The 57671-nt window shown below is 35.4% G+C and carries 39 protein-coding genes (1 of these 39 running past the window's edge); 17 read left to right on the top strand and 22 right to left on the bottom strand.

Translation table 11 applies throughout. The annotated features are described in order from the left end of the window. Positions 1–642: 642 nt before the first annotated feature. From EHC72_RS16530 to EHC72_RS16580, 11 genes are all read right to left on the bottom strand, one after another. Positions 643–1413 (bottom strand): polysaccharide lyase family 7 protein, encoded by a 771-nt coding sequence (locus tag EHC72_RS16530; RefSeq protein WP_131538821.1) that lies wholly within the window; start codon positions 1411–1413, stop codon positions 643–645. 10 nt (positions 1414–1423) lie between these two features. After that, positions 1424–3748: a polysaccharide lyase 6 family protein gene (locus tag EHC72_RS16535; RefSeq protein ID WP_131538822.1), complete on the bottom strand. Its 2325-nt coding sequence runs from the start codon at positions 3746–3748 to the stop codon at positions 1424–1426. Between the two features lie 59 nt (positions 3749–3807). Further along, entirely contained in the window at positions 3808–5373 is a 1566-nt protein-coding gene (locus EHC72_RS16540) for a hypothetical protein (protein ID WP_131538823.1), read from the bottom strand. Between the two features lie 23 nt (positions 5374–5396). Beyond that, positions 5397–7052 (bottom strand): RagB/SusD family nutrient uptake outer membrane protein, encoded by a 1656-nt coding sequence (locus EHC72_RS16545; RefSeq protein ID WP_246029448.1) that lies wholly within the window; start codon positions 7050–7052, stop codon positions 5397–5399. 42 nt (positions 7053–7094) lie between these two features. Then, positions 7095–10298 carry a SusC/RagA family TonB-linked outer membrane protein gene (locus tag EHC72_RS16550; RefSeq protein ID WP_131538824.1) on the bottom strand — a complete coding sequence of 1068 codons (3204 nt, stop codon included), beginning with the start codon at positions 10296–10298 and terminating at the stop codon, positions 7095–7097. A gap of 270 nt (positions 10299–10568) precedes the next feature. Further along, positions 10569–11321 (bottom strand): SDR family NAD(P)-dependent oxidoreductase, encoded by a 753-nt coding sequence (locus tag EHC72_RS16555; RefSeq protein WP_131538825.1) that lies wholly within the window; start codon positions 11319–11321, stop codon positions 10569–10571. Between the two features lie 12 nt (positions 11322–11333). Beyond that, entirely contained in the window at positions 11334–12620 is a 1287-nt protein-coding gene (locus tag EHC72_RS16560; RefSeq protein ID WP_131538826.1) for an MFS transporter, read from the bottom strand. A 24-nt stretch (positions 12621–12644) separates the two neighbouring features. Further along, on the bottom strand, positions 12645–13523 hold the full coding sequence (locus EHC72_RS16565; RefSeq protein ID WP_131538827.1) for an alpha/beta hydrolase: 879 nt from the start codon (positions 13521–13523) through the stop codon (positions 12645–12647). 31 nt (positions 13524–13554) lie between these two features. Next, complete coding sequence (locus EHC72_RS16570) at positions 13555–13896, bottom strand: cupin domain-containing protein (RefSeq protein WP_131538828.1); 342 nt, start codon at positions 13894–13896, stop codon at positions 13555–13557. Positions 13897–13900: 4 nt separating this feature from the next. Next, positions 13901–16036 (bottom strand): heparinase II/III domain-containing protein, encoded by a 2136-nt coding sequence (locus tag EHC72_RS16575; protein ID WP_131538829.1) that lies wholly within the window; start codon positions 16034–16036, stop codon positions 13901–13903. A gap of 66 nt (positions 16037–16102) precedes the next feature. Further along, a complete protein-coding gene (locus tag EHC72_RS16580) occupies positions 16103–16840 on the bottom strand; it encodes a FadR/GntR family transcriptional regulator (RefSeq protein ID WP_131538830.1) in 738 nt (245 codons plus the stop codon). 245 nt (positions 16841–17085) lie between these two features. On the opposite strand from EHC72_RS16580, the gene EHC72_RS16585 reads away from it, so the two are divergent. Together EHC72_RS16585 and EHC72_RS16590 are read left to right on the top strand one after the other, a co-directional pair. Next, positions 17086–17667 (top strand): Crp/Fnr family transcriptional regulator, encoded by a 582-nt coding sequence (locus EHC72_RS16585; RefSeq protein ID WP_131538831.1) that lies wholly within the window; start codon positions 17086–17088, stop codon positions 17665–17667. A 71-nt stretch (positions 17668–17738) separates the two neighbouring features. Then, the gene (locus EHC72_RS16590; protein WP_131538832.1) at positions 17739–18710 is read left to right on the top strand and encodes a quinone oxidoreductase family protein; all 972 of its coding nucleotides are present in this window, start codon (positions 17739–17741) and stop codon (positions 18708–18710) included. Positions 18711–19372: 662 nt separating this feature from the next. Here the strand turns inward: EHC72_RS16590 and EHC72_RS16595 are convergent. Together EHC72_RS16595 and EHC72_RS16600 are read right to left on the bottom strand one after the other, a co-directional pair. After that, the gene (locus tag EHC72_RS16595) at positions 19373–19786 is read right to left on the bottom strand and encodes an endonuclease domain-containing protein (RefSeq protein ID WP_131538833.1); all 414 of its coding nucleotides are present in this window, start codon (positions 19784–19786) and stop codon (positions 19373–19375) included. Positions 19787–19862: 76 nt separating this feature from the next. Beyond that, positions 19863–20597 carry a hypothetical protein gene (locus EHC72_RS16600; RefSeq protein ID WP_131538834.1) on the bottom strand — a complete coding sequence of 245 codons (735 nt, stop codon included), beginning with the start codon at positions 20595–20597 and terminating at the stop codon, positions 19863–19865. Between the two features lie 141 nt (positions 20598–20738). Here EHC72_RS16600 and EHC72_RS16605 point away from each other — a divergent pair, with 141 nt between their 5' ends. From EHC72_RS16605 to EHC72_RS16655, 11 genes are all read left to right on the top strand, one after another. Then, positions 20739–21329, top strand: coding sequence for an HPP family protein (locus EHC72_RS16605; RefSeq protein ID WP_131538835.1), 591 nt, complete (start codon positions 20739–20741; stop codon positions 21327–21329). A gap of 116 nt (positions 21330–21445) precedes the next feature. Continuing rightward, the gene (locus EHC72_RS16610) at positions 21446–22093 is read left to right on the top strand and encodes a hypothetical protein (RefSeq protein ID WP_131538836.1); all 648 of its coding nucleotides are present in this window, start codon (positions 21446–21448) and stop codon (positions 22091–22093) included. Next, on the top strand, positions 22083–23315 hold the full coding sequence (locus EHC72_RS16615) for a DUF4374 domain-containing protein (protein WP_131538837.1): 1233 nt from the start codon (positions 22083–22085) through the stop codon (positions 23313–23315). Before EHC72_RS16610 ends, EHC72_RS16615 begins: the two co-directional genes overlap by 11 nt. A 263-nt stretch (positions 23316–23578) precedes the next feature. After that, positions 23579–25966, top strand: a complete 2388-nt coding sequence (locus EHC72_RS16620) for a TonB-dependent receptor (protein ID WP_131538838.1) — start codon at positions 23579–23581, stop codon at positions 25964–25966. Between the two features lie 22 nt (positions 25967–25988). Continuing rightward, positions 25989–27200: a DUF4374 domain-containing protein gene (locus tag EHC72_RS16625; RefSeq protein WP_131538839.1), complete on the top strand. Its 1212-nt coding sequence runs from the start codon at positions 25989–25991 to the stop codon at positions 27198–27200. A 172-nt stretch (positions 27201–27372) separates the two neighbouring features. Continuing rightward, on the top strand, positions 27373–29865 hold the full coding sequence (locus EHC72_RS16630; RefSeq protein ID WP_131538840.1) for an outer membrane beta-barrel family protein: 2493 nt from the start codon (positions 27373–27375) through the stop codon (positions 29863–29865). A gap of 129 nt (positions 29866–29994) precedes the next feature. After that, positions 29995–33456 carry a TraB/GumN family protein gene (locus EHC72_RS16635; RefSeq protein ID WP_131538841.1) on the top strand — a complete coding sequence of 1154 codons (3462 nt, stop codon included), beginning with the start codon at positions 29995–29997 and terminating at the stop codon, positions 33454–33456. A gap of 63 nt (positions 33457–33519) precedes the next feature. Then, a complete protein-coding gene (locus EHC72_RS16640; protein ID WP_131538842.1) occupies positions 33520–34128 on the top strand; it encodes a hypothetical protein in 609 nt (202 codons plus the stop codon). 91 nt (positions 34129–34219) lie between these two features. Beyond that, positions 34220–35560 carry a histidine-type phosphatase gene (locus tag EHC72_RS16645; protein WP_131538843.1) on the top strand — a complete coding sequence of 447 codons (1341 nt, stop codon included), beginning with the start codon at positions 34220–34222 and terminating at the stop codon, positions 35558–35560. Between the two features lie 109 nt (positions 35561–35669). Further along, a complete protein-coding gene (locus EHC72_RS16650) occupies positions 35670–38483 on the top strand; it encodes a TonB-dependent receptor (protein WP_131538844.1) in 2814 nt (937 codons plus the stop codon). Positions 38484–38509: 26 nt separating this feature from the next. Beyond that, positions 38510–39898: a hypothetical protein gene (locus EHC72_RS16655; RefSeq protein ID WP_131538845.1), complete on the top strand. Its 1389-nt coding sequence runs from the start codon at positions 38510–38512 to the stop codon at positions 39896–39898. 84 nt (positions 39899–39982) lie between these two features. On the opposite strand, the gene EHC72_RS16660 is transcribed toward EHC72_RS16655, so the two are convergent. The 3 genes from EHC72_RS16660 to EHC72_RS16670 form a co-directional block, all read right to left on the bottom strand. Then, positions 39983–41728 (bottom strand): ABC transporter ATP-binding protein, encoded by a 1746-nt coding sequence (locus tag EHC72_RS16660; RefSeq protein WP_131538846.1) that lies wholly within the window; start codon positions 41726–41728, stop codon positions 39983–39985. A 57-nt stretch (positions 41729–41785) separates the two neighbouring features. Further along, a complete protein-coding gene (locus EHC72_RS16665; RefSeq protein ID WP_131538847.1) occupies positions 41786–42541 on the bottom strand; it encodes a class I SAM-dependent methyltransferase in 756 nt (251 codons plus the stop codon). 117 nt (positions 42542–42658) lie between these two features. Then, entirely contained in the window at positions 42659–43324 is a 666-nt protein-coding gene (locus EHC72_RS16670) for a phosphatase PAP2 family protein (RefSeq protein WP_131538848.1), read from the bottom strand. Positions 43325–43506: 182 nt separating this feature from the next. Between EHC72_RS16670 and EHC72_RS16675 the strand changes: the two genes are divergently transcribed. Continuing rightward, on the top strand, positions 43507–43752 hold the full coding sequence (locus tag EHC72_RS16675) for a cold-shock protein (protein ID WP_131538849.1): 246 nt from the start codon (positions 43507–43509) through the stop codon (positions 43750–43752). 451 nt (positions 43753–44203) lie between these two features. On the opposite strand, the gene EHC72_RS16680 is transcribed toward EHC72_RS16675, so the two are convergent. Further along, positions 44204–44554, bottom strand: coding sequence for a hypothetical protein (locus tag EHC72_RS16680; RefSeq protein WP_131538850.1), 351 nt, complete (start codon positions 44552–44554; stop codon positions 44204–44206). Positions 44555–44806: 252 nt separating this feature from the next. Between EHC72_RS16680 and EHC72_RS16685 the strand changes: the two genes are divergently transcribed. Continuing rightward, positions 44807–46024, top strand: a complete 1218-nt coding sequence (locus EHC72_RS16685; protein ID WP_131538851.1) for a sterol desaturase family protein — start codon at positions 44807–44809, stop codon at positions 46022–46024. Continuing rightward, positions 46014–46706, top strand: a complete 693-nt coding sequence (locus EHC72_RS16690; protein ID WP_131538852.1) for a lysoplasmalogenase — start codon at positions 46014–46016, stop codon at positions 46704–46706. The genes EHC72_RS16685 and EHC72_RS16690 overlap by 11 nt, the downstream gene beginning before the upstream one ends. 406 nt (positions 46707–47112) lie before the next feature. On the opposite strand, the gene pbpC is transcribed toward EHC72_RS16690, so the two are convergent. Continuing rightward, on the bottom strand, positions 47113–49488 hold the full coding sequence (pbpC, locus tag EHC72_RS16695) for a penicillin-binding protein 1C (protein WP_131538853.1): 2376 nt from the start codon (positions 49486–49488) through the stop codon (positions 47113–47115). A gap of 175 nt (positions 49489–49663) precedes the next feature. After that, positions 49664–55264, bottom strand: coding sequence for an MG2 domain-containing protein (locus tag EHC72_RS16700; protein ID WP_131538854.1), 5601 nt, complete (start codon positions 55262–55264; stop codon positions 49664–49666). A gap of 131 nt (positions 55265–55395) precedes the next feature. On the opposite strand from EHC72_RS16700, the gene EHC72_RS16705 reads away from it, so the two are divergent. Continuing rightward, positions 55396–55818: a nuclear transport factor 2 family protein gene (locus EHC72_RS16705; RefSeq protein ID WP_165585855.1), complete on the top strand. Its 423-nt coding sequence runs from the start codon at positions 55396–55398 to the stop codon at positions 55816–55818. Positions 55819–55835: 17 nt separating this feature from the next. On the opposite strand, the gene EHC72_RS16710 is transcribed toward EHC72_RS16705, so the two are convergent. The 3 genes in view from EHC72_RS16710 to topA are tightly spaced (at most 50 nt apart) and all read right to left on the bottom strand, a layout consistent with a single transcriptional unit that may run on beyond the window. Next, a complete protein-coding gene (locus tag EHC72_RS16710) occupies positions 55836–56240 on the bottom strand; it encodes a hypothetical protein (protein ID WP_131538856.1) in 405 nt (134 codons plus the stop codon). Between the two features lie 5 nt (positions 56241–56245). Further along, positions 56246–56839, bottom strand: a complete 594-nt coding sequence (locus EHC72_RS16715; protein WP_131538857.1) for an RDD family protein — start codon at positions 56837–56839, stop codon at positions 56246–56248. Positions 56840–56889: 50 nt separating this feature from the next. Beyond that, a protein-coding gene (gene topA, locus EHC72_RS16720) for a type I DNA topoisomerase (RefSeq protein WP_131538858.1) crosses the window boundary here: on the bottom strand, positions 56890–57671 show its end. 1798 nt of this gene lie beyond the right edge of the window; 782 of the gene's 2580 nt are visible here — the last part of the coding sequence; its start codon lies beyond the right edge, outside the window; it ends in the stop codon at positions 56890–56892.

Here is a 57671-nt window from a genome sequence, read left to right on the forward strand (position 1 = left end):
GTACAAAATTACAATAACGGAGAGTTTGAGGTTGGGTTAAAATACAATTTCAGATAAGAGGATAAGTTTTTTTATTCAATAAAGGGCGCTTCGTATAAAATGGAGCGCCCTTTTTTTATGAATTAAGTTGAGGGAAAGCCGTCGGGAGCTTATCTGAGGCTCTGCTGAAGAGAATCCGGTTGTCGGGAGCTTATCTGAGGCTCTGCTGAAGAGAATCCGGTTGTCGGGAGCTTATCCGAGGCTCTGCTGAAGAGAATCCGGTTGTCGGGAGCTTATCCGAGGCTCTGCTGAAGAGAATCCGGTTGTCGGGAGCTTATCCGAGGCTCTGCTGAAGAGAATCCAGTCGTCGGGAGCTTATCTGAGGCTCTGCTGGAAAGAATCCAGTCGTTTTGAGCATATTGTAGGTGTACAATGGAGGAATCCGGTTGTCATTGCTGACCGTTCATTTCCAAATCACTTTCTTAAATCAGCAATTAAGATTAGGAAAGCAAGTACCGTACGTGTCGTACTATTGAGATAGAAAACATCGCGGATGCTACTAAATCTAGGTTTAGCGAAAAAAATCTGTGGTCAACGGTAATTCTCTGCAATAAAAATAGAGTAATATCAGACTAGGTACTGAAGACCGCAGACTAAAAAGAATTACTCTTCGTGTTTTACCCAAACATTATAAATTTCAACTTCTCCGTAAGCATCACAAGATTCACCTTCAGTTTTTTTCTTGCCTTTGCATGACGACTGAACATAGGCGCCGGCCTTAAAATAGGCATTGTTAAAGCTACCATCAAAAGTGTATTTCAGCTCATCGTTGTAATAACATTGCGTTTGATTATTAGAAACCACAAATTTTACGGTGAAACGGGTACCTAAAAGATAGTTAGGATCAAGCACTACACGATCGGCACCATTTGCTGATACCAAAAGTTTTTTATCTTCTAACCTAAAAAAGATCACATATTTATCGGCGTCATGAATTTGCCCAACTACAATGTGTTTTCTAACATCAGGAAGATGAACCACTCGCTGATCGATAAATAAAGTATGCTTACCTTGTGATGATGACCATGCTGCAGAGGTTTTTCCATCGTTAAGCATTTCTCGTAGTTCGGTACGCGGAAAATTAGAGCCACTTGTGGTTTCGCCCCCGGCATTTGCCTTAAAACTTACAGCATCTTTATTCTTGTTTAAAAAGAAAAAGTTGTCATCGGTATAGGTATTTAGTTCTGGCTGTTTAATTTCATCAGGATTTCCGTTGTGCTCCGTATTTACCGGAAGGGTAAGTTTCCAGTTTTGTAGGTTTAACACTTGACCTGGCACAGTTGGTTTTACATTTGATTTACTGACTTGGGCAAAAGCCATTTGACTGCAAAAAGATGTAATAAGGAAGAGAAAGGATGCTTTTTTAAAATTCATTTTTATAATGCTATTGGTTTAAACTTGCGCCTAACTTTCCTTTTTTTGAAGATACATTAAGCAGTGGAGCGCCTTTCTTTAGATTAAAATTTAAGGCTTCGGGTTTAATGAAGCTTGGAGAAATATGGTAAATAAATTTTCCGCTTATTTTACCATAAGTAGAAGTTATTTTTCCTGATTGATAGAAGTTGCAATAGTTTACCAATATTTCATCGGCAATGGTTTCTTCCAATCTGATACTACTTCCACCTTGTCCGGATTTATTAAATATGCTGTTCAAAATTTTTGCATGTTGCACACCAATTAAGCGTAGGGTAGCTCCTTTTTCGCGGTTATCAACTTCGTTAAATGTACATTGATTAACGTTTAAAAACGGGCCTAAAGTACTTTCATCATTACCACCACGATATAAATTTAAGGCACTTCCTAAGATGTTGGTAAACACACAGTTTTCTATTATGGTGTTTTCAGCATTGTAAATGCCCTTATCTTCTTTCTCTGCAGATAAATCAATCGCTGTTCCAGAAATATTATTGAAAAGAGAATTTTTAATAATCAGGCTATCGGCAAATGTACTTTTAGACGCTTTAATTGCGCTGAATGTGCTTTCGCTAAAATTGTAGAAATGGCAATCATCAACAAATAAATTATAGTGCATGTTCATTGGCAATGTAGTGCTTCTAATTCCGGCTTGCACATCGGCAAAACTTTCGAAAGTACCAGAAAATGCCAGACCTTTTACATTTAACGATCCTCCGTTTTCTATAGTGATAAATGCAGGAAGAGTTTGATCGGAAGCATTTACTAAAATCGGTTTAGTTTTTAAGCCTTTTGAAGCCATTAAAACGAGTTGTTTGTTAATTGTAATTTCCTTCAATAACTTATAGTTTCCACTTTCTGCAAACACTATTGTATCCATGTTATTTGCAGAAGATATAATTGTATTGATTTGATCGGCATCAACAAGTTTTAAAATGATTTTTTTACCGATTGCCTTTGCTGCATCCTTTTCTGCCTTATACCAGGTTGCGCCCGTAACCGAAGCTTTTAAGATATTAATTTTACTTAAATCGGCACCTGCCTGTGTGCTCTCGGGCAGAGCGATGCCATCAACTGTTTTGCTTTTAGTTTTAGTAAGTGCGAAGCCAAACGGAATTTTTAATTTAGAAGACCCACTTACTACATTGTTTTTGAAGGTTAAGCCCTTATCATGGTTAAAATCTGTATAAACCGAATCGCCATTGGTAATCACTAAATTATTTGTGAAGGAAACGTTTTCGGGTGCCAAAGTTCTTTCGGCGTCTTTTCCTGTTCCAAAATCAATATGATCGCAGTTGATAAAAGTATTGCGATAAATACTTGCATCTTTTACTTGATAATAACGATTAATAGCCGAGTTTGGAACTCCATTCATTACCGCCAATGCAGAACGAAAAGCATTGCCTTTAAGATCCTTAAACACATTATTAAACACTTTATGCCCAGGGTTAATTATTCTTACGCCACCAGTAAAAGGTTTGTTGTTACCCAAAAATATATTGTTTTCTACCACATTATTGCTGCCATGGCGGAGAACCAAACTGCCCTCGCACTCAAAAAAAGTATTATCGCTTACTTCATTCTGCCCAGATTTGATTGAAATAATTTCTACCTCACCATTGCAACGCTCAAAATAGTTGTTTTTAATTTGAGTTTTTGATGGTGTAAGCGAATAACGAGATACCCCAATGCGCATGGTTTCGCCACCGTTGGAACCAAGTCGTTGGCGGCCTTTAAAATAGTTATGGTCTATACTATGGTTATTTTGCTGACTTCTTTCATCATTAAGCTCAACAATTAAAGTTGGGCCGGCATTAATTTTATTAATAATTGTACAATGATCTACACGGTTATTTTTACCCCAAAGTACAATCCAATTATCGTTTTTAAAGCGATCTGCTTGCGAGAAGTTTTCGATCACAAAGCCACTGATTCTACAGTGATTTGCTAAATCATTTGATCCGGTTTTAAATACTATTAAATCTCCGGCAGGACTGTATCCATTATTAAAATGTAAATCGTAAAGCTCAAGATAGTTACCAGATAAGCGAAGGTTTGATGCGCCACTTATGGTTACGCCACCTGGTGTTTGTGGGCGAATCTTAATTGGATTTTCTGCGGTTCCATTTGCTTTTAATGTTAATGTAGCATCCTTCCAAACACCATCAGCCATTATAATTTCATCGCCTGGTTTTGCCTTAGTCAAAGCAGTTTGTAATTCTTTACCGTTATGCACCAGTTGGGCAAAGGTTTTAGAGAAAGAGAGCGAGAGGAATAATAATATGGCTAATCTCATGGGTTTTTATAGGCAAAAATCCCTGGAAACTATCTGAACAGTTTGCCAGGGATTAGGTTTTATTTTTGAATGTAAATATCGAATTTTATAGTTGATGTACCTGTTGTAGAAGTGGCTTCTTTAGCACGGAGAATAGCATTTTTATAACCAGATCCACTTATATCAGGAATCCTTACATAAATTAAATATGCACTGGTGGTATTAAAAATAGCCGTTGTTGCAGCCGCTGTAGCATCAAACCTTGATGAACTGCTACCAGGTGCTGCTATACCATTTGCGTTAAAGAAAGCATCATCAATCACATCAATATTATTAGCATTATACTGTGCATAAACATTATCAATACCTGATGTACCTGGTACAAGTACACGGAATCTGGTGGCTCTTAGTGCGCCTGTATTGGCAATAGACCATGATGTACCGTTGCATTTAAAATTACTTGCAACACTGGCTGTATTGGTTGGACTGTAAAATGCCGGACCAGTACTGGTACCATAAAACAAGAAGGCCATTGTTGCTTCACTTGCGTTTAAGCTACAGTTGCCGGCGGTAGTACCATCAGTAAAAAAGATGGTATTTGTGCCTGTGGTTTGCGCATTCATTACCACATCACGATATAAAACCGTTCCGTAATTAACATTTAAAGGTATAATAAGTTCAGATTGTACATCTTCCAAATCTACTGCTACAACTTTTAGGTTTGCGGCACGTTTGCGATAGGTATAACTATAATTAAAGCTGTAACTTAAGCTAGAGTTTAAATTGGTTAAGCTAGATACCAGCGAATATGCACCTTGATAATCATCATAAATATCGATACGTTTTAAGCCTGTTACCGAAGTAATATTTCCTGTTATGCCAGTTGGAGAGCTTAAATTTGGTGTTACCGATGCAGGGAAACTTACAAACTTGGGTTTAAATAAGGACACATCAACAGGCATGGCAATAATTAACTCACTGCTTTGACCATAAATATCTTTAGCCACCACCTTTATGTGTTGTGATGCCTTACGATATTTGTATGCGTAGTTTAGTGCATATTGTTTAGCACCCGATAAATTGGTAATGCTATTAGCCAAAACATAAGTGTTTTCGGTTTGATAATCATCATAAATATCAACTTGAGCCAAGCCATAATCTGATGTAATATTACCAATAATGGCTGTATTGCCACCGTTTAAATCGGCAGTAAGTTTTACTGGGAAATCTTTTAATTGTGGTAACGCCGGATCAAAATAAGTAATCTTAATAAAGCCCTCAACGGTGCTGTTATCGGCCTGTTTAGCCAAAACCTTTACACCTGTAGCCTTGCTCATGTTATTTAATGGAAAGGATGCTGTAGGGATAGTAAAAGCATAATCTGAAGCGTTATTTGGAGATGCCACTGCGATAAGTGAATCTGTTGCATTGCTTCTAATCAGGTAGGCATAAATATAGCGAATACCATCGCTTGAGGTAATTTGTGCAGTTACATTTTTATTATCACTAAATGATTTTGTTGCCCGGTTAAAGGTATATTCATCAGCGCTGAAACTCCCCATACCAGCGGTTTCAGTTTTTTTGCAGGAGGATAATACCATTATGCCTGCAAAAAGATAGAGTAACGATTTTAATAATGTTCTCATAATTTTAAGTTTAAACGGTTGCATTAATAACCTGGGTTTTGAGGAATAATGATCTCGTTATTTACATCTATTTCGCGTTGCGGAATTGGCAACAATGCTTTTTGATCTGTTACGTTTGCACCTAAAACATCTGCTGTACCGCGTTTATATTTGGTGTAGAACAAGGCATAATCCAAAACATAGTGGTTTTTTATGGTGGCAACTAAAACGCCGTTGCGAACCAGATCAAAGAAGCGTTGGTTTTCAAAAGCCAGCTCTAATCTTCTTTCATTTAACATTGCCGTTTGGAAACTTGCTGCATCTGTAATAGCACCTGTACCTGATGCCGGATATAAATAAAAGCCATTACTAAAAGTTCCAGTAGTGTAGGTGCCAGCACCTGCACGTTGGCGAATTTGGTTTATAATTGCCATTGAACTTCCGGTAGCTCCATCAAAACCTGTGGCTTCTGCCTTCATTAAAAGAATATCAGCATAACGCAATACAGGAAAATCATTTTCTGCATCGTTTTTATAAAGCTCAGCTGAAATAAATTTATTATTGTAAAAAGGAGTAGAGGTACTCCCATAGCTGGCAATATTTACCGCTTTTCGGCTATCAATCATAGTGCTTGCTGATGGAGTTTTGTAGGCACTAACCAAATCAGATTGCGAAGGGCAGTTATACCAGCTTCCATCGCCGGGTACTACTGCATCGCCGCTTCCACTTGGTGCAAAAGAGTTTGCCATTGGGTTACCTAACCCTACTAAGCCTGATTTATACCTAACGGCAAATAAAATCTCTTTATTCATCTCGTTATTAATGGAGAAAACACGGGCGTAGGTAGTTTCCAAGCCATAGCCGCTACTTGCAATAATATCATTCAGTATGGGTAATGCATCTGCTTTTCTACCTAAGGTTAAATAAACTTTAGCCAATAAACCTTCGGCAGCCCAAGCGGTAGCACGCCCTAAATCGCCTGCTGGAATACTTGCATAAGCGGTTCTGATAAGTTGACTTTTTGCACCCAATAAATCAGCTAAAACGAGTTGATAGGTATCAGCCTCAGATGAACGGTTGATTTGTTTTGCTTCTGATGGAATAACTGGTTCGGTTAATATAAACATACCACCAAATAATCTTACCAGATTGAAATAATGATAGGCTCTTAAAAATAACGCTTGTCCAATTAGCTGAGATTTTTGCGCTGCAGTAACTTTAGCTGTTCCTTCGCCATAAACCAATTGACCACCGCTATAGCTTACACCTAAACTTCTTAATACATAATTAATATTGCGGATGTTTTTGTAAACGCTTAGGTAGTAATTATAAATCTGAGGGTTTTGTGCACTCAAAGTGTACAAGTTAAGATCATTAAAATCATCATTAATGCTTGATGCACTTGTTGGTGCATGTTGCACTACATTATCGCTACGCAACTCTGTAACCATCCATTCGTAATTTAGCGGCTCTTGTAAACCATTGTAGCAGCCTGTTAATGCAGTATTTACCTCTGTAAAGTTGCGGTAATAATTACCAACTGTAACGTTGGAGGGTGGCTCTACATTAATTAATTTTTTACAAGAAGCTAATACAGTTAATATAGCCAGCGCTGTGATAAATGATAAGCGTTTTAAGGCTGAATAACTTACTGTGCGCTGCTTTGAAATATCTTTAATGGGCATGTTTAATGTTTTCATATCATTACATTTTCTTTTAAACTTTTGTAAATTTTTCATCGTTTAAAAAGTTAAGTCAATACCAAAAGTAAAGGTGCGATTAACCGGGAAACCACCACTTTGATACCCAGATACCAAAGGCGAAGCGTAATTTCCGCTGGTAATGCGGGCTTCGGGGTTAATGCCTTTATAAGATTTACCGGTAATAAAAAATACATTATCTGCTGATCCATATAACCTTAAATTATTAATATGGATTTTCTTTAAGAAAGGAGATTTAAAGGAATAACCTAAAATTATGTTTCTTAAATAAGCGTAAGATGCATCTTCAACCACATAATCTGTTAGCATTACATCTGCATAGGTGCCAATGCCGTAGTAAGGAGTTTTTCCATCACCAGGAAAAGCCTCACTTATCCAACGGTTATCTACAAAAGCCTTATCGTATTTACGGGTTTCGTTGTAATAAATATCGCCATTAATTAAATCGCCACCTTGCGAGCCTTGAAGTAAAATGCTTAAATCAAAGTTTTTATAACGGAAGGTATTGGTAATGCCCCAGGTAAAATCAGGAAAAGGATTTCCAATTGCAGTACGGTCTTTTTCATCAATAATATGATCGCCATTTTGATCTACAATTTTTAAGCTTCCTGGTGTAAAGTAGTTAGATAGGATGGAAGAGGTTTGCCCACTTGCCGCAATATCTGCCTGAGAGAGCCAAACGCCATCTGTTTTATATCCAAAAAACTGAACCGCCGGCGCACCAACTATTGATGCATAAATTTCATTTCGGTTTCCATAATTGTATTGGTAAGCCTCACCTCCAAGTTTAATTAACTTATTACGATTAGCAGAAATATTTAATGAAGTATTCCACTTAAAGCTTTTACTGTTGATGTTTGTGGAGCTTAACTCCAGTTCCAAGCCTTTGTTTCTAACGGTTCCGTTATTGTTCCAGTAAGAGTCAGACCCGGTAAAAGATTCTGTTCCTTGTTGTAGCAATAAATCTTTGGTGGTAGAGTAATAATAATCAATACCCAAAGTAATTCTGTTTTTTAATAAACCAATATCCAAACCAACATTTGCAGATCGGTTGGTTTCCCAGGTAATGTTACGGCCTGCAATTACAGCTCCGTTAGGTGCCTGCCCAGCGTTTACATTTCCAGTACCTTGTCCAAAAGAGTAGTTTGCTTTGTATAAAAGATCTTCGAAAGAGAAATCTGTAATTCGGTTATTTCCTGTTTCACCATAACTGGCTCTAACTTTTAAGCCACTTAACCAGTTTTGCGTTTTCTCCATAAATTTCTCGCTACTAATTACCCATCCGGCAGATACCGCAGGAAACCATCCGTATTTATTGCCTGAATAAAATTTCGAACTTCCATCGGTACGTAAACTAGCAGAAAACAGATATTTATTTTTGTAATCGTAGTTAATACGCCCTAAGTAAGAAATTAATCCAACGGGACCAACCTTAGCTGTATATGTTTGACCCTGATCTATTTGTGCTGCTTGTGCAAGCGTAGTAAAATCATCATTAGGTGAGTTTAAGCCAACCATATTGGAAATTTCCTGCGTAGTTCTTTGCATGGTATAACCCAATAAACCTGTAAAGTTGTGGTTTTTAATGCTCTTAGTATAGTTCAATGTGTTTTCCCATAAAACATCTACATTTTTTGAAGTATAAATAGTTCCTGAGTTTACATCGCCATCTTTACGAGCGTTGCTTTTGGTTAAAATATTGTTCTGCAACGAGCTGTAATAGCCACTTAATGATGACTTGAAAATTAAACCTTTAGAAATGGTATAAGAAAGATCTGTACCACCTTGCATGCGGAATACTTCAGCAAAACGAGTTTCTCTTGATGCTATAGAAACTGGCGTATTATTACTGGTAGAGAAAGGGTTTAATGCACCTGCACTAGTCCAATAAGAACCATCGGGCATAAAACCTGCATAATTTAAATTTGCAAAATGTCTTGCTTGCACATAATCTCCAGCTGCAATATTTGCCCATTGTGTATTTTGGTTAACAAAAGCAGATGTAAAAGTGCTATGATAAACTGGTAAAGAAGAATACCAGCGATAATAATCAATATAAGTGTTTGCGGGTTTTTGTGTTTTAGTGTAAGTAGGGTTCATATTAACACTCAGCGTTAATTTAGGCGATAAGTTGGCATCAATCTTAACCCTTAAATTGCCTTTATTATTTTCGCTGTATTTCATTACACCTTGATCTTGCTGCATATTGCCAGAAATATAATACCTCAGGTTTTTATTGCCGCCAGATACCCCCAGTTGAACGTTGTAAATACCAGCATCGCGTAAGCCTTCCTGCTGCCAGTTTGTAGGCTCGCCACTAATTTGGTTTTCAATAACATAGGCCGCTCTCTCTATGTCTGTAATTTTATTAAATCCAGTGGTTACACTTGGATCGGTCATACGCAAGGCTGCTTCATTAAAAAGCAAGCTTGTATACTCAGAGGTTGTCATTAAAGGATGCAACTTATAAGCCTCCTTAATGCCATAATAAGTTTTAAAAGTATATCGAGGTTTATCTGCAACACCCTTTTTGGTGGTAATTATAATTACGCCGTTGGCACCACGAGAACCATAAATAGCTGCCGAAGCTGCATCTTTTAGCACATCAATAGATTCAACATCATAAGAGTTAATAAAAGCCATTCCATCAGCAATTGGTTGCCCATCTACCACGACCAAAGGATCAGCGTTTGCACTTAAAGAAGTTGATCCTCGTACCCGAACGGTAGGATCAGAGCCTGCCTCGGAAGTTATATTCTGGATAGTTAAGCCAGCTAATTTTCCAATTAATGCATTGTCTAATCTGGAAGTAGGAATTTCATCCAGGTTATCATTTTTTAATTTACTCACTGCGCCCGTTACAGAAGATTTTTTAACCGTACCATAACCAATCACCACAACATCTTCCATGGTGGTTTTAAGCTCGGTTAGGGTGATGGTAATTTTTTCACTTTTAGTTACCGGATGACCGTGTGGCTGATACCCCAAATAGTTAAAAATTAGGGTTTTTCCAATTTCTACAGTGATGGAAAACTCCCCGTTAGAATTGGTCATGGTGCCCTGCGTTCCGTCCTTTATCTTTACAGAGGCGCCTGGCATTGTATGTCCTTCTGTGTTTTTAACCACACCCTGCACCTTTACTTTGGTTTGGGCAGCAGCCGGATTTAAAAACAGAAAACATGAAAATACTGCCAGCAGAATGCTTCGCAAATAAAATTGTTTCATATTGGTTATATTTTGGTTAGGTTATTCTTTGCAACGCTAAATACTTGATTTAGCCAGCTGGCTTTTTTAGGGCCGGGTACGCTTTGTGTTTTTAAGCCTGCCTTAATATTTTATTACCTCGGCAGGCTCGGTGAGACACGTTATTTTTATCTGATTAATTTTGTTGTTATTTTTCTTCGCCCATTATTACCTTGAGCCTTCAAATTACTTCGATTATTTACTTGTGCTTGCCGGAGCATTTGCCCCGGACAAACCCAATCAAACTATTTTTTATGAGAAATTTAATCCTCCGTTAATGTCAATATTCGTTCCTGTGATGTAGCTTGACTCATTAGAAGCCAGATAAACAATTAAATCTGCTACTTCTTTAGCTTCGCCTTCACGTTTAAGTAAAGTGGCGTTGGCTACATTTACCCTTACTTCTGGTTTGCTAAAAGTATCATGAAAAGTAGTGGCAATCATGCCAGGTAAAACTGCATTTACACGGATGTTTTTAGGACCAACTTCTTTTGCTAAGGCTCTTGTGTAAGTCATAATGCCACCTTTTGCAGTTGCATACGCACTAGCTCCGGGCCCACCACCATCTCTACCAGCAAGCGATGAAAGGTTTACAATAGAAGAGCCAGATGGCATATTTGGAATAGTTGCTTTTGATACTAGAAAAACACTTTTTAAGTTCAAATCCATTACTTGGTCCCAAAAATCTTCATCAAGCTCTGCCGTAGGTTTACGGGCAACCATACCACCCGCAACATTTACAAGAATATTAATGTCTTGGCCAAATGCAGCTTGTGTTTCTTTAACCAAATTGGCAACTTCTGCAGCTTTTGTAACATCAGATTTTACGATAATGGCCTCTCCGCCAGCATCCTGAATTAATTTAAGGGTCTCTTCGGCATTTTGCACATTGCCATGGTAATTTATAACCACTTTGGCACCCTGTGCGGCTAATTGGCAGGAAACTGCTCTACCAATGTCTCTTGAACCACCAGTTACAATGGCTACTTTGTTTTTTAAACGCATAGATATTTTTTATTATGATGTAATTATTTTTTTTGAGGTAATGTATTTAATGCATATCCATGTAATTGGAACCAGCACTGCGGCTAGTACAAAAAAGGATACGTAACTTGTTTTGGTAATAATTGGTACAGCCCAGGTGGTTAATAAAGTTCCGGCTACGGCAGCAGTACCACCCATACCGGCAACAGTACCAACGTTTTTGCCGTTAAAGTAATCACTTGGCAAGGTTTGGATATTTCCAATTAAAAATTGAAAACCGAAAAGGGTAGATCCAATAAGAGACATGGCTAGGGTTGGATTTTCTTTTAATGTACCAAGGAAATAAACAATGGCAATTAATGAAATCAGCATGATGGCGCAACCCACAGCAATAGCATTTTTGCGTGCCTTAACTGCCGATTTACCTTTTTTAATGCACCATGAAGAATAATAACCGCCTAATAATCCGCCAACGGCTGCAAATAAATAGGGCACCCATGTAAATGATCCAATTTGTTTAATATCAAACATAAACTGTTCCTTTAAAAAAGTTGGTAACCAGGTTACAAATAACCACCAAACGGGATCAATGAAAAAACGGCCCATAATAATGCCCCAGGTGTTTCTGAATTTTAAAAGCTCTTTCCAGGTTAAAACAGGAGCGGTATCGGCAACATTTTCTGTAGCAGGATTTTTATCTAAAATATAATCTCTTTCTTTTTCAGTGAGCCAGCTGTGTTTATCGGGAGTAGCTTTATTGATTACCCACCATGGAATTACCCATATTAAACCCAAAACAGCAATTAGAACGAAAGTCATTTTCCAGCCAAAGGCGATATAAAGTAGCGCAATAATAGGAGCAGAAATAACTGAGCCCATTGATGCACCTGCACCAAAAATACCCTGTGCAATAGCCCGTTCTTTTGCCGGAAACCATTCTGCATTACTTTTTGTTGCACCAGGCCAGTTTCCAGCTTCGCTAAACCCGAGCAGAAACCTAAAAATATTAAAGGAAGCTAATGATCTGGCGAACGAATGCAAGGCAATTGAAACACTCCAGCCAATAATTGAAATGGTCATTCCTAAACGTGTGCCCACAGCATCCATCAGCTTACCCGTAAAAGTTTGCCCTAATGCATAGGCAATCATAAAAAACGTTGTAATTAGTGCCAGGGCGCTTTTATTATCCGCATCAGCAATGCCAAAATCCTTATAAATGTATGGCCACATAATATTAATGGCACTTCTATCAATATAATTTATTACTGTTGCCAGTGCAATTAACCCGATAATGTACCACCTTAATCCTTTAATCTTCATCTCTCGTTTTTTATTCGGGTATGATTACAGTCCCAGACTCTTTAAAAAATCCATTATTTTTTCGTTCACCATCGTATTATCTTCTTTGGTGAATTTGCCATGCAAACCATCTTTAACCGTAATAAATTCGTTTTTTACGCCCAACTGATCCAGTTTTGCTTTTAGTGCTACAGATTGCTCATAAGGAACGGTAGGATCGGCATCACCGTGTACAATAAAAGTTGGGGGACTTGTTTTTTTAGCCTGATAAAGAGGAGAAACAGATTTAGCAAAGTTTTCATCTTTAGCTTTTGCACCTAACCAGCTAGTTGCAGATTTGCTAGTTTTGTTTGTGCCATAAGCCCAATCCCAAACATCTGTAATACCATATTTATCAATAACTGCGGCAACTTTAATGTTTTCTGTTCCTTTACAATTGGTATCAAAAAGGTGGTTATTTTCCATGTAGCCGCCCATTAAAGCTAAATGACCACCGGCAGAACCGCCCATAATTACGATTTTATTAACATCGATATTAAGTGCCTTGGCATTTTTTATAATGTAAATTAAAGCACAACGAGTATCCTCTACGGCAGCAGGAGCAGTGGCTGCACCTGTTAGGCGGTATTCTATATTGGCTACAGCATAACCACGTTTAAAGAAACCGCTAAATCCGCTTTGCGATTCTTTTGTTCCTTTGTTCCAACCGCCACCATGAATGCTGATTACAATTGGAGATACACCTTTGCTTGCTGGAGGTAAGTACAAATCCATTTTACCTTCCCAGCCATCTACTTTAGTGTAAACCACATCAATTTGTTCGGTAAAACCTGCTGGATACTGAACTTTTTTAACCTCAGTTTCCTGAGCATTGATTGCTGAGTTGAAGCATAGCAATCCAATTAACATGAATAAATATTTCATATTTTTCTAGTATTTAGTGAGTTATATTTTTTTAGCTTTTTAAGAAATCTTCACGATGAGGGGTAAAAACATCTATCAGAATACCTGGTTCTATACATACACATCCATGTATTTCGTGTGGCGGCACGTAAAAACCATCACCTTTTCTAAGTATTTTTTTTGTTTCGCCAATGCTCATTTCAAAAACACCGCTATCTACGTAGGTAACTTGTGTATGGTGGTGCTCGTGTAAAACACCTATTGCTTTAGCCTCAAATTTGGCTTTTACCAGCATAATTCGATCATCATAACCGTACACTTTTCTTTTTACTCCATTACCTAAATCTTCCCAGTCTGTTTCTGCTTCAATTTGAAATAAATCGCTCTGTATCATCTTGTTAATTGGTTTTTGTAAAGTTGTTTTTGTCTTGATAATTAATTTTATATTGATAAACCTGATCTTTTACTTTAAAAGAAATGTTTACCTCTTGTTCAGTTGCACTTATAATTTTTAATTCGGAAACCGAACTACTCGCACCCACAGCAGTTTCTCCAATAGGATTTACTTTTCCATGTGCCTCTGTTATGCTAAAGAAAACCTGATTTTTGGCCTGCTTTTGCGAAAGCATAAAAGCTTTGCTTTCTACCAAGCTCATATCAGGATCATTAGCACCTAATGAAAGCTGCTTAACCTGAATTTCAGAATCTGTGGTAAAGTGGGTGGTATAGAAGCGTTTATTGTTTAAAATACTAATGAAGCCACCTTTTGCATCAACAGTAGATTCGGCATTTAACCAAATGTGTTCATAGCCGTATTTGCTACCCAAAGCTTTAAGGTTATTTCTATTTGCGTTAATTTTGAAAGAAGAAGCAACCAATTGTCCTTTGTACCAAAAAGGCAAATCGTACTGATGTAGTTGATCAGATAGTGCTTGAAAAACATCAATTAACAAAGGTTTTGCTAACCCGGCTACCTTAAGCAAGGCGGCAGTTCTTTTCATTTTTACACCTGCATAAGCTTCATTTTCTGCTGCGCTTACTACTTTAACGTTATTGTCGTTTTTAAAGAAAAGCTTTTCGGGATGTGATCTCTGAGCCAAATCAGCATCTAACTTAAAATTAGAAGTTTCATCAACCACCAAAGTATTGTGTGCTACCGTTTGCTTGGCCCAGCTTTTATTTTCAGGGAGATAATCGCCACCTTTTTTTGTTTCAATATTTAGGAAGCGTGCAGCGCCATAATCAGGGAAAATTTCCACGCCGTGATCGTAATATAAAATATTTAATCTATCAAAATGACCATGACCCATGCCTTGCGATGCCGCTTTAAACAATACACATTGTTGATCTTCATTACTTCCTGATCTTAAAATACCCAAGCCACCATCATTTCCACTAAGCCCATCGCCAATCCATTGTGTATTATAAACAAAAGGCTTCAGTTTACCAGCCGCTAAATCTGCAGCTATCTTTAAACCCGCATCTGAAATAATAACTTCGTTTTGCCTTTTAGCAATATCCAGCAACTCTGGCTGTGCTTTAATATCAGAATAAGCAATATCTACACCATAAACCAGTTCGGCCGATTCATAAGTTTTATCTTTAATGGCATCGTTAATCGGGAAAAAAGTACCATCAGTATAAGTAAGTTGTAATGATGTGTTAATGGCTTTTGCCAATAGTTGATTGCGGTAATTAAATATTTGTCGTTTGGGTTCGTAATTATTTATTGCTTTGGCAAAAATTACAAATGGGAGCAAGGCATAACGCTGATAATAAGGGCCTTCTGTATAGTAGCCATCCGGCGAAAAAAGCTGATCAATTTGCGCCAGGTAACCTGTTTTACCATCTTTATTTGAACCTTTAATGGCTATTTCTACGTAATCAGGCTTATTTAAAACGTAGCCTGTCATTCCTACAGCCGCAATATCCCAAGTACCATGATTGTGTATTTTATCGAAGGTTTCTTTACAATCAACTGTAAAGAATTTTAGGATAGGCATAAATAAATGTGCTTCAATAGTTTTTCTATCTGCCGGGGCAATTGCATTGTAGGCTAAATCATAACCTTGAATGGTGTAAACTTGCCATACAAAATCGTTCAGGCTTTGCCAGAAAATTTTACCGCCTTGATGTCCTTCTTTACGTTTTGGGTGTAAAGGCCATTTCTCATAATCAGCAGCATATTTTAACAAGATATTTTTTACATAATCGGCATAGCGTTTATCGCCAGAAATTTGATAAGCAATGCCACAGTTTAAAATATTTGTATAGTTTTTTTTGTGTTGTTCGTGAGTAAAACCTCCGCCACCATCAGCAGGCAAAGGTACATTAATGGTTTCGGCGAGTGCTTGATCGGCAATAGCCTTAACAGATGCGTAAGACTTTTTTAGTAGTGGATAGGTTTGAATCCCTTTCCGTATTGCAGTTACATTTTTGCCCGTTATCATGATACTTGGATGCTCCTGAGCACCACAAAACCAAGATATTAAAAGGCAAAAGGAGAGCAATACTAACTTTTTTAAGTCGTTCATATTATTGGGATAAATAATTTAAGAGATTAGCTTTAAACGTTGCTGTTTAAGGGTTTATGTGATCTTTTATGCTTTCTGAATAATTTTTTGTGCTAAATATCCGGCCTTACTTATTTGATACATATCATCTAGATGCATGGCTATTGCGTTTTCTGCCGCATCTATATCTTGGTTTTCTATAGCTTTTAAAATTTCGCGATGTTCTCTTTTTGATTGCAGCCCTCGATTTTCTCCGCAAAGTTTATTCTCGCTAATATTTTTAATTAAATCAGGAATTAAGATTAAAATCATAGATTCTATTACGGAGTTTTTTGATGCCCTGGCAATTTTGATGTGAAAAATCATATCCTCTTCAACTGCATCCTGACCGCTATCTATCTTGTTTTCAAAATCCTCAATCGCTTCCCTCAAACTAATCAAATCTTCTTCCGTTCTTCTTTCAGCAGCAAGTTTTATAGCATCAAGTTCAAGGTAGTAGCGGGCTTCAAGCAAGGCATTGAAATCGTCTTTATTAAACTTTATAATATCAGTAATAAGGTTATCCATTACTTTAATCCCCATGCCGGCAACATAAGTTCCACTTTGCGGATTGGTTTTTAACAAACCGTAAAATTCTAGTTTTAAAATTGCTTCTCGAACGTAACTTCTGCCTACACCAAATTTCTCGGCAAGCATTCTTTCTGCAGGTAATCTATCTCCAGGTTGTAATTGTCCGGTAGAAATAAGTTGCTTAAGCTGATTGATGATTTTATCAACAGGCGATTCTACTTCAATGGACTTTATGGTCTCAATAAACGATTTCATAAAATTATATTTGGTCAACCAATAATTGGTAGACCAAATATATAAAAGACATTAACAAACCGCAAAATATTTGATAAAAATTTGATTGATGTATCTCATCCATAGCTTTATTGTGCTTTAAAAGCCATTTTAATCTTCATTATATTACAAATGATACATTGTAGAATGGTTTAGTAAAGCTATAACAGGAACGAATTATTTAATTATCTGTTAATTATTTGCACTTTAGATTTAAAAATTGACCTATGTTTTCTCCATTAACAGAACGTAATACTTATTTACAACCTTATTGGGAAAAGTTTATTGCGTTGCATAAAAGGGTAGAACTGCCTGCCAGAACCATCTTATTAAATGAAGGAGAAATTTCCAAACGTTCCTTTCTCATTGAAAAGGGATGCATAAGAGCGTGGTTTAATAATAATGGTAACGACAATACCTTTCAGTTTTTTTTCGAAAATGAAATTTTTTCATCCAGAGAAAGTTTTAAAAAGAACATCCCGAGTATGTGTACTTTCGAAACTATAGAGCCAAGTATTATCTATATTATTGAAAAAGTTGATTTTGAGAAAATAATGTCAGAACTAGGTCAGGACGCGGTATTTTTAAGAAAAATGATTGATATTTTATTTGAAAGGCAGTTTCATTATATGAAAGAGTTTTTATCGATGATTAGAGATGCTCCTGAACAACGTTATCTGAATTTATTAAAAGATGCTCCACACATAATTAAAAGAGTTCCGCAACATTATATTGCATCCTATTTGGGCGTGAGTTCCGTGCATTTAAGCCGAATTAAAAGTAAGCTTTTAAAAAATAACCGAATTTAAAGCATTTGATAACATATGTTATCGTTTGCCCGCTGTTTAATGCCTCATCTTTGTTTAAAATAATAAAGAAAATGAAAGCAGCAATTTTATATAAGAAAGGCGAAGCGCCAAAATATGGAGAAATAGAAGCACCCGTTACAAAAGGTGATAACGAAGTTTTAATAACAGTTAAGGCTGCTTCAATTAAAAATCTGGATAAATCACGAGCAAGTGGAGCACATTACAGCAGCGCTAATCCTTTACAAAAACCTGAAACCGTTGGTGTAGATGGGGTAGGCTATTTAGAGGATGGTACCCGGATTTATGCAGCTGGAATAAGCGGTATGATTGCCGAAAAAGCTGTTGTAAATGCTAAAAGTATAGTTAGACTCCCTGATAATTTAGATGATATAACTGCAGCAGCATTACCAAATGCAGTTTTAGGTGCTTGTGGAGCCATTCAATTTAAAGCAAATGTACAAAGTGGACAAACGGTTTTAATAAACGGCGCAACAGGAGTTACCGGCATGGTTGCTGTACAAATTGCCAAATTATATGGTGCAAAAAAGGTAATTGTAACAGGCAGAAATGCAGATACACTAACGAGTTTACTCCAATTAGGTGCAGATGAGGCCATCTCTCTAAAAGATGATGAAGAAATTATAATTGAAAATTTAAAACGCATACATAAACAAAATCCTATTGATGTGGTGGTCGATTACCTATGGGGAAAACCAGCTGAATTGATTTTGGCAGCTTTACTAGGAGATGGTGGTAATACACATGCAGTTAAATTTGTTACGGTAGGGAGTATGGCGGGCGATAAAATTGAATTATCATCTGCAGTTTTAAGAAGTTCGGATATTGAATTGTCAGGCTCAGGTTTTGGAAGCCTTTCTCCGCAAAATATTGCAATCTTATTTAAAGAGATTTTACCAAAAATGTTTCAGTATGCAGCCGAGGGAAAGCTTAAAATAGAAACCGTAACTGCCAAACTGGAAGATGTAGAAAGCGCTTGGACCGCTGAAATCCCGTCTGGAAAACGATTGGTTATTGCAATTTAACCTGTTAATTAATCATCCCCCAGCCCCCTTCAAAGGGGTACTTGTGACAGTGCGATTAGAAGAAATTGGTATACAATTTGAACTCTAGCTATGCATAGCAAACTTCTTTTTTTATGGATTAAAAATTAGCCCCCTTTTGAAGGGAAGACTTGTGACAGTTCGATTAGAAGAAATTTTGTATACGATTTGAACTCTAGCTATGCATAGCAAACTTTTTTTTTATGGATTAAAAATTAGCCCCCTTTTGAAGGGAAGACTTGTGACAGTGCGATTAGACGAAATTGGTATACGATTTGAACTTTAGCTATGCATAGCAAACTTCTTTTTTTATGGATTAAAAATTAGCCCCTTTTGAAGGGAAGACTTGTGACAGTGCGATTAGAAGAAATTTTGTATACGATTTGAACTTTAGCTATGCATAGCAAACTTCTTTTTTTATGGATTAAAAATTAGCCCCCCTTTTGAAGGAAAGACTTGTGGTAGTGCGATTAGAAGAAATTTTGTATACGATTTGGACTCTAGCTATGCATAGCAAACTTCTTTTTTTATGGATTAAAAATTAGCCCCCCTTTTGAATGGAAGACTTGTGACAGTGCGATTAGAAGAAATTGGTATACGATTTGAACTTTAGCTAGGCATAGCAATTTTCCTTTTCTCATAGATCAAATATCTCCCCCTTTTGAAGGGGGCGGGGGGATGACAGCACTTTCCCATTCCAAAATAAAATGCTCAATCGCCCTTTGAACATTTTCAATATCATCCATAATTTCACTATCATTAAAACGGATGATACTAAAACCCATTGCTATTAGATTTATTTCTCGCTTTTTATCTTTTATAATTTGCTCTTCCCAGTTATGCGATAAACCATCTGCTTCGATAATCAGCTTTAACTCTTTGCTGAAAAAGTCGGCAATATAATTTCCAATAGGTCTCTGCCGAAGAAAAGGGTAGCCCATCATTTGCTTATTCCTCAGCAATGCAGACCACAATTTAATCTCAGCTTTTGTGCTATTATTTCTATTAGAACGAGCAAATGCTTTTAGCTTTTTATTGTAATTATTGTTGTCGTTCATTAATAGTATAAAGGAAATAAGTCTGTCGAAATGCTTTTATCTAAATGCACTTCGACAGGTTCAAAATGATAAGCGACTACTTTTTGGTAGGATTTTTTTGATTATAATCATTAAAGGCAGCAACTAATGTTTCATATTGCATTGGCATTAGGGCTGCTTTTTTAGCCATACTAATCATTCTTGCAGCTAGCCCTTTCTTGGTGGAAACAGGTTCATTACCATATTCACCATTTTGAAATTTTTTCAAAACATCTGGTGTATCAGCAAAATATTTCTGTAAGTCGTAATCAAAAGCATTCTGCATTTTGTCGTTATCTTTCTGGCTAAGCATTTTCCAGCCGTTCATTAACTCTTTATGGTCTTTAGCCATTTTCTCCTTATAGTCACCATAATAAATGTCAAAATCTTTAGGATAGCTATAGTAGCGATAAACATCAATTCTACCACCCGAAAGCTTTTCCATCATATGATCGTTTGATCCAAGGCTTTTTAACTGTAGATTTTCAGTATCAACATAATGAACCTTTTCAAATTTTCGATCACCCGTTTGGTAAGATTTTAAGTCATCAACGCGGTATTTTTTAGGTTTAACATTATCACTCTTACTTTCGGCAAGGGATGCTGAATCTTTGAGTAAAATATAACGTTGGTTAGTCCACGGCGCATCCGCATAAAAGCTGATTTTGCCACTAATACGGCTTCCATCACTTAATATGGCATAGCCTTGAGAATAAGTTTCTTGCGCTTTTAAAGCGGTTAACGAACAAAAAAGGCCAATAGTAAGCCCTAGGGATGATAGAGTTTTTTTCATGATTAAGCGTTAAGATAATTTCATTCTAAAGTAAAGCTAATGTGCTTAATTTCAAACTAAAAGATCAGAATAATATCAATTTCTAAACATCATTAAATAGTCTAAAATTTAAGTCGTAATTATGCACCAAATTTATTTGCATTGAAAAAACACATCCGAAGGCATTATCGCAAGGCTAAATACATATTTTATAAGGAAACATTAATTGATTTCAGAGAGCATTTTTGGACTTTTTTAGGCTCGTTTTTAGGAATTGGAATTATTGGTTTTCTGAACAGTCAGTATTTTACCGCGTACGAAAATCTTTTCCTTATTGGTTCTTTTGGAGCATCATCAGTACTAATTTACGGATTAATAAATAGCCCGTTGGCGCAACCAAGAAATGTAATTGGTGGGCATGTTGTTTCGGCTTTGGTAGGTGTAACCATTTACAAACTAATTCCAGATCAACTTTGGCTAAGCTCGGCCTTATCGGTTTCATTATCCATCGTTTTTATGCAAATAACCAAAACACTTCATCCGCCAGGAGGTGCTACTGCATTAATTGCGAATTTAACATCGCCTAAAATTCAGGCTTTGGGTTATATGTATGTATTGAGTCCTGTTTTATCGGGTGTAATTATTTTAGTTTTAGTTGCCATAATTTGTAACAATGCAACTAAACATAGAAGTTATCCTAAAAATAAAGAATGGTTTAAAATCTGGAAACGCAGGTATAGAAGAAAAATTTAATTATTTTTTTTACACTTACGGAAAAAATTGCTTTGCGCTACTTATTAATTAAAGACAGATTTTTAATTAGATTTGCATTGCATCAAAAAATCGGGATCAGTCAACTACAAAACAGTATGAACATCAGCGAAGCGTTATTAGAGCGATATCATTTAAATACTTGCACGCCAGAGGAGCGCAAGCAGGTAGAAGAATGGCTTTTTAATACCGATACTGACGAATTTGTTGAGTTGCCGCAAACGGAAGATAAGCTTAAGCATAAGGCCGAAATGTGGGCAAATATTCAAACAATAATGCCTGAAGAAGAAAAAACGACAAAGTTAAGAAGTCCAGTTTTCTTTATGTGGAAAGGTGCAATTGCTGCTTCGATTGTATTTGCTGTGATGGCTTCATTAGGTTACTTTTTATTTTTAAAACCATCTCAAGCCGTAGAGTATGTTTCTATCAATAACAAATCTGCCTTGCATGTTAAAAATGTAAATTCAAGAGGGTATAATGTTTCTGTAGGACCAAATACCATTGCGAAAATTAATGATGAAGCTGGTTTAATTGATTTAAGTGGCAGCATTTTAATCTCGCCCAAAAAAGATATAGAATTACTTTTTGAAGGAACAAAGAAAAAGGTAACGCTTAAAAAAGGACAAACATATATCATATTAGATAATAAATCGGGCAACCAGGGCATTATTGTGGTGAGCGAAAAAAACCTGCTTGATTTACCTCCCGTAATTCAAAAACAAATTTCTACCCAATTTGATATTTAGAAAAAATACATTTTACGCTTTTAGGTTTACACTTTTTGTGCTGAGCTTTGCCACATTATTTGGTGCTTTGCAAAGTTGTAATTCCAACAAATCAAATGCAGAACCTGCAAAATATAGCTTTTACATTTTGGGTAAAGATGGCAAGGAATATATTGTTCAAACAAGTACTTTAACAGCTGGTGAAGTAAAACCTGAAGCTACTGGAGCAGAATTGGATGCCGATGATATGGATAGAGATGTTTTTGTTAAAAATGGTTTCTATTATCATTTAGATAGAAAAGCACCTTTGTTTTCAAAATTTAAAGTGGAAGATGGTAAATTTAAATTGGTTGCAGATTTAAAAATCGAAGATTTCTCTATAGAAAATTATACTTGGTTAAAGGGTGATACTCTTTTATTAACCGGCTTAAATGCGAAATTATATAACCAGCCAAAGTTTGTATTGATTAAAACTGGAGATATGAAAATAATTTCCAATGGATTGGTTGATATTCCTAAACCTAGTGGCAAATTTACTTCTATGTCTATTGGTTTTGTTGAAAAACGAAATGAAAAGATATTTATTGGTTACACCTATCACATGGCTAATGGAACATCTAATTATATAACTAGCGATACACTTTATGTTTCAACATTAAGTTACCCCGAAATGCGCTTACTAAAAACCGATAAGGATACAAGATCTACTTATCCAGGAGGTATTAATACGGTGCAATCTTATACCTTTAATGATATTAATGGAGATTATTATTTTATGTCGTGCCCAGGTATAGCACTAGGAAATAGAATTGAAATTCCGACAGGTGTATTTAGGATTAAAGCTGGTGCAGAGGTTATTGATGCAGATTATTTCTTTAATATTTCTGCTTCATCCATTAAAAATCATGCTTATGGTATTTGGTATTTAGGTGGTGATGAAGCTATTATTAGGTCGGAGCGTAAGGATTTGTTTAAAGGTTTAGGCGATCATTATAGTACGGCTCATTTTGAATTTCATGTAATTAACCTTAAAACTAAAGCCGTAAAAAAACTCAATTTACCGTTGGATAAAGGTACCAGAAGAGAATGCGTAATTGTAGAAAACGGCGTAGCAAATATTGCTGTTAACTCAACGAAGGAAGGTAATTTCATTTGGCAGTACAACATTAAAACAGGTGCTTTAACAAAAGGACTTCAATTTGGTGGTGATACCGATTTTATTCTTCGTATGGATAAACTTTAATTGTTGATTCTTGCAAATATTTTTTACTGCTTTTTAAAGGGTTTCATTTGATTTTCTAGCATTAACCTTCCCGCAATTCATCATTATATTTATTGCAATTTTAAAGAGTAACGTTCCTGATTTTAAAACTTTGCCATTTGATTAACTTCTTGGTAAAAGGAAAAAAATAATACCCTTCGAAAAAAAAAAACATTTTTTTTCATTTTCCACCTTCGGAAAAAGTAGAGTTGTGCTACTACCTTATAAATACACAACAATAAGTAATGTTTAGTTCTAAAATATTTTTATCTCTATTACTCTCAATTATAGTTTTTACAGCATCTGCACAGCAAATGGCTAAGGTTTCCGGAAAAATATCCGATAGCTCTGGCGTAATTATAGGTGCATCGGTAAGTTTGAAAAGTACTAAGATTGGAACAACAACCAACGATGATGGTTTCTTTCAATTAACCAATTTAAAGGCTGGAGAATATACTTTAGTTGTTTCTTACATCGGATTAACCACTAAAACGCAACAAATAAGTTTAAAAAATGGAGAACAGTTAACTGTTAATTTGTTGCTCAATAAAAATTTCAACGATTTAAATACCGTTGCCGTAAATGGAAAAACAAAAACAGCTGAACTTAAAGAATCTGGTTTTACAGTAACAGGAATTGAAACCAAGTTATATGTAAATATGACATCTGATTTAAACCAGGTATTAAACCGAAGTACTGGCGTAAAAATTAGAGAACAGGGTGGAATGGGTTCTGACTTTAAATTTTCATTAAACGGACTTTCAGGCAAACAGGTTAGGTTTTTTTTAGATGGTGTGCCCATGGAGGGGTTCGGCAGTGCAATGTCTTTAAACAATATTCCGGTAAACCTTGCTGAGCGTATCGAAGTATATAAAGGTGTGGTGCCTGTTGAGCTTGGCGCTGATGCATTGGGTGGTGCGGTAAATATTATTACCGATCAGCACACTAAGCAATATTTGGATGCAAGTTATAGCTACGGCTCTTTCAATACTAGTCGTGCAGCCTTATCAGGTCGTTATACCGATAAAAAAACAGGATTAACATTTGATTTAAATGCCTTTCATAACTATTCTGACAACAATTATTTAATGAGGAATAACCCTAAATATGATGCTGCGATAAAAGTTAACGAAGGCGATGAAACTATAGAAAAAGACGCCCGTCGCTTTCACGATGCCTACCGCTCTACAATGGGGCAGCTAAATATTGGCTTAACAGATAAATCATGGGCTGATAAAATCACGGTTGGCTTGGTTTATTCAAACTTATTTAAGGAAATACAAACGGGAGCAAATCAAAATATTGTATACGGCGGATTAAACAACAGGGAAAATTTTTTAATGCCATCTGTTACCTATAAAAAACGCGATTTTCTTGTAAAAGGTCTATCAACCAATATTATGGCATCATATTCTATTAACCGTTCTCTTGTTGCTGATACTTCTTCTTACCGTTATGGTTGGGGTGGTAAAGTAAGGTTTGAGCCAATATCTGGTGAGTTAAATAGCATAAAAACCATCTATCATTACAAAAATACAAATGCAATTGCCCGGGCAAACTTTGCTTATCAAATTAATGATAATAACAGTTTAAATTTAAATTATAGCTACACACATTTTGGTAGATCAGCTACAGAATCATTAGGTAAGGTTGAAAATAATACATTCGAAGTGCCCAATACTATTGATAAAAATATTGTGGGTTTGGCACTTCAAAATAACTTGTTTGATAAAAAATTAACCAGTTCAATATTTTCTAAATACTATAATTTTAATGCTTTTGTACGTAATGCAGTTTATTTCGGTCGTGATGAAGGTTGGTTAACATCCGATTCTAAAACCAATAAGGGTTATTTTGGGTATGGAATTGCTTCTCGCTATAAATTAACGGATGAATTAGGCTTAAAAGCTTCTTATGAGCATGCTTATCGTTTGCAGGAAGGCGAAGAGCTTTTTGGTAATGGAATTGATATATCATCTAATAACAAACTAAAACCTGAGCAAAGCGATAATGTAAACGTTGGTTTATACTATTCTTACAAGTTAAACCAGCATAAGTTTGCGATAGAAGGATCTTACTTTTTCAGAAACGCTAAAGATTTTATTTACTTCATTCCATCAGGAGGCTTTTTCTCTAATTACGATAATATTGGTGCTGCACAAATTAATGGTGCCGAAGCAGAAATTAGATATGGCTACAGTGATTTGCTAGAGTTTACCCTTAATGCAACCTATCAAAATGCCATTAACAAGCAAAAATACGATACCAGCAACACGCTGGATATTACCTATGGTGATAGAATACCCAACCAGCCTTGGTTTTATAGTAACGCCAATTTAAGTATTGGTAAAAATGATTTGATTGCGAAAGATTCTCGAATACAATTTAATTACTCGGCGCAGTTTGTAAACTGGTTTTATTTAAACTGGGAAAGTAGAGGAAGTATCGAATCAAAAAATAAAATACCTACACAACTGGTTCACAATGTGGCACTTTCTTATTCAATGTATAAAGGTAAATACAATATTTCGGTAGAATCTTTAAACGTAACCAATGAGCTTGCATATGATAATTTCAGGTTGCAAAAACCAGGACGTTCATTCTTTGTAAAGCTTAGATATTTCATAAAATAATAATCCTATATAAATTAAAATCATGTTAAAAACAAACTCAAAACGATTCGTTTTATCTGCTTTAGTAATGTTAGTTGCCGGGTTTTCTGCTTGTAAAAAAAGTAGTACCGATCCAGAAACAACGCCACCTGTTGGCTCTACAGATTATAGCCTTTTAGTAAGTGCAGGTTCGCCAGCAGGTACTTATATTTTGCATACAAGTTCATTAACAGAAGGTTCGGTAACTACAGCAGGTAATGGTGTGGAAACAACTGATTTAACTGTTATTACAACTAAAGGCGGTTATTACTACGCTACAAATGCAGCTGGTAACCTGGTTAAATTTTCTTCTGATAATAAAAAGAACACAATTGTTAAAGAAATCCCTTTCAATAAAATTACCTGGGCTTACTGGTCTAGCTTTTACCTTTGGAAAGATGATAATACACTAATTTTCTTTAGTGTAAACTCTGGCTTGCAGTATGAATACGCTACACTTAACGTATCAACCATGACTTTTACAGCGAGTGGCAATATCAACATTCCTGTGCCAAATGCTGGTTACTACTACTGGGGCAATAGTGCAACTTTTGTAGGAAATAAATTATACATCAGTTACACTAAAAATGCAAATGCTGATGATATTTCTGTAAACGAAAGTTATTTAGCTGCTATTGATTACCCTGCAATGAACAACATTACAGTATCAACCGATACCCGTTTTAACTATCCAAGTCATTACACTTTACACGCTCCAGGTGCTTTTACAGATAACTCAGTAGCTTATTTCTTAAACTCGCCAACCATTTGGGCTACAAAAATGACAAACAAACCATTTGGTATTTATAGAGTTAAAACTGGCGCAACGGCGGTTGATAACACTTATTTCTATGAATTAACAGATCGTACAAAAGAGGAAGCTTTAGGCCTTTATCATGTAGGAACTGGTAAAGCGATTGTTAAAATTTTAGATAAAACGCAAATTGACGGATCTTCTGCATACAGCACTAAATACATTACCGATTATTATGTTGTTGATGTAGTAAACCAAACCAAAACCAAATTGGATATTCCAAAAAGCATTAGCGGTGGTTATTCAGAAAACGTATTGGTTGATGGTGGCGTAGCTTACATTGCAGCTAAAACTAATGATGGTTTTTATATTTACCAGTATAATGTGGCTACAGGCACAGTAAAAAGAGGTTTAAAGTTAGAAGGTGTAACCGCATTAAGCCGTTTAGAAAAAATAAAATAGTTATCAATAACGCTCTCAAAATCTAAGCGCTCCAGGCTGTTTGCCGAAAGGCCAGCCGGAGTCGCTTTATCACCATCAATTTTTGTGAAGTGGTGAAATTCGTGAAAACGAGAAAAGAAATTCGCTCAGGTGAGAATAAATAAAGCCTGACCCCTTTAAAAGCTTAAACCTTATGAAAGATATAACATGCTCTACGGCAGTTCAAAAAACTGTTGCTAAAATCTTATTGCCCTGTTTTTTTATGTTAATGATGGCATTTGCTGCAATAAATTCTGCTTTTGCCCAAAGTAAAGGAACAGTTAAAGGAAAAGTAATTACCGCAGATGGACTGCCATTGCCGTATGCATCTGTGGCGCTACACCTGGAAGATGATAAACTATTTAAAGGCAGCATGAGCGATTCTGCAGGTGTGTTTGTTTTTTCGGCCTTGCCCCACGGCAATTATAAAATTAAGGTTAGTAGCATGGGGTTTACTACGCATCACGGCGCTTTATTAAACCTTTCTTCTTCGCAATCATCCATCAATTTGAATAAGATTATCTTAAAAGAAGATGCACAGGTTTTAGCTTCGGTACAGGTAACTGCACAGAAAAAACTTATAGAGCATGGTCTTGATCGTATGGTTTTAAATGTTGAAAATAGCATCTTATCTGAAGGTAACACCGCCCTTGAATTGTTGGAACGTGCACCCGGCGTTAAGGTTGATGATGAAGGAAAAATATCGCTCAAAGGGCGCCCAGGTGTATCCGTTATGATTAATGGAAAACTTACTTATTTAAGCCCGGCAGAATTAGCGATTCTATTAAAAGGAACAAATTCAGCCTCAATTTCCAAGATTGAAATTTTATCTAATCCATCAGCAAAATACGATGCTGCAGGTAACGCTGGAATGATTAACATTGTTTTCAAAAAAAATCAGTCAAGCGGTTTAAATGGTTCCGTTTCGGTTAATGGCGGCGCTGGGCGTAATGCACGATATGGCTCTGGCGTAAATTTAAATTATAGAAATAAAAACGTTAATGTTTTTGGAAGCTATAATTATGCATATCGTGGCGAAACGGAATATTTGGATTTTGAACGTCGTTTTTATAACGATGGACAAGCTATTGGTAAATATGATAGGATTTCTAATCAGCATACTAAAACCAACGAACCCTTAAATACACACAATTTCCGCTTCGGTATAGATTTTGACCTTGATACCGCCAATACGATTGGGTTTTTATTAAATGGAAATACAGGTAAATATCTGCACGACAGTCGCACCGGAAATATATTAAGAGATTATGCTGGCAACACGATAACGGATATGTCGACAACAAATTATGACAGACAAAATTGGCAAAATCTCACTTATAACTTAAACTATTTGCACAAATTTAAAAAAGCGGGACGTGAGTTTTCTGCCGATGCAGATTACGCAAGCAACAGCTTTACTTCTAACTTAAATTTAGATACATATACTTTGCTGTCAGCAATTAGCCCTAATGGAGAAAATAGCAGTAGAAAAGGTTTCGTGCCAGCTAAAACTAATGTTTACATTGCTAAAGTAGATTATAAAGATGTGTTTTATAAAACGTTTAATATAGAAACCGGACTAAAAAGCTCTATTATAAATTCAGACAACAATTTACAATATCAATCTTTAAATAATGGTAATTGGGAATTTGATGCTGCAAGTAGTAACTATTTTAAATATAAAGAGCAAATTCATGCAGGTTACCTTAACATAAATCAAACCTTTAAATATTTTAGTTTACAATTAGGTTTAAGGGCAGAATATACCCAAACTACAGGAAACCAGGTTACCACGGCAACTGTTTTTAATCGTGATTATTTCCAGCTTTTTCCAACGGTAACTTTTAATAAGCCATTGGGCGAAAATCATCAGTTGCAATTTGCTTATAACCGTAGAATTGAAAGACCAGATTATGGCGATTTAAATCCCTTTCGTGTATTTAGAGATCCGTTACTTTATTATGAAGGAAACCCATATTTGCGACCTGAGCTAACGCAAAGTTTTATGATTAACCATATTTTTAAGCAAAAGTATACGGCATCGATTAACTATAGCAGAACTAAAGATGTTATTACGTGGTTAACCGGGCAAAATGATGCTACGAATACAACCTTTGAAAGTCCACAAAATTTAAATAGCCTAACCAATTACGGTATCGCCTTTACTGGGCAAACCAATTACTTTAGCTGGTGGACGGCTAGCAACTTTGCCAATTTATTTATGAATGAATATAGCGGAGATCTTGGTCAGGGCACATTTACCAATCGTCAATTAAGTTTTAGCGCAAATACACAAAATTCTTTTAAAGCAGGCAAAGGATATAGCTTTGAGTTAAATGGTTTTTACAACTCTAAATCTGTTTATGGTACCGCAACCGAAAAAGCTTACTATGCCATTTCTGCTGCTATGCAAAAACAAGTATTGAATGATAAAGGAAGCATAAAACTTTTAGTAAATGATATTTTCCAAACCAATCAATACCGTCAAATAACGCGTTACCAAAATATAGATATGTATAGTCATATAATGGTTGATAGTAGAAGAGTAGTTTTATCTTTTTCATATCGTTTTGGGAAACAAATAGCGAGCAGAGAGCGTAAATCAGGCTCAGAAGATATACAGAACAGGGTAAAAGGCGGAGGGTAATCATTGCGCAAATGATTATCTAAACAATTATATACGGGGGTATAGTGGATTGTTGGATTAATAATTTGGTCGTTTTCATAATGATGAAAAATTATTATCTTGCCGTCCATTTTAACGCTTTATCCCCTCATGAAATCTCACTCTTTGTTCGGATTATTTCCGAAAGCATGCGTACTATTTCTAGTTGCGCTAACTTTTTCATTTAATAGTTTTTCTCAACAAAAGCCATCTAAGTACACTTTGTTGTGGCAAATAAGTGGTAAAGGATTAAAAAAGCCTTCGTTCTTATTTGGCTCTATGCATGTGAAAGATAACCGGGTATTTAACTTTAGTGATTCTGTAATGAAAGCCATTGAATCCTGCTCGGGCTTCGTTATGGAAATACATCCAGATTCTTTAATAAAATCTATTCTTACTCCTAATGTTAGTAATGGTATTGATGAAAAGGTTGAAAAAATGCTCTCTAAAGAGCAAAAAGCCGATTTAATGAGGAGGTTTGAAAAGAAAAATGGTTATACTCCCGATTCTTCTGTTTTAAGTAATCCCATACTTATTTCATCTTTAATGGATAAAGATCGATCCAGGCCTGATGATATGCAAACTTTTGTTGATGCCTATCTCTATGGTATAGCACGCACGATGAAGAAAAAGGTTTTTGGGCTTGAGGAACCTAAAGATCAACTAAATACTTTGTATGATAGTGAAGAGAAAATCTCAGCCATATTAGATCAGGACGAAGAAGCAGAGGATTCTGCTTTGGAAGAAATGATTGAACTTTATGCTAGCGGAAATCTGGATGAAGTAACCGATTTAATCAACGATGGTTATATGGACAAGATTGAGCTTACTGCCCGTAATAAAGTAATGATTAACGGCATTATAAAACTCCTTAAAACTGAAAACGTATTTATTACCGTTGGAGTGGCTCACCTGCCAAATAAAGATGGCCTAATTGCCCTATTAAAAGATGCAGGATATACCGTAAAGCCTGTGGAAGCTGCTTTTACCGGCGTTGCTAAAACTTATAAGATAGATCCTTTAAAAATGGATTGGTATAACTATGAGGATAAACAAAATGATTTTAAAGTTAGTTTTCCTACTGAACCTGTATTAACTAAAAAATTTGGAAATGTTAAAATTTTAATAAGCTCAGATTTATCCAACGGAACAATTTATACAACAAGTACCAATTATACTGGACCATTGGTGAAAATGACTGCTGAAGCCTATTTAGATACTGTATTAACCAATTTCGCATCTGATAAAAGCACTCAAATTATAAATAAAACAAAAGGTAATATGTATGGCGGCATTAGTCTTGAAGCAGAGCTTAAAAAATCTGATAAGTTTTTGAGGACCATATTATTATTCAAAAACAATACATTCTATAATTTAAGTATAGAAAGTGATAGGGATAATTTAAAAGAAGCCTTTAGCGAACGCTTTTTTAGATCATTAGAAATTAATGAACCTGCAGTGGTAAAAAGTCAGGAATGGGTAACTTTTAAAGATGATACTGCTGCCTTTAGTTTAAAAATGCCTACCAAGCCGGATGTAATGAGCAACGTGGTTGAGAATCCTGGCAACCCAGATTATCCTTATTTTATCACGTTATACATGGCTACTGATAAGGTAAACCTGTTAAACTATTTGATAAAATATAACGATTATCCTGAGGGAATGTATCTGGCTAATAAAAATGAAGCCTTTAATTCATTAACTAATGTGATGGGTAGTAAAGGTAAAATAATTGGCGAACCTAAAGTGATTTTTAAAGATGGCTATGAAGGGCGTGAAATAGATATGTTACTCCTAGGTTCTTATTGCGAAGTGCAGCTTTTTATTAGAGGAAACCGTACGTACATGCTAATGAGACAGAACATGGCAGGAGAAAAAAAGGCGCCGGCAAATGAATTTTTTAATTCTTTTAATTTTCTTAAATATGCCGAAACTACACCAATAACATTTGCCCTGGCTGATGTTAAAGTGAATTTACCTAAATCACCTAAACTGATCCCCGAAAACCCTAAAAAAGTAACTTCATACCTACATACTGATCAATCTTACTTCTCGCTTAATAAAAAAACGGGTGGTTTATATTATGCCGAAGCCTCTACAATTAGTAAGTATTACAGAATTAAAGATGCCGACTCTTTAATTATAAAGTTGGCAAATGTTCTCAAAGCAGAAGGAACTAGTTTCAGTAAAGTTGAAAAAATTTTAAATAAACCATTTAAAGGCAACATATATTCTTACACCGATAGTGCCATGGGCAACGATAGAAAAACTAAAATATGGATCGATGGAAATCGCATTTATTGCCAATATTTAGTTTCTACTAAAGAGGAAATGGAAAGTAATATAGCGGATAAGTTTTTTAATGAAACCATTTATCCGCCAGTTAAAGAGCAAATTTCTTTAGAAAAATCAAAGGCGAGTTTAATATTTAAAGATTTGGTAAGTACTGATACTACCATCCGTAAAGAAGCTTTTGGGGCACTACACTATTATAAATTTGATAAAGAAGAGTTGCCATTAATTCACGCCGCTTTAAAAGTAAAATATACCGATGATACGACAGCATTTGGAACCAGAAGCCAGTTAATTGGACAATTACACACTTTAAAAGACCCCAGCAATATCACACTTTTAAAAGAATTATTTAACGATACTAAAAATCCTGATGAATTGCGTGCAACGCTTTTATACAGCATTCCAAAAATCGATTCCTTGCAATTCGATTGGTATTTAAATAACTTGATTAAGACTCCTCAATTTAAAATAGATAACTATTGGGATTTATTTTCGCCTCTGACAGATTCATTATCTTACTCCGCTAAAAACATAGATAAACTGTTGCTGTTAAACGAATTTAAAGACTATAGACCGATTTTAATCAGCATTTTTCTTGGGTTGACAAATGATAAAACTGATAGTACTTATTTGACAGTTATTAAGAATGAAAAAGAAAAAATCACCAGTCATGCCATGGAGGATCTTAATGAATATTTAGCTGGCGAACGAAAATTATCATCTCCTGTTTATCAATACTTGTCTATTTTGCCTAAAATAGAGTTACCTAAGCTGACGGATGAATTTACTTCTAAAGTAATACTGTTAGATAGCTTGAATTATTTAATTACTGCAGCAGTGGTAGCAAGAATAGAATCAGGTCTGCCAATAGATCAAAAAATAATGCAAACTCAGTTGGATAGTTTATATAGTCGTTATGATATTTTATATGCTATGCACAAAGCAAATCAGCTTGATAAAATTCCGTTGAAGTATAAAAAACAAGATGAGTTTGCTAAACTACTTTTATACAATTATCTAGGGGATGAAGAAAATTATCCTGAAACAATTAACCTTTTGGGGAAAGTAAAGGAGGGTAATGAAACTTATTATGTTTTTGAATATGGATTTGTAAGCGGAGATGAAAAGACCTCTTTTATTGGATTAGTTGGACCATTTGATGAATTAAATGCAAAATTGGATTTTGATAAACCTCGTGCATTTAGCAATGGCGATATTAAAACCGATGACTGGCAAACTCAGGCAGAAGTGATGATTGCTGTTATGAAAAAAGAATAGCATACTTTCAATATTTTAAAACAATTTTGGCCAAATTAGAATTGTTCATTAAACATAAAAGCTATGGATAATGAACAATTTATACCCCAACAAGTAGATGGGGCGCAAACGGATGCAGTAGAAAATAGAACTTTTGATGTAGATTTAAAGGCTGCTGAATTTTACGAACTGGCTAAAAAGCGCTTGCTCTGTATTATGGATTGGCATAAAATTTCGACAATTAAAGCGAGTGTTTTTTGTCTTACAGATTTTGAGGGTAAAGAAGTAAACCGTCCGGCAATGGTAGGCGATTTTATTAAAATTGACATTCCCGGTCCGGGAAGTAGCGCAGGAAAGGGTTTTGATTGGGTTAGAATTGAGCACATTGAAGAAAAGGTAATTGATGATTTAGATCAGCATATTTTGTTGATGCAAGTAAGACCATCAGCTATGCCCGGGGTTGATCAAGAAGAAGCTGCACATTTTTTTAAACCCGATGCAACATCAACCTTCATGGTTTCAAAAAAAGGAAATACACTCACTGCTGAAGTTCATGGTAGAAATGAAATGGCTAATACAGACACAGAAAATATTTTGGATAAAGCCCGCAATGCAATCGTAGCTTCAGGTAGTTTTTTAGGCATTTCTATCCTCCAATGGAAGGTTTTAGTAAAGGGAATATTGAATTCTTAATCATTGAAATTTTCTCTTAACATTCTCTTAATATTAATGGTGTAGCTTTGATGGGTTAGCAAGCAAATAAGCTGATGCACTTTTAAGCACCATGAAGAATACTTTAACTACATTATTTCTATCTTTTACTTTTGTATGTGCCTTTGCACAGAAAAATCCTCAGGCATTAGGTACCAAAACATTGTATAAACCATTGCAGCAAAAATACGCAGCTGTGCCAAATGGATATGAAGTAGCATATATAAATTATGTGGGAAGGCATGGTGCAAGGCATTTAACTAAGGATGTAGCAAAATCTTTTGCATGGAAAGTTTTACTTAAAGCCGATAGCTTAAACGAACTAACAAGTGCAGGTAAAGAATTAAAAACAGCAGTAGTAAATCTTCAAAAGGTAGAGATTAAACACCTTGAATCTATTTCTGTGGTAGGCGCAAAGGAGCTTGAAAATATCGCTAAAAGATTATACTTAAACCAAAAGTCTTTATTTAAATCTGATGTTAAACTTTTGGTTGCTACCACAAAAAAAGGCAGAACAAAAGAAAGTGCAGAAGCTTTTTTAACGGGTTTAAAACAGGAAGATCCAAATGCGGTTAAAGATGTTAAGTTTAATTATGCTGATGATGACAATTTGAGATTTCATGATTTTTCTAAAACCTACGATGAATTTAAAGAGAGCGGCTCGTGGTTAAAAACTTATAATCAATTAACAAAAGCCCTTAATCTTGAAGCCTTAACAGCCAATTTTACCTCTAAATTTTTTACAACAGGTTTTTATAAAGGACTTAGCGCATTAGATAAAGCCAATTTTACTGATGACATATGTGGGTTCTACGGTATTTTGCCCGCAATTCCGGCAGAGATTAAGGCAAATGGATTTACAGCTAACGATATTAATTTAAAAGCGTTTTTCGCTGTAAATGATTTGGCCAAACTTGGAAAGATAAACGATGCAGAAGATTTTCTTAAAAAAGCTCCAGGAACAAATAATGATGGCATACAGGTTAAAATTGCAGCAACATTACTGGCAGATTTTATTAAATCTACAGATGCATTTATCAAATCCAAACCTTATACAGCCGATTTACGCTTTGCACATGCGGAAACAATAGCACCTTTTGCAGCCATTTTAAATTTAAATGGAGCATCCACGGCAACAAATAATATTTTAACTTTTGATAAGATTTGGAAAGCTGAAGAAGTAGTTCCTTTCAGTTCAAATATTCAATGGATTTTTTATAAACAATCAGGTAAGCCTAATTACCTAGTTAAGTTTATGCTTAACGAAAGGGAAGTGGCTATTAACGGTTTAACAACCAAAACGTTTCCGTACTACAACTGGATAGCGGTACGTAAATTTTATATGCAGAAACTTAACAAATATGGTTACAAGCTTGATGGCAATGCACATGAGTATTTACTAAACGTTAAATAATCTGCATGCTTTAAATTAACATGGAAACAAATTGTTAACAATATATTAATATCTAATGAGGATTTAGTTTAAATACGGAGTCGTTTTTTGCAGGAAATATTAACCCCGCATGAAGAAACTCTTACTATCACTATTTATTCTCTCTTTTTCTTTTTTCACATTTGCCCAAAAAACCAATACAGTTAAAGGTGTTGTCTTCGATAAGAAAACAAATGAAACCTTGATAGGGGCTACAGTAACTTTAAAAAACGAAAGGAAAACCTACAAAATTTCGGTAAGTACAGGTTTTGATGGAAGTTACATTTTTAAAAATGTACCATCAGGCAAATACGAAGTTGAAGCCAAATTTATCTCTTATAAAGATGAAGATAAAGATTTTGAAATCAGCGGAGGCGAAACAAAAATTATTAATCTAAAGATAGAATCCAAAGATAATGCTTTAGATGAAGTTAAAATTGCAGGTAAAAGCGATGAAGGATCTGAGCGTAAATCACGCCAGATTGAAAGAAAATCTGATCAGATTTTAAATGCAGTTTCAGCAAAATCAATCGAATTATCACCCGATTTAACCATAGCCAATGTTACGCAAAGGGTTTCTGGTGTATCTATCGAAAGAAGTAATAACGGCGAAGGGCAATATGCCATTATTCGTGGTATGGATAAACGTTATAACTATACCCTGGTAAATGGCGTTAAAATTCCAAGTCCAGATAATAAAAACCGTTATGTGCCTTTAGATATTTTTCCTGCAGATATTGTAGATCGTATGGAGGTTTATAAATCCTTACTACCAAGCCAGGAAGGCGATGCAATTGGTGGCGGAATCAACCTCGTTTTAAAAGATGCACCTGATCGTTTTACCATCAGAGCAAATGCAGCTGCAGGATTAGCTGGTGCTTTCGGCTTAAATAATTTTACTGAATTTGATCATAGTCAAAGCGCTAAAAATTCTCCAAGAATAGCAAACGGAAGTAATTACGCAGCTCAAATTTCCGATTTCCCGAACGGACCACTTAACTATACAACAAAAAAATCTCCTGTATCATCCGTATTTGGATTAACCATTGGTGGAAGAAGTGCCGATAAGAAATTTGGTGTTTTAGGTGCTTTAAGTTATCAAAATACCTACCGCTCTACCAATTCGATATTTTACGATACTGATGTAGATCGTTCAAGCAATGAACCTGCTTTAAAAAGTGTTCAAAATAGAAGATATAGCACCCAGCAGGAGCGTACTGCTGTGCATACTAAATTTGATTATAAATTTAATAGCGATAATAAATTAGACCTTACCGCATCTTACATGAATTTAGGGCAAAACGAATTTAGATTTGCCAGTGATACAACCCTAAATCTTGGAAGAATTGGTAAAGGTACAGGCCGCGTAACAAATACTTACAGAAGTATTCGTACGGTACAAGAAATTTATAGCGCAAACTTACACGGTGAACACAAATTTGGCGATCAGTTTAAAATGAACTGGTCTGCTGTTTATGCTAAAGCCACCGCCAACCAGCCCGATAGAACTAATTTAACCATTGTTACTGGTAGAACAGGTTCTTTAGATGCTAACGGAAATGTAATTAATGTGGTGCAGCAGCCTGCATTGTTTAACTCTACAGGATCGGCGCAGTCCAGAATTTGGGCTAAAAACAGCGACGAAGACAAAGCGGGATACTTGAATTTTATCTACAGCCCTAAAATAGCAGGTAAGAAAGTAGAATTTAGCGTTGGTGGTATGTACCGCGATAAAAGCAGAGATAGCCAATATGATGATTATTCGCTAACAACAGGAAATAATACTACGCAGATTTATAATGGCGATATCAGTAGAAATACTTTCGCTGTTCAATCTACAGGAGGTACACCAGGAAACCCGTTAAATTATAGTTTTAAAGAAAAGGTTGCAGCTGGATATGCTCAGTTCAAATTTGATATTGGCGATTTACAAACCATTGGTGGTGTACGCTACGAAAATACAGATCAAAGTTGGATATCAGCCGTTGATCCCAATCAAATTACTGGCGCTGTAGGTTCAATTAAATACGGTGATTTATTACCTTCATTAAACTTTAAATATAAATTAAAGGATAATCAAAATTTACGTTTAACTTATTACTCCGCAATCAGCAGACCTGGTTTTTATGAGTTAATTCCACATTCTGAGTTAAATGAAGAATATACCGAAACAGGAAATCCTTTACTTAAACGTGCAACAGCTGATAATTATGATTTCAGATACGAATGGTTCCCGAAAGAATTAGATCAGTTGTTGGTAGGTGTTTTCTATAAAGACATTAAAAACCCGATAGAATATGCTTTGTATAACCAAGGGACATCTGTTTTTTATTCAGCAAATAATTTTGGAAATGCCCGTAACTACGGATTTGAGTTTGATGCGACCAAATACATCAATAAATTTGGTTTCAGAATAAACTATACTTACACAAACTCTAAAATTACCACTCCAAAAACAGTTTTATATCGTGATGCAGCAACAACATCTTTAACACAACGCACCGAAGAACAAAGCCGCCCATTACAAGGTCAGTCCAACCATATCGGTAATTTATCTTTATTATTTAAAGACATTAAATCTGGCTTTGATGCTCAAATTGCAGCAGTTTACACAGGTGCACGCATTTATACGGTATCTCCTTATTTAAACAATGATATTTGGCAAAAAGCATCAATACAAATTGATTTATCTGCAGAACAAAGAATTGCTAAAAGGTTTTCAGTTTATATGAAAATCAACAATCTTTTAAATACGCCATCAGAATTGGAAATAAGAAGACCATATAACATTACCCCAGAAACTATTAACCAAAAAGTTGACGACCAAGAAGTAGGTAAAAATGTATTTGTTCGCAAAGACCTTTATCAACAATTCTATTTACTTGGCTTGCGCTATAAATTATAATCACCAATAAAAAGCAAAAAGATATTATGAAGAATTTATTCAAAACATTTTTACTTGTTGGTTTAGTCATCAGTCTTGCTGCCTGCCATAAAGATGAAGTTTTAAAACTATCAGTACCCGTAATTCAATCGGGCGCATTAATTACTTCAGAGAATTTACCAGGCGGTAGCATTAAAGGAACTATGCAAAGTGGTAAAACTTACTATTTTGATAAGGATATTATTGTAAATGATGGCGATACACTTTTAATGCAAAGTGGCGTTACTTTAATTGCCCTCGGCGATGGATCAAAAGGTAAAGCCCCACAAATAACTGTAAACGGTACTTTTATTAGTTTAGGAACTAAAGAAAAGCCAAACTATATTACCGTTCAAAACGCAGCAACTTATCGTACTGAAGCTTCCACAGGTAAATATGATAACATATTTAAGGGAAGTTGGGGAGGAATTTTAGCTGTTCCTGCACCAATAACAGCAGAAAAGCCAAACCCAAAAGGTGGTGATTTAATTATAAAATGGACACATATAGAATTTGCAGGCGCAGCTTCTTACGGTAACGATCAATCTATTTATAAAGATGGAGATGCTCGTTATGCAATTTACTTCGGCAACATTACCAAGGATTTTATTTTGGAGGATAGCTGGGTTTTTGGAACAGCAGATGATGGTATTAGAACTGTTGGTGGTAAAATTGCCATTATGCGTAATACTTTTGAGCTTTGTGGTAAGGCGGGTGGTGAGTGTTTCAATATGAAAAGTGGTACCGTTGGCGATTTAGGTTACAACATGCTTATTGGTTCTGCTACAAATGCTTTAAAAGCGTCTAATTCGGGTGGCACAACCGTTCAATGTAATGTAAATATGTACAACAACACCATGGTTAATTGTGGCTTTCGCCAAACTAAAACTGGCCGTGGTGGATCAATAAACTATGAGCAAGGCGCAAGAGGATTAATCTATAATAACCTGATTGCAAACTGCCGTTTCGGTTTAAGAATTACTACTGATGCGGATAGGACCAACATTAAATACAATAACCAATTTTATTACGGAAGCACTACAGGTATTTTGGCTCAATTTTTAGCCACGGATGGAGCTGCTACAGCGCAAAGTGCAGATATTAAAAGCGCTAGTGCAAAAGATAAAAATCCATTATTTTTCAGCTATAATTTAGAGCAATTTGATTATGCAGCTAATCCTGGCCCAATTAGTGCCTCGGCGCAGCCAGCTTACCTGCTAACAATTGGTACATCTAATTTTAGTTTACAAACAGGTTCACCAATAAAAGGTAAAGGTAAAACAGATTTTGCGCCTTTAGCAGTGGTTAAAACAACGGGTAACTTTGGAGCAACAATTACCCAACCTGGAGCAGATTTAGGTGCTTTTCAAGCAGATGGAAGCGGTAACCAGCATTAGTAACCAATAAAATTTAAGAAGGTCAGCAATTATTTTGCTGACCTTTTTTTATGCCAAAAACCAAGAGTAGTCAATAAATAAACTTTACAACCTTCGTTCACCTATTTGCTGGCGCCACATTGAGTAGTATAAGCCTTGCTGTTTCAGCAATTCATCATGAGAACCAGTTTCGGATATTTTACCTTTCTCCAATACATAAATAGTATCCGCATGCATAATAGTCGAAAGTCTATGCGCAATTAAAATGGTCATTTGTTCTCTTCTATATGAAATTTCGCGTATGGTGCCTGTAATTTCCTCTTCCGTTAACGAATCTAATGCAGAAGTTGCCTCATCAAAAATAAGTAAGCGTGGCTTCCGTAAGAGTGCTCTGGCGATAGAAAGTCTTTGTTTTTCACCACCAGATAATTTCATTCCGTTTTCACCCAATATGGTATTTATTCCGTGAGATGCCTTGGCGATTAAAGCCGTTGCAGATGCTTTTCTTAAAGCTTCATTAATTTCTTCATCCGTAGCTGTAGGATTTACAAAAAGCATATTCTCTTTAATCGTACCCGCATATAATTGCGTATCCTGTGTTACAAAGCCAATCTGTCGGCGTAATGGATTATATCTGATTTTGACGGAACTAACATCATTAAAGTAAATTTCGCCGCTAACAGGAACATATAAGCCCACCAGCAACTTAACCAAAGTAGATTTTCCTGATCCTGATGGGCCTACAAAAGCAACAGTTTGCCCTGTTTTAATATCAAATGAAATATTATCGATCGCATTGTAGCCAGCGGTTTGATGCCTGAAAACTACTTGATTAAATTTTAAATCTTCTAGTTTACCTGTTTCAACAGAATTTTCTGGTCGTTGCTCAATAGGTTTATTCATTAATCTATCGAAATTATTTAACGATGCATCCGCTTCCCGGTACAAAATAATCATATTGCCTAAATCCTGAAGCGGCGTAAATATAGCGGTTGATATAAATTGCATAGCAATCAATTCGCCAGTGCTTAAAACCTTTCTAAAAATTAACCAAAGCAGAATAAATAATACCGATTGCTTAAGTAAACTAAGCATGTTTCCTTGAAGGAAGGAAAGCGTACTTACTTTTTTAGCTTTCAGCATTTCCAAATCAAATATTTTTAAAGTCTGTTTATTTAGTCTTCTGATTTCAGAAAAAGTTAAGCCCAAACTTTTAACCAGTTCAATATTTCGCAAGCTTTCAGTAATTACACCAGCTTGAGCATCTGCTTGTCTATTTATTGAACGTTGAATGGCTTTAATTTTTTTGGAAACAAGACCAGTAAGAGAGCCTAATAATAAAACGCCAACAAAGAAAACAGGTACTAAAAGCCAGTTTTTATTTAAGCTATACCAAAGTAGGAAGCTTACTCCAACCAGCGAAGAAAATAAAACATTGATAAATGAATTAATAAAGCGTTCTGCATCGGTTTTTACCTTTTGGAGCACCGCCAAGGTTGTTCCGCTTCTGCTTTCTTCAAACTCCTGAAAAGATAACCTTAAGGTCTGCTTTAACCCGTCGTTAAAAATATTCATGCCAAATTTGGCAACCGCTTTTCTGGTGATATACTCTTGAAATGATTTAAACAATTTGGCTAAAATTGCTATACCTAAAGCTAAAAGAAGCCAGGAAACTACTTCTCGAAGAAGTCCGCTTTCACTTAAATTATTTTTATTCGTTGCGTATTGGTCGATAATTTTTCCAAAAATTACTGGATCCAATAAATTGAGCAACTGTGAAGCAGCGGCGAGCAATAAGGATAAAAAAATTAAAACGCGATGAGGCTGAAGGTACTTCCACAATATTTTCATTAAGATGGGCTATTTTTAAAGATAGGAAAATTAAAGGGAAGGGCTTTGAAAAGCCGATCAGGAAATCTGTGCTAAATATAACCTGGTTTCGTATTCCATTTTTACCTGTCCGTTTTGTTCATGTTTATCAAATAACGCTTCCAATTCCTCAATCATCGGGTCATAATCCGGATGACCGATTAAAGGAACCGTTGAAAAAGATAACAGATAACCTTTTAAAGATGTTTTATCTAAAGTTTGACTATGGTAAAGATTTTGAATGGTAAGTTCGTGTGGCTCAAAAAATGCTTTAATATTTTCCAAATTGGCACGGTGAGGATGAACAACATCAGGTGCATATTTATCCTTTAACGATTGATATTCCTTTAGGAAATCCGTTCTATCTTGCAAAATATTCCAAATTAAAAGTGCATATGCACCTGGTTTTGCAATACGATCAAATTCCTTTTTGACTTTTGAAATTTCAAACCAATGGAAAGATTGTGCCGCGGTAATCAAATCTATACTTTGATTATCCAGTCCAGTATCTTCGGCTGTTCCATCGATGCTGTTAAAATTATCATAATGGCCCAATCTATTTTCTGCATGTGCACGCATATCTTCATTCGGCTCAATGGCTTTTAAAGAGTAGCCATGTTTTAGTAGTAAGGCAGAAAATATACCCGTACCTGATCCTATATCCGCAATTTTAGACTCTTTATTTAAACCTATAGTTTGTTCCAAATACGTTACAACAGCTTCAGGATATGAAGGACGATATTTTTGATAATCGTTTGAACGTTTAGAAAATCTGGTGGTCGAGGACAAATTCATGATCTAAAATGAGCTTTGGTAAACCACAAGTTTAACCATAAAAGTTTCACAAAAGTTTTTCGTAACCCTAATTTTATATTCTTGTTACATATTCTTTACATAAAGCCGTTACTAAGCTTAAGTGGCAGGTTTTGAAACACTATTGGACAAATAAGCTGCTTTATTTTTAAAATAGAAATAACAAAGTGGAAATAAACATATTAAACCAAGTAAAAACCCACCTAAAGTATCAGTAAACCAATGTGCACCCAAATATATACGTGAAATTGAAATACTAATGATTAAAAACGCCGAAATATAAGTTAAAACCAGTCGTGTAACCTTCGGAATATCCTTTAAAGTATTCATTAAAATAATTAAGAAACCAAAAAACAATACGTATGAAAGTACGTGCCCACTTGGGTAACTTTGAAAACGGAATACTTCAACCAATCTAACATTAAATCCAGTAGGGCGAGGGCGGTTAATGATACGCTTTATGCCTAAAATTATTAAGCCAGAAAACATAACCAATGCAATATATAGTGCTTCTCTTTTATAATTCTTAAAGTAAAAAATAGCTGCTACAATTAAAACGCAAATTAATGAAAAAGGGATTTCGCCAAAAATACTGATAGCAAGCATGATTTTATCCAACGCTTCCGAATGGTATTTCTGAATTAATAAGGAAACATCAATGTCAAATTTTAAAATGGGATGGTGAGCAACGAATATGCTTAGGGCAATAAAAGCAATAACAAGCAGAATAAATATGGCTACTAAAGCATTCCTTTTTGGTAACATAGGTGTAAATATTTGATGGAAGATAGAAAAGTCCAAATCTAAAAATTTTCTAACTGTTTAAATATTTAATCTTAAATACATAAACATTGTGTTTGATAACGTATAAGGTGTTATCCGTCAAGGATTTTAGGTCATTTGTCCAAAGTGTTTGGTAATATATACTAAAAATATAGACTTTTGTAATGAAAACGCTTATCTCCCTAAAAAACGAAATCATGCCTATTGGAATTGTAAAATGGTACGACTCAAACAGAGGATTTGGGTTTATAAGCACAGAAGATGAAGAAGAAGTAATCTTTGCTGATAGTGAAAAAATAATAGATGGAGCGCCTGAAGAATTAAAGGAAGGGATATACGTAGATTATCAAATTTCTTGCACCGAAAACGGGAGACAGGCCATTAATATTAAGATTTTGTTTGCCAACTAACTCATCAATTCTGATGAGTTTTTTTGTTTTATTTGTGATCTATATAATCCCGTAAAGCCACAAAAAGCTGGATATGTTTAAAATATTCGTCACGGAATTATATCCATCTATCAAGGATTATATGTAATCGGTATAAAGGATTAGTAGATTTCAAAAGGAATTATAATCTTTCGCTCGGATAATAAGGATATCTAAGCCTTGGACAGTTGGTAGGGTTCCATCTCCTGCCAACTAACCAGGCTAAATTTTAACTCAATCTCCATTTTTAACAATATACCTTTTAGAGGAACATTCCCTTAAATTTAAGGCTCTCTCCAACCAAAAACTGCCCACCTTAATAAGGTTGGGCAGATATGGTTATTAAATTTTAACTCTAAATCTTTAAAAAACCGAAAAAATTCCTGTACTAATTGAAAAGGATTTTTGACAAAAAAAAAGGAATTGAATTATTCTATTTTACTACAATTTGTTTAGGCTCGGTAACCACAATTTGAGCTTTGCCTTTAAATTCGGTAACAACACCAGTTACACAAATATTATTACCTAAATACATGCTTGCAGGCTCTGAAGGAAATTTACTTTGGTCTTCTTTATTTATTACAATTGTAATTAACTCTTTCGGAAAAGCGCCGCCAAGATTAATTAAATTTACTTTATCTAAGGCTTTAGTGCTATAAACAGAATCGCAGATGGTTACTGTTTTCCCAATATATTGAGCTGCATCCTTTGATAAAATTAAAGTTTGCCCTTTTGCAAAATACGATACAGAGACTATAAATAATAAAAGAGATAACTTTTTCATAAAGATGGGATGAATGTACGTGTGTGCAAACGAATATACCGATAGATTAGATTTTATAGATGTATTAATTTGCACTACAAAAGTATAAAGCAATTTAATATAAAACAAGCTATTGTTGGTAAGCACATAAATATTACAAAATATTAATTTTAATGAGGTGATTTTGTCGATTTTAAATTAATTTTAGGAAAGGATAATAATAATGATACTCTAATATATCATTAAAAGATTCTCAACTAACCAAATTTTACAATGAAAGTGGATTACATCGCACTCTCTGTACCCGTATTTTTTATTCTGATAGGAATAGAAGTGGTATATAACTTTTATAAAAAATTAAATTATTATCGGTTAAATGATAGCATTGCTAATTTAAGCCAGGGAATAGGGCAGCAGCTTACCGGCATTTTTATGAAAACAGCCTTATTTTTTGGCTATAAATATATTTTTGAACACTGGAGATTTTTCGATTTACCTAAAACAATTTGGATTTGGATTATCCTTTTTCTTGGAGTTGATTTTTTCTATTATTGGTTTCATAGAATGAGCCACCAAATAAATGCGTTATGGGCGGCGCATATTGTTCACCATCAATCAGAAGAGTATAATTTAACTGTTGCGCTAAGACAGAGTTGGTTTCAGGGGTGGTTTAGTTGGGTTTTCTACTTGCCTTTAGCTTTAATAGGCTTCGATCCACTTATGTTTTTAACGCTGAGCTCATTTAATACGCTTTATCAATTTTGGATTCATACACGTACAATAAAAAGTATGGGCATTTTAGAATACGTATTAAATACGCCTTCGCATCATCGGGTACATCATGGATCTAACCCAAAATATATTGATAAAAATCACGCTGGTACTTTAATTATATGGGATCGTTTGTTTGGAACATTTCAAAAAGAAGAAGAAGCGGTTTATTATGGCATTACCAAACCCCTTGCCAGCTGGAATCCTATTTGGGCAAACCTCCATTATTGGGATGATTTAGTGAAAGTAGCTAGAAAATCTCCAAAAATAAGTGACAAAATTAAGGTCTTTATTATGCCACCAGGATGGTTTCCTGCACATTTGGGTGGCTTTCAATCTGCAAGTGAAATAGATGAAAATACCTATCAGAAATATAACCCAAGGTATCATCCGAAATTAATTGGTTATGTGGCCACACAATTTATAGCAACTTTAATTATTGCATCTATTATTTTATTTTCTTACCATAAAATGGATTCTACTCCATTAATTTCTAGTGTTATTTATTGTATTTTAACATTAATTACCTGTGGGGCGTTATTCGAGCAAAGGAAATGGATTGTAAAATTTGAGTATTTCAGACTTATTTTGGGCGTAATACTTGTTTTGTTGTTGAAATATCCAGTCGGTTATCAAGTTATTTTTGGGGGCATTCAGTTAATATCCGTAATTTGGTTCTTCAATTTGCAAAAGGCAAACTACAAATCCCATGAAAACTAAGTTATTTTCTCTATCTTTTTTCTTCGTATTTATCATTCAACTTTATGCAGAATATGCAAGTAATGATCGTTTGCGAATGTTTTCAAAACCGCTAATTGTATTACTTTTAATGGCTTGGCTATATTCTAGCACAAGTTTAAAAGGTCGGTTTCATAAACGTATTTTTGCAGGATTAGTTTTTGGTTTAGCTGGCGATATTTTGTTAATGTATCAAAGTACAAATTCTAGTTTTTTTATTTATGGACTAATCGCATTTTTACTTTGTCACATTTTTTATATAAGGGCATTTATTCTTGATCACAAATCAAATCCCGACCAGAAAAACCCATATTTTTTATGGGCTGTACTAGTTTTTGGAGTTTTTTGTGCTGGTTTATTCTTTTACCTGCAACCAAATTTAGGTGCACTACAATTTCCAGTTTTAATGTATGCCATAATTATTTCATTTATGGCAATTATGGCTGTAAATCGATACGGGAGGGTAAATATTGCCAGTTTTAAACTGATTTTGTACGGAGCATTATTTTTTCTTTTATCGGATAGTACATTGGCATATAATAAATTTGTGCAGCCATTTGAACAAAGCGGTGCATTAATTATGGCTACTTATATGATTGCACAATATTTAATTGTTTATGGAACGATAGAACGGAGATTAGTCGTTACCAGAACGCCAGTTTAAAGATTTAATCCTGTTATGAGGGAAGAAAGATTTATATAAGTATTGGGCTTTTTATGCTCTTGAAAAGCAAAGTCTGTTCTTTTGAAACCATGTTCCTGTTGCACTCAGGTTTAGGGATTGAGAATAAACCTTTGTATCTAAACCCGATCTGAGTAAATGCCACGATTTTTTTTCGGGGCAGAAACGGGAGCGGGACTGCTTTTGCTAAATATTCCTGACCGCTCATTTCCAAATCAATTTTTAGATCAGTAACAAATATTAGGAAAGCAAAGTCTGTAATTCTTTTGAACCCTTGTTCCTGTCTTTCACTATATCCCACTAGAAAAAAATCGGGGATACCGTTGCACCCAGGTTTAAGTACCCAGTTACTGTAATTTAAATTTCAATTTTCTGGTTCAGGATGGATTTAATTCTTTTTCTCCTTATCCAAAACCGTAAAAAACTGTACAAGACGTTCACCATTTTCATCCACAAGTGTTAAAGTATGTTTTCCTGCCGGCGGACTAACAGCTAATTGATGGTAATTGGTTGTAGTAGCAACATATTCATTATCGATATGCCAATATATTTTTGATGCCGCGTTTCGATGTGCAGCGTTTAACACAATTTTCCCCCTTGAGCCATTTAATTCTAGCGGAATATAAACTGTAGCACCATTTTTCGGGTAAATTAATTCCATTACATTGTTTCCGCCAGTATTTTCGCAGCCAGTCATAAATGGAGGCAAAAGTTTATAGTCGCTATTTTTAATTTTATAGTAATATTCCATTGCTGGCGGTAGTACAAACCAACTTTTGTGCACCATATTTGTAACACTTTCACATTGATCTGTTACCCGGTAGGTTCCTGTTCTATCTAAATGAATAATTTTATGGAAAGGGCAGGTAGGCGTTTTTTCTCCACTTGGTGGAACCATTTCTTCAACAACATCCAAACAGTTTTCTCCGGCTTTATAACCACTTTGCTTACAAATTTTAATTTTTTTTAGTTTAGTTGTTGGTGTTTCAAACCATTTACCGTTAGGTAATAATCTAAAAATATCAAATAAAACAGGTGCTGCTGCCTCAATACCAACTAACCCAGGTCTGCCTTCGCCATCTGCATTTCCAACCCAAACACAAACTACGTAATTTGGGGTTAAGCCAACGGCCCAGGCATCACGAAAGCCAAAACTTGTTCCGGTTTTCCATGCCACCCTTTGCGATGATGAAAATTGCTCCCATAAACCTTCATCGCCCGGACGCATTACTTCTTCCATGGCATTAAAAGTAGACCAAATAGAGGCGTGATCTAAAAAAGAATTTCGCTGTGCATCAACATCTTCCTTATGAGCTTGTTTTACGTAGGCTGCCTGTTTATAATCTGCCGGATTATATAAGCCATTATAAGTGTTGTAATGGTTTAGCGTACGTACCATGCCCATATAAGTGTTGGCTAAATCCCACATGGTTACTTCGCTGCCTCCTAAAATTAGCGATAAACCGTAATGATCTGCAGGTTGATTTAAGGTGCCAATGCCCAGTTTTTTTAGCTTATCGTAAAATCTTTCGTACTTATATTGTTGCAGCATTTTAACCGCAGGAATGTTTAACGATCGGCTTAATGCTTTATCTGCGGCAATTGCACCATCATAGCCTAAATCATAGTTTTGGGGCGAGTAGCCAGCTATTTGCGTAGGAATATCAGGAACAAGTGTATGTGGCAAAATGAAACCATCATTAAGCATACTTGCATATAATATAGGTTTTAAGGTGCTTCCAGGACTTCGTGAAGCTTTAATCATATCTACATGACTTTGCAAAAGGGGATCTTCTGGTTGGTAAACATTGCCAACATAGCTCACTACTTCTCCGCTTCGGGCATCCAAAACCAGTGCAGAAATGTTATTAATATCATTTGCACGATAACGATTATTATACCTCTTTAAAATATAACTCACCTTAAGCTGAATGTTTTCATTTAAAGTAGAAGTAATTCTTGTAGAATTAATTTTCAGTGCAGTTCGTTCAGTTTTAAAGCGATTGAGCAGATGTTGGGCATTTTGAGGAAGAGGAAGAGGTTTACCTGGAACAGGTTCAAGTTTTGATAGGTTAGCTGTAGTTTGATCGATGTATTTTAGCTTTGCGAGTTTATCCAGCAAGTCGTTTCTTTTTTTAATTAGTTTGGTAGAATTTTTACCTGGATGAACCAATGAAGGGCTGTTTGGTAAAACGGCTAGGGTAGCCATTTCGCCCCAGGAAAGGCTTTTTGCATCGCGACCGTAGTAACGCCAGCTTGCGGCTTCAAGGCCTACAACATTACTTCCAAAGGGTGCATTTGCAGCATATAAGCCTATTATTTCTTCTTTAGAATATTTTAGTTCTAATCTAAAGGCGAGCATCATTTCCAGGAGCTTTTGCCAAATTGTTCTATCTTGTTTCCGAGATAAACGAATTACTTGCATGGTTAATGTACTACCTCCGCTTACCACACTCTTAGCCTTTAAATTTTGGCGCATTGCTCTACTCATCGCTAAAAAATCTACCCCGAAATGGTTGTAAAAGCGTTTATCTTCAAAAGCAATAATGCAATCTTTAAACTTAACAGGAACACGATCAGCCACAGGAAAGCGCCACTGCCCATCCGTAGCGATGGATGCACTTAATAAATTGCCATTACTGGCTTCAACCATATATGAAGTAGGTGATTTGAATAGTTTTTTTGGGAGTGAAAAAAGAAAAAGCAGCGTAAGCAATAAACAAATACCATCTGAAATTACTATTACTTTAAATCTTTTATCCATTAAGTGCTTTTTTGTACGCAAAGCAAATATATGATTCTATTGGCCTTTTTTTCAGTTTTTCAATTTCGGGAAGTTGTTTTTTTGTAAGCTTCTACTTCCCATTACTTTAACTAAACTATTGGAAATAAAAAAACCGCAGAGTTTTTCTCTGCGGTTAAATCCGAATTAAGTATTATTATTTAACTACCTGAACCCATTTTCCAGCTTCAGTTGCAGAAATATCATGGTTATACATGGCTTCACATTGTACGGCTGATAAATAATATTTTCCTAAATAAGAAGCATTAAGAAGTACTTTGTAAACCAAACTTTCGTTTTCACGGATATTGAAATAGGTAAATACACGATCGTCTCTAATGTCTTGATAAGTAAAAGGAGACGAGGCTAAAATGCTTTGGTTATCATTAACACGGGTATTGATAATTTCCCAGCCTGACGGGAAAATTTGTGTTAGCGCCATTTGCTCATAATAACCCATTTGTCCTGGATTTTTAACCGTTACTTCGGCATAAAAATCAGTTCCTTGTTTTAAAGTTGTTGGATCTAAAGGTTTGCCATTTAGGTGTTTATAGCTAACATTCATATCTAAAACTTCAGGTCTGTTGGGCAAGAAATTATTTTGTCCTGCTACTGGTTGCCCTTGTAATACTAAACGAACAAACAGTACATTATTTCCTTTATTGCTTACCGATGCTGTATTCCCTTTAAAGCTAATTATAGAACTGTTTAGGTATTGATTAGAGTTAACTGAGGCAGATTTTCCATCTAAAACATATTGGTAATTTAGTTTATTTGAAGACTGATTTGAACCACAGAATTTTGCAATAGCAAGTAAGCTGTAGGCGGTTGTTTGTGTGCTGTACCAAGTATCTTCGCCTAATTTGGTAGCTAAGGGCTGTAGGAGCGAAGCTGCTTTTGCCTTTTGGCCAAGCAATGTTAATGTTTCTAATATCATTGCACCATCACGAACGTCGGAACCGTAAGTACCACCCAATTGATTGTATGGTTTTATTGAAGTATCTAATCCCTTAACCATGTTTTGGGCTACATCATTTTGACCTGCAAGTTTATATGCGGCAGCTAATCTCCATTTTGCAGCAACAGATAAGTATTCAAATGCTCTTAATCTGTTCATTGCGGCCATTTCTGGTTTTTTAGCGAGCGCAAGTGTATATAAACGATAAGCTTGAGATAAATCGCCACCATAAAAATTATTGCTGTTTGGCGCCCAATTTGTTGCTTTAGTTCTTTGGAAACGCAATAATTCATCTAATAAGCCAACCGGAAGTGTATATCCAGCACTTTGAGCTTCAATTAAGAAGTGACCACCATAATTTGTACCCCACTCATCAGAGCTACCTTCGCCTGGCCAGTAAGATAACCCTCCATCTGTTGTTTGGAAGCTTTTTAAACGATTAATTCCTGCTTTAAGGTTTTTTTCTGTTGTTGCTTTTTGCTGCTCAGATAATGGACTTAAACGATCTAAATACAATTGAGGGAAAATGCCCGAAGTGGTTTGTTCAATACATCCATGCGGATATTGAATTAGGTAACTTAATCGTTTGCTAAGGTTAATTGCCGGAATAGAAGAAACTTCTAAAGTTCCTGAATTTGTACCCTGCATACCAATTGAAGCATATTTTGTGCCCCAATTTTGCCCTGGTTGTACCGTTGCAGAAACTACATTTGTAATATAAGGATTTGGGTTGCGAATTTCCATTTCTACATCATATTCTGTTTTTTCAGCCCCGCTTTGTGCGATCACCTTAACTTTTGCAATACCTACCTGATTTGGAGCTTTAACTTCAAAATAAGCCATTTGTTCGCCTGTTTGCTTATAGTAAAGTTGTTGTTTATTAGTGCCTTCAACCAGTAAATTAGTAGCCTGTAGTTGTACTGAAACATTTTTTAGGTTGTTTTCTGTAGCAAAAACAGTAACAGGCAAGGTAAAGCTTTCTCCAGGTCCTATTACCCTTGGTAATGTTGCCAAAACCATAAGCGGTTTTTTAACCTGAACAGATTTTTCTGCAAAGCCGTATGCTGCATCCTGCCCGGCAACTACCATTGCTCTAACTGCACCAATATATTGTGGTAATTTAAATTTGTGCGTTTTGCTTTCGCCTTTGCCCAGTGTAAATGGACCCATAAATTTTACTACTGCCTTAAAGCGATTTGCCTTAGCAGGATTAAGGTTTTTATTGATACTTCCATCACCACCAATGCTTAAAATACGTTCTAAATTTCCACCCCATGCGCCTAAAACATAATCAAATAAATCCCAGGTTTTAACGCCTAAGCCTTCACGAGCGTAAAATGCACTATGCGGGTTTGGAGTTTTAAAACGTGTTAAGTCCAGTAAACCTTCATCCACAAGTGCAATGGTATAGGTCATGGCTTTACCGTTTTGTTCGCCTACAGTAATGGTATTTTCAGTCTCTGGCTTAATTTTATCCGCCATTTTTATGGTCGGTTTTAAAATAGTTTGAGGATCTTCAACAGAAATCGGAATCGCACCGTACATTCTAATTGGTAAATCATTAACCGTTTGCGCATGAGGCTGAAGTAAGGTAATATTGGCAAAAACATTCGGTGCCATTTCCTTTTCAGCCTTAAATGTAAATTGGGTTTGCCCCACTTTTGTATCTACCCAATAGGTTTTTAAAACACGACTTCCGTTTTCTATAGACACCAAAGCTCTTCCATTTTTACCAGTAGGGATGGTTAAAGTAATGTCTTCTCCAACCGTAAATTTTTCTTTATTGGCCGTAAATGATAACATAGAGGCTTCAGTAGGGTTATTTCCCTGTTCGCGTTGCGCCCATCCTGGCCAATCCACATAAACGGATTTTCCGGTAACATGTCCACCATTTAAATCGCGTACTAAAATTAAATAACGACCCCATTCAGGTTCATTGATTCTTAAATTCCAGCTCCCTTTTCCATTTGATAAAGTAACCTGTTTGGTTTCAATAAGTTTATTGTACTGATTTTGAGTAAAATTTGCATAAGTGTATTGGTTATCCTGTTCCCACCACCAACGCCATTGCGTTTTGTATAATTCTACCTGCACGGTTTTGCTACCACTAAGTAACTTTCCGTCGGTGTTTACGTTTACAATTTCAATTTTGTGATCTTGCCCTGTAACCAATCTGCCACTTAAACGATCGCCTTTTGGAGCTCTAATACCCAAATAATTTGTATAAACATGATATGGAATACTAAAATTATCAATACTGAAATTACCACCTGGTTCAAAAACTTTTGTTGTAAAATTGGCTCTTAAAACACCAGGAGCAGTATTATTTTCGTTCAAATTGGTGTTAATTTGAGCTGTTCCATTTTGGTTTAGTGTACCCTCAAAAATAGTTTTAACCTGCGATTGAAAGTTCACCGTAGGATTATCAAAGCTGAAACCTTCAAAACCTTTAAATTTCGTTTCTGTTGTATTCAAATTTACATCAACTTTTGCCTTTAAATTTTGTGCTACTGCACCAAATAACCATTTTGCCGAAAGGGTAGAGGCTGATGTTCCTGAAGTTAAATATGGACGATTACCAACATTAAAATCAATTTTTAAGCGATTCGGCATAACCGTTTCAACTTTTAATGTTTTAGTAAATGTTGCACCTCCAGCTTTTACCTTTGCCATCCAATCTCCTGTTGGGGAAGTACTTTCGGTTGCAGTTTTAAAGGTGTAAAAACCATTTACAGGCTTTCCATTTATTAAACGCTTATATAATTGTCCTTTAGGATTAAAAAACTCCATGGTTACAGGATAATTGGCTGGTAGTTTCTTTAATTTATCTTCCAGTACAAAGGAGATAAATAAGCTATCTCCTGGGCGCCAAACACCTCTTTCTCCATATATAAAACCTTTTAAACCACTTTGAACAACATCGCCACCAACATCAAACCTGCTTAAAGGTAACGAGTTACCATCATCTAATTTTAAATAACCCCTTTCAGCACCATTTTTTGCAATTAATAAAAAAGGCTGTCTTTTTAAATCAAAGCGTGCAAATCCATCTCCATCGGTTTTAGTTCTGTAAATAATTTGCTTTTGAAAATCCATCAACTCTAAACTCACTCCGCTTAATGGTTTTGCCGTTAATAAATCTGTAGCAACAATAAGCATACTATTATCGTTTCCACGTTTGGCAACCAAACCAATGTTTGAAGCAATTAAATTTCTACTTGCCCATTTTTCATTGGTATAAAAAGATGGCGTACACGGATTATCTTTATCACTCCAACGGTAATTTGAAGGATAATAGTTGTTATAACGTTTCCAAAAATCATCGTCTTCATCAATTTTTTCGCCATAACTATCGCTTTCACCATAATAACCTTCCTCCTCATCATCGCTATTTGCATCTGCTTTTTCTTCATTAGCTTTACAATTAAACGCATTGTATTCTTTTCTGAAAGCAATTGTAACACGATACATTGCGCCAGGTTCGGTGCGAATCATCTTATCTAAATCAAGCGTAAAACGATTTTTTTTATGCAAGTTCAACGCCTTATCTTCATCTAAACGTACTGTTTTTTGTAAAATAGGCTTCGCAACTCTACGCAATTCATTTCCATCTTTATAGTTGTTAGTTTGGAAGAATTGAGGGATATTATTCTCATATATTTTTATTACAGTTACATCAACTGCTTTCAAATTAACCGCTTCGAAGGGTAATACCAATTTACCCGAGTTTGGTAAAATTGTACCCGCTCCAGAAATAACTACAGCTGGTAGTTTATCCTCAAAAGTAATACTTGCGGTTTTGCCATTTGCTAATTTCTTGCCGTTTATATTTTCAATCCCTGCATTAACATTTAAAGCAAAATTGCCCTTTAATTCCTCTGCAGCATATATTTTAACCTGGCTGCCGTCAATTGTATATCTAAGGTCAGTTAAGTTGCCAAGCGTAATCATTCCCGTTAAATCCTGCCCAACGCCAATAGGTTCAGAAAACTGAACTAAGGCGTAATCTTCTTCACCTTGTACAGCTTTCATATCTAAAATTTCAAACTTGTTTAAAGCAGGAACACGGATTTCTGCATTTCCTTTTTGATCTGCATTAATGGCATCGCCATTCCAGTTTATTTTCAAAGTTTGATCGTTGCTTTGTTTTCTAATACTATCAATAGTGAATTTTGAAGTATTTTTAGCTGGATTATGTTGCCATTTAATCTTTAATTTCTGGCCGAAATCAGTTTCAATAGTTTTCTCTATGGCTTTTGTTTCTTCTTCATCAGCAGTTAATATTTCTCCACTTAACTTCATGTATTCCAGTGAAGTATTGTTTTGCGAAACTAATCCACTTTGGCTAAACATAATTCCTGGACTAATCACTTTAAATTCAAAGTCGAAATCTTCAAGACCTTTTTCTGTGGCCGATACCTCTGAAAGTTTAAAAGTTACTTCGTAGTTTTTTCCAGGTTTAAGGTTTTCATCTGGTCTAAATTCCACGGTTTGCGGATCAATCCAATAAGTTTTTCCTGAAATACCAGGGGAGAAGTCGAATAAATCTCTTGAATCAGCTTTGCCTAAATCTTGCATACCTTGAGCGGCATTTGCAAGATGAACGCGGATAAAGCTTTTCTTTGAGATTGTTCCCGAAGTATAGGCTTCAATATATTTGGCATAAGCCTGATTGTCTTCGTTTGTTTTTCTTTTTCTGTTAAAGAAAATAAAGGCTATTGCTGCAATGGAAATAGCGAGAATACCGATAAAAATAAATTTCTTTTTTTTCGATGATGCGTAAGTAGATGGGTTTTCCATATCTGTTTTAGGTTAAACGTGAGGTAAATTAGCCAAAAATCTGCTTAAACAAAAAAAATACATTTCAACATTTGATACTTATCATCGATTTAGATATGTTTACAGGAATCTAATCCCGATATAAAACTATTATGAAGAAACTATTTATCTGCACCATGCTAACGTATTGTTCTATAAGTTTTTGTTTTGCACAAAAAAAAGACGTAGAGAATGCTGTGAGCCAGCTAACTAAACTTATGATTACGCCTGATAGCTTGGCACTTGATAAAATAGTACTGAATAATTTAAGCTATGGCCACTCCAGTGGGAAAATTCAAACTAAGCCAGAATTTATGCATTCGCTACTTTCGGGCGAATCTGATTTTGTGGATATTAATTTAACAGATCAAACAGTAATTTTACAAAATAAAACAGCTTTGGTTCGCCATACATTAAATGCTAAAACGAACGACAAAAATGTACCTGGAAATGTGAAACTTTACATCCTATTAATCTGGACAAAAGAGAAGGCTGGATGGAAATTACTGGGCAGACAAGCAGTTAAAGTGCCTTAGAAATCCTATTTTTTAGTTTACTTAATCATTACGCCAGGTTTATTTACCAGTGGGATTTTAATTAAGTTCATATCGATAATGCTTTCTGGCAGAAAGATAAATTTCTTATCATAAATGGTTGATCCAATATAATAACTTAACCAATATTCGTTAGTTAAGCCAAATACCTCAGGGTCAATTGCTTCAACGCCACTGAAAGAATTAGCGTCCATATCACCAATAAAGTGCCTTAAAACAGAGGTTTTTACAGGTTTACCATCTTTTTCTCCATATCCTTTTGAGCTAATGATCACATTGGTAATGGCTTCGTTTTTTAAATTAACAAGATAAACTGTCCAGTTTTTAACTTCTGGAGTTTCGCTCATTAATACAACTGCCATGGCAATATCTTCAACTAAATTTTCTGGTAAATCTGCTTTCACAATGGTTAACTATTTTTGTTGTATTTAATTAATGTAGTACTTGAAAATCTATCGTGAAATCCATCACTTGAAAATAAGAAAGATAACGCATCAAACGGGATAAACCTACAAATGGTTCTTGTAATTATATATTTCAAATCTGGAACATCCTCATCTTTTGTGACCACCAACGAACTAGTGATAAATTTACCAATCGTTCTTTGGTATTTAGTCTCCATAAAAACATAATATCCAAAGAAACATAATAACATTATTAAGTATTCGAATAGTACGTGTAGCTTTTGTGGACCAAATAATAAGTCAATGAAAAAGAACATAATAGCGCTAATTATGCAACAAATAATTGTATCTACTACAAAATGGACAAGCCTTTTTAAAGAATTTACCTTTTTTGAATCAAACTTTCTTTTTTCTTCAAGCTGATTGACTAAGTCAGATTTGAAGAACTCTATTTTTTCAGCACCAATATTCCTGGTTTTGATCTCCTCTTCAGCAGCTTCAATAGCGAAAGGTTGATAATCTTGTCGATTGATAGTCAGAATATTAACTAGTTCTTCATCTGTCCGTTTAGACATTATGTCCTTAAAGTCACTAGCCATATTATATGCTATTAAATTATAATCTTATTATCCAATAACTCTAAACTTTTTTATTTCTTTTTTGCTACTGCTTTTTTTGCTGCAGGTTTCTTAGCCGTTGCTGCTTTCTTTTTCGGCGCTGCCTTTTTCTTAGTTTCAAAAGCATCTGGAACCTGTTCAACGATCATTTTCTTTACTACATCCAACTCAATATCCACCAATTCTTCAGGGGTATATTTTTGTTTGGTCGCTTCGTTATTTCTAAGTTTCAGCATTAATTTACCGAAACGGATAAACGGTCCCCAACGTCCATTTTCAATAGAGATTTTTTCTTCATCCCAAGTTTTAATGTAACGGTTCGCCTCTTTTTCTACTTTTTTACCAATTAATGTATCAATATCGGCTTGAGAAAGATTGTCGTAATCATAACCTTTGGCTGGAATGTTAATGAACAAATCGTTCCATTTAATGAAAGGGCCAAAGCGACCTTTGCCTTTTGTTACCGGTAAACCTTCATACTGCGCAATTGGAGCATCAGCATCCATTTTCTCCTTTATAATTTCAACCGCTCTATCGTAGGTAACCGCTAAAGGCTCTTCATTTTTTGGTAAAGAGATAAAACTTTCACCCCACTTAACGTATGGACCGAAACGACCTACACCGATTACAACCTCTTTGCCTTCAAAATCTTCTAGCTGGAATGGAAGTTTAAAGAGCTCTAAGGCATCTTCTAGCATAATAGTTCCAACGGATTGGCTACGCATTAAACTGGCATAGCGAGGCTTTTCTTCATCGTCAGCTTCACCAATTTGAACCAAAGGACCAAATTTGCCCACTTTAGTGTAAACATTTT

It is taken from the genome of Pedobacter nototheniae, from assembly GCF_004335085.1.
Taxonomy (GTDB): domain Bacteria; phylum Bacteroidota; class Bacteroidia; order Sphingobacteriales; family Sphingobacteriaceae; genus Pedobacter; species Pedobacter nototheniae.

Bases quoted from the DNA above. Each gene is read 5' to 3' on its own strand.
- pbpC (WP_131538853.1), bottom strand. From the start codon at position 49,488: ATGGATAAAAGATTTAAAGTAATAGTAATTTCAGATGGTATTTGTTTA.
- EHC72_RS16540 (WP_131538823.1), bottom strand. From the start codon at position 5,373: ATGAGAACATTATTAAAATCGTTACTCTATCTTTTTGCAGGCATAATG.
- EHC72_RS16705 (WP_165585855.1), top strand. From the start codon at position 55,396: ATGAAGAAACTATTTATCTGCACCATGCTAACGTATTGTTCTATAAGT.
- EHC72_RS16595 (WP_131538833.1), bottom strand. From the start codon at position 19,786: ATGAACGACAACAATAATTACAATAAAAAGCTAAAAGCATTTGCTCGT.
- EHC72_RS16655 (WP_131538845.1), top strand. From the start codon at position 38,510: ATGAAGAATTTATTCAAAACATTTTTACTTGTTGGTTTAGTCATCAGT.
- EHC72_RS16650 (WP_131538844.1), top strand. From the start codon at position 35,670: ATGAAGAAACTCTTACTATCACTATTTATTCTCTCTTTTTCTTTTTTC.
- EHC72_RS16670 (WP_131538848.1), bottom strand. From the start codon at position 43,324: ATGTTACCAAAAAGGAATGCTTTAGTAGCCATATTTATTCTGCTTGTT.
- EHC72_RS16560 (WP_131538826.1), bottom strand. From the start codon at position 12,620: ATGAAGATTAAAGGATTAAGGTGGTACATTATCGGGTTAATTGCACTG.
- EHC72_RS16545 (WP_246029448.1), bottom strand. From the start codon at position 7,052: ATGAAAACATTAAACATGCCCATTAAAGATATTTCAAAGCAGCGCACA.
- EHC72_RS16625 (WP_131538839.1), top strand. From the start codon at position 25,989: ATGTTAAAAACAAACTCAAAACGATTCGTTTTATCTGCTTTAGTAATG.
- EHC72_RS16690 (WP_131538852.1), top strand. From the start codon at position 46,014: ATGAAAACTAAGTTATTTTCTCTATCTTTTTTCTTCGTATTTATCATT.
- EHC72_RS16700 (WP_131538854.1), bottom strand. From the start codon at position 55,264: ATGGAAAACCCATCTACTTACGCATCATCGAAAAAAAAGAAATTTATT.
- EHC72_RS16685 (WP_131538851.1), top strand. From the start codon at position 44,807: ATGAAAGTGGATTACATCGCACTCTCTGTACCCGTATTTTTTATTCTG.
- EHC72_RS16665 (WP_131538847.1), bottom strand. From the start codon at position 42,541: ATGAATTTGTCCTCGACCACCAGATTTTCTAAACGTTCAAACGATTAT.
- EHC72_RS16600 (WP_131538834.1), bottom strand. From the start codon at position 20,597: ATGAAAAAAACTCTATCATCCCTAGGGCTTACTATTGGCCTTTTTTGT.
- EHC72_RS16570 (WP_131538828.1), bottom strand. From the start codon at position 13,896: ATGATACAGAGCGATTTATTTCAAATTGAAGCAGAAACAGACTGGGAA.
- EHC72_RS16640 (WP_131538842.1), top strand. From the start codon at position 33,520: ATGGATAATGAACAATTTATACCCCAACAAGTAGATGGGGCGCAAACG.
- EHC72_RS16620 (WP_131538838.1), top strand. From the start codon at position 23,579: ATGTTTAGTTCTAAAATATTTTTATCTCTATTACTCTCAATTATAGTT.
- EHC72_RS16715 (WP_131538857.1), bottom strand. From the start codon at position 56,839: ATGGCTAGTGACTTTAAGGACATAATGTCTAAACGGACAGATGAAGAA.
- EHC72_RS16635 (WP_131538841.1), top strand. From the start codon at position 29,995: ATGAAATCTCACTCTTTGTTCGGATTATTTCCGAAAGCATGCGTACTA.
- EHC72_RS16645 (WP_131538843.1), top strand. From the start codon at position 34,220: ATGAAGAATACTTTAACTACATTATTTCTATCTTTTACTTTTGTATGT.
- EHC72_RS16550 (WP_131538824.1), bottom strand. From the start codon at position 10,298: ATGAAACAATTTTATTTGCGAAGCATTCTGCTGGCAGTATTTTCATGT.
- EHC72_RS16575 (WP_131538829.1), bottom strand. From the start codon at position 16,036: ATGAACGACTTAAAAAAGTTAGTATTGCTCTCCTTTTGCCTTTTAATA.
- EHC72_RS16590 (WP_131538832.1), top strand. From the start codon at position 17,739: ATGAAAGCAGCAATTTTATATAAGAAAGGCGAAGCGCCAAAATATGGA.
- EHC72_RS16680 (WP_131538850.1), bottom strand. From the start codon at position 44,554: ATGAAAAAGTTATCTCTTTTATTATTTATAGTCTCTGTATCGTATTTT.
- EHC72_RS16565 (WP_131538827.1), bottom strand. From the start codon at position 13,523: ATGAAATATTTATTCATGTTAATTGGATTGCTATGCTTCAACTCAGCA.
- EHC72_RS16580 (WP_131538830.1), bottom strand. From the start codon at position 16,840: ATGAAATCGTTTATTGAGACCATAAAGTCCATTGAAGTAGAATCGCCT.
- EHC72_RS16555 (WP_131538825.1), bottom strand. From the start codon at position 11,321: ATGCGTTTAAAAAACAAAGTAGCCATTGTAACTGGTGGTTCAAGAGAC.
- EHC72_RS16610 (WP_131538836.1), top strand. From the start codon at position 21,446: ATGAACATCAGCGAAGCGTTATTAGAGCGATATCATTTAAATACTTGC.
- EHC72_RS16660 (WP_131538846.1), bottom strand. From the start codon at position 41,728: ATGAAAATATTGTGGAAGTACCTTCAGCCTCATCGCGTTTTAATTTTT.
- EHC72_RS16535 (WP_131538822.1), bottom strand. From the start codon at position 3,748: ATGAGATTAGCCATATTATTATTCCTCTCGCTCTCTTTCTCTAAAACC.
- EHC72_RS16630 (WP_131538840.1), top strand. From the start codon at position 27,373: ATGAAAGATATAACATGCTCTACGGCAGTTCAAAAAACTGTTGCTAAA.
- EHC72_RS16585 (WP_131538831.1), top strand. From the start codon at position 17,086: ATGTTTTCTCCATTAACAGAACGTAATACTTATTTACAACCTTATTGG.
- EHC72_RS16675 (WP_131538849.1), top strand. From the start codon at position 43,507: ATGAAAACGCTTATCTCCCTAAAAAACGAAATCATGCCTATTGGAATT.
- EHC72_RS16530 (WP_131538821.1), bottom strand. From the start codon at position 1,413: ATGAATTTTAAAAAAGCATCCTTTCTCTTCCTTATTACATCTTTTTGC.